The sequence below is a fragment of the Peribacillus sp. NPDC055009 genome (assembly GCF_053608705.1).
In genome coordinates this window covers 57,672-115,342 of sequence record NZ_JBSGVZ010000015.1, presented here as the reverse complement: position 1 = coordinate 115,342, position 57,671 = coordinate 57,672, and the positions used below count along the sequence as shown (strand labels likewise).

Sequence of the window (57,671 nt, the reverse complement as noted above, 5' to 3'; positions counted from 1 at the left end):
AAATGGGAGTCAATGCACAAATTGATGTCACCCGTAAAGGTAAGAATGTAACATTCCATTTATCAGGTGATAAAATTGCCTTATTGATTGGAAAAAGGGGTCAAACACTAAATTCACTTCAGTATTTAGCACAGCTGGTAGCAAATCGATATTCGAAGCAGTTTTTGAATATTACTGTAGATGCAGAAGATTATCGAAATCGCCGCAATGACACCTTAATCCAATTGGCCGAAAGAATGGCAAATAAAGCCTTGAAAACAGGTAAAGCTGTTTCACTTGAGCCGATGCCATCCTATGAACGAAAGGTCATCCATAATGCTCTCCTGGATTATCCAAAAATAAAAACGACTTCGAGTGGGACGGAACCATATCGCCACTTAGTCATTACTCCACTTAAATGAACCTTCTGCTTTTAAGCAGGGGTTCTTTTTTTTAGGCCTGCTATCAATGTGTGTCGAATATTTTTTTACAAAGTATCAATTCAACAATAAGTGACATATTTCTTTATATATTCTTGATCCGTAAAGGGATGCGGACGATATTTGTTATTCACATGTGGATAAGTTAAAATGAATGTTACAGAATATGGATTAATGGCATGTGGATAACTCTCGAGAGGAAGGAGTATCTACTTTTTTTCATCTATATACTATGGTATTGTAGTAATTTAGGGATTCGACGATTTTGTTATCAGAATAAAAAATAGAAACATCAATATATAAGAGGTGAAAGCATGGAATTCGATACAATCACCGCTATCTCTACTCCCTTAGGGGAAGGGGCAATCGCCATCGTTAGGATCAGCGGTGATGAGGCCATAGAAATAGCCGACAGGATCTTTAAAGGGCCAGGTGGAAAAGGATTGCTTGATGTGAAATCACACACGATTCATTATGGCCACCTTATCCAGCCTAAAACAGGTGAAATCATAGAGGAAGTCATGGTTTCGGTCATGATGGGTCCAAAGACATTTACAAGGGAAGATGTAGTTGAAATAAATTGTCACGGTGGAATCGTTTCGGTCAATCGGGTATTGCAGCTCATTCTCTCACAAGGTGCTCGTTTAGCGGAACCTGGTGAATTCACGAAACGGGCTTTTTTGAATGGCAGGATCGATCTTTCGCAAGCTGAGGCCGTTATGGATTTAATCCGCGCTAAAACGGATAAAGCGATGAATGTTGCATTAGGTCAAATGGAAGGCCGGCTTTCGAAATTAATCCAAAACCTGCGACAAGAAATTTTACAGACCCTCGCACAAGTCGAGGTTAATATAGATTATCCGGAATATGATGATGTCGAAGAAATGACGCATCGTTTATTTTTGGAAAAGGGCAGTTATGTGAAGAATGAAATAGAGAAGCTACTTCACACGGCCCAACAGGGCAAGATACTTAGGGATGGGCTTGCGACCGTTATCATAGGGCGCCCTAATGTCGGAAAATCTTCTTTGCTTAACAGCTTAGTTCATGAAAATAAAGCGATTGTCACTGATATTCCAGGTACAACACGTGACGTAATTGAAGAGTATGTCAATGTTCGCGGTGTACCGCTTAAACTTGTCGATACAGCAGGAATTCGCGAAACGGAAGATATTGTTGAACGAATTGGAGTTGAACGGTCTCGTGCAGTATTAAAAGAGGCTGATTTAATATTGCTTGTATTGAACTATTCGGATGATTTCACTGCCGAAGATGAGAAACTGTTTCAAGCGGTTGAGGGTATGGATGTTATCGTTATCATCAATAAAACCGACCTTCCACAAAAAATCGATATGGCAAAGGTTAAGGAAAAGGCGGCATCCCATAAAGTTGTTTCCACCTCATTACTAGAGGATCGAGGAGTCGATGAATTGGAAGAAGCCATCGCTTCTTTATTTTTTGAAGGTTCTTTAGAAACGGGAGATCTGACGTATGTTTCCAATGCCAGGCATATAGCTTTGCTTGGACAGGCATTACAGTCTATTGAAGATGCAATCGATGCTATTGAAATGGGTACGCCGGTTGATTTGGTTCAAATCGATTTCACGAAAGCCTGGGAGCTACTTGGAGAAATCATTGGCGAAAGCGTTCAGGATAATTTGATCAACCAATTGTTCTCTCAATTTTGTTTAGGAAAATAAGCGTAAAAGGAGGAAAAGGATATGCAATACGAAGCAGGTAGCTATGATGTCATTGTTATTGGTGCCGGTCATGCTGGCAGTGAGGCAGGCCTTGCAGCTGCAAGAGTAGGAGCTAAAACGTTGATGATCACCATTAACTTGGATATGGTCGCCTTTATGCCATGCAATCCCTCCGTTGGCGGGCCGGCAAAAGGGATAGTCGTTAGGGAAATTGACGCTTTAGGCGGTGAAATGGGAAGAAATATCGACAAGACCCATATTCAAATGAGGATGCTCAATACGGCAAAAGGTCCGGCTGTTCGTGCGCTGCGGGCGCAGGCAGATAAATTTCTCTATCAACAAGAAATGAAAAAGACGATAGAAGACCAAGAAAATTTGACATTGATTCAAGGAATGGTAGAGGAATTAATTGTTGAAAACGACGTATGTACGGGTGTCATCACTAAAACAGGCGCGGTTTACCGTGCGAAAACAGTCGTAATCACGACGGGAACATATTTACGCGGTGAAATCATTTTAGGGGAATTGAAATATTCAAGCGGCCCAAATAATCAGCAGCCTTCCATCAGGCTTTCTGAGCATTTAGAGCAGTTAGGATTTGACTTGGTCCGTTTTAAAACAGGAACGCCGCCACGTGTGAATAGCTCTTCCATAGATTACAGCAAAACGGAAATTCAGCCTGGCGATGAAGTGCCACGCGCATTTTCTTATGAAACGACAAAGTTCATAACGGATCAATTGCCATGCTGGTTAACGTACACGAATGAGGGGACACATCAGCTCATTGATGAAAATCTGCACCGTTCGCCAATGTATTCCGGAATGATAAAAGGAACCGGACCGCGTTATTGTCCATCGATAGAAGATAAAGTCGTTCGTTTTAATGATAAACCACGGCATCAGATCTTCCTGGAGCCTGAAGGCCGTAATACAAAGGAAGTTTATGTGCAAGGTTTATCCACCAGTCTGCCTGAAGATGTACAAGTGAAAATCCTGCAAACAATTCCAGGACTTGAAAAGGCGGAAATGATGCGTGCTGGATATGCAATTGAATATGATGCTATCGTTCCTACGCAGCTATGGCCCACACTTGAAACGAAGAAAATCAAAAATCTGTATACTGCTGGCCAAATTAACGGGACATCCGGCTACGAGGAAGCAGCAGGACAAGGGTTGATGGCCGGTATTAATGCAGGATTGAATGCAATGGGTAAAGAAGAACTGATTTTAAGCCGTTCGGATGCCTATATTGGTGTTCTCATTGATGATCTTGTGACGAAAGGTACGAATGAACCATACCGTTTGCTGACTTCACGTGCAGAATACCGTTTATTATTGCGCCATGATAATGCCGATTTACGCTTAACGGAAATTGGATTCAATATCGGGATGATCAAAGAAGAACGCTACAATCGTTTCCTTATGAAAAAAGAAGCGGTTGAAATGGAAAAGGAACGACTGAAAACAAACTTCATCAAACCGACCAAAGAGGTTCAAGAAGTCATTACTGCAAGCGGCGGCAGTGAGTTGAAGGATGGAATCCGTGCCTCCGATTTATTGAAACGGCCTGAAATGGATTATTCCCACATTCAGAAGTTGGCGCCAAGTGATGTCGAACTGAGCGATGAAGTGACGGAACAGGTCGAAATCCAGATCAAGTATGAAGGATATATCGAAAAATCCTTGCAGCAAGTCGATCGCCTGAAAAAAATGGAGAATAAAAAGATTCCAGAGAATATCGATTATGATGCAATTTCTGGTCTTGCAACGGAAGCACGTCAAAAATTAAAGCAGGTCCACCCGCTATCAGTAGCTCAGGCTTCAAGAATTTCAGGTGTGAATCCCGCTGATGTTTCCATTTTGCTTGTTTATTTGGAACAAGGTAAGATCGCCAGAGTATCTCAGTAATGGAAATACCCGAAAAGGATTGAAGCAGACATGAATATTGAACAGTTCCAACAAGCACTGCTGGAGAAAGGAATCGAGCTTTCTCCTCAACAGCTTGATCAGTTTGACACTTATTATCGATTATTGGTGGAATGGAACGAAAAGATGAACTTAACAGCCATCACTGATAAAGAAGAAGTTTATCTGAAGCATTTTTATGATTCAATCAGTGCAGCCTTCTATTTTGACTTTAATAAATCATATCGAATTTGCGATGTTGGGGCTGGAGCTGGATTTCCGAGTATTCCATTGAAGATTTGTTTCCCTGATATCCACGTCTCGATTGTGGATTCCTTGAATAAGCGAATTTCTTTTTTGAATCACCTTGCGGATTCCTTGCAATTAAAGGGAGTTTCCTTCTATCATGACCGGGCTGAAACCTTCGCCCAAAAACCGGAGCATCGCGAATCCTATGATATTGTCATGGCGAGGGCGGTAGCCAGGATGTCCGTTTTAAGTGAACTATGTTTGCCGCTTGTTAAACCGGATGGGACTTTCATTGCCATGAAAGCGGCTAGTGCACAAGATGAAATGGACACTGGGAAGAAGGCCATTTTTACGTTAGGCGGAGAAATCGAAGAAATTCATCCTTTCACATTGCCAGAGGAAAATAGTGAAAGAAACATCATTACTGTAAAAAAAGTGAAGAAGACTCCTAAAAAGTACCCGAGAAAACCAGGGACACCAAATAAACAGCCTATTGAATAATCCTTGAAAGAGGAGTATGTTTTCATAGTAAGCGCAGATGATTCAGATATATGGCTGGTACTTGCCCTTATTTTCTTTTACTATAAATGTATGAACTTATTATTTTCACTCAATACTGCATTTGCTAGCAAAAAGACATTTAGGTACATGTTAAAACGTGTGCCCTGTGCTGGCTGATTCAGGGAAATAGTCTAGGGCATGCCGGCCGATATTCATAATAACCGGCCTTCCATTCCTCATTATTGCCTTGATGGCGCCAGTCGACATGTTTTTTACAGTGAAGGGCCATATGTATAACCATGTCGGGAAATGTATGCAGGACTTGTCCTTTAAATAGAGAATATGTTATTTGGGAGTTTTAAAAGGTGGTGTAGGAAGATGAAGCATCCTTTTTCGCGGTTCTTTGGGTTTGGCGAAAAAGAAGAAGAGCAACTAGAGATGGAGACACCTAGCAATAATAATGAAGAGATAAGAAAAATTTCCATTTCTGATATTGTGCCTAATCGATTTCAACCAAGGACCGTTTTTAATGACGATAAAATTGCTGAATTGGCTCAAACGATTCATACTCATGGGATCATTCAACCAATTGTAGTAAGGGCTTATGGTCAGGGAAAATATGAAATCATTGCAGGTGAGCGACGTTTCCGGGCCATGCAAAAGCTTGGCTGGGAATTGGCACCTGCTATAATCAAGGATTTCACCGATACAGAAACGGCTTCCGTCGCGCTGATAGAAAACCTTCAGCGTGAAGAACTGACACCGATTGAAGAAGCTTTGGCTTACGGAAAACTATTGGAGCTGCATAGTTTAACCCAAGAAGCTCTGGCACAAAGACTGGGAATAGGTCAGTCTACCGTGGCGAATAAGCTTCGGCTGCTTAAGCTGCCACAGGAGGTTCAGGATGCACTTCTTCAAAAGCAAATTACGGAACGCCATGCCCGCTCGTTGATACCGTTAAAGAGTCCTGAAAAGCAGCTTAAACTGCTTGTGGAAATCATCGAAAAAGGGTTGAACGTCAAGCAGACCGAAGAGCAGGTCGTCAAGCTCCTGACGGGTACTGTGCAGAAGCCGAAACCTAAGCGAAAAGCGTTTAGTAAAGACATGAGGATTGCCGTGAATACCATACGCCAATCACTCAATATGGTTACAGACAATGGAATAAATTTGGATGCAGAGGAAGAAGAATTCGAGGAGTATTATCAGTTCACGATTAAAATACCCAAGAAAAAAACTTGATTCCCTATCCTTAGCCCGCTTGGTAGTCTTCGATTACCAAGCTTTTTTATTTCTCTCCAAAACTGGAATTTTCCTCCTTGAAAACATTCAACTTTCCCCGGATTTTTAATGCTTTTAAGTGTATTTGAAATTTTAAGAGGAATTTCAGAAAACGATTTCTTCCAGTAACATTCATGATAAAATAGAAAGAAATAAATGGATTTACGGTACAAATCAATAGATTTATATAGAGTGATGAAGATAGTTGAAAGCAGGTGAATTCGTGGGGAAGATTCTCGCCATTGCCAATCAAAAGGGCGGTGTTGGAAAAACGACAACTTCTGTCAGTCTAAGTGCTTGTCTTGCATATATAGGACAGAAAGTCTTAATGGTCGATATTGACCCGCAGGGAAATGCGACAAGCGGTGCAGGTATCGACAAGGCAGATGTGGAACAATGTATTTATGATGTATTGGTTGATGATGTCGAGGCCAGTACCGTTATCATGGAAACAAAGGTAGAAAACCTATATGCCATACCTGCGACAATTCAACTTGCAGGTGCAGAAATTGAACTGGTTCCAACCATCTCAAGGGAAGTCCGATTAAAAAGGGCATTAGAAGAGGTGCAAAGCCAATATGATTACATTGTGATTGACTGCCCTCCGTCATTGGGGTTGCTTACGCTTAATGCCTTAACGGCTGCTGATGCAGTTTTGATTCCGGTACAATGTGAATATTATGCATTGGAAGGTTTGAGTCAGCTGTTGAATACGGTCCGCCTCGTCCAAAAGCATTTGAACCATGATTTGAAAATCGAGGGTGTGCTTTTGACGATGTTGGATGCAAGAACAAATCTAGGTCTCCAGGTCATAGAAGAAGTAAAAAAATACTTTCAGGATAAAGTCTATCAAACCATCATTCCCCGCAATGTCCGTTTGAGTGAGGCACCGAGCCATGGAGAACCGATAATTATATATGATCCAAAGTCACGTGGGGCGGAGGTCTATCTAGAACTGGCAAAGGAAGTGGTATCAAATGGCTAAAGGACTTGGCAAAGGACTTAACGCACTTTTCAACAGTGGGGAGATCAGTAAAGATGAAATCGTGCGCGAAATCAAAGTAAGGGAATTAAGGCCAAATCCTTATCAGCCCCGAAAGAGCTTTCGGCTTGAAGCTATAGAGGAATTAAAGCAATCCATCATGGAACACGGGATATTACAGCCGATTATTGCCCGGGAAAGCATTAAGGGCTATGAAATCGTGGCTGGGGAAAGGCGTTACCGTGCTGCCAAGGAAGCAGGTTTAAAGACAGTTCCGGTCGTTGTGAGGAAATTGAGCGAACAGCAGATGATGGAACTGGCGATTTTGGAAAACCTGCAACGGGAGGATTTGAATCCGATCGAGGAAGCCGTCGCTTACCAAACACTTCTTGAAAAATTGGATTTTACCCAGGAGCAGTTGGCCAATCGGCTGGGTAAAAGCAGGCCCCATATAGCAAACCATGTTAGATTACTTTCTTTGCCTGAAGGGATTAGGAGATATATCTCCGATGGGGAAATTTCCATGGGTCATGGACGGGCATTGCTAGGTTTAAAGAAAAAAGAGTTGCTTAACCCGGTAGTGGATAAAATCCTCAAAGAAGGTATGAATGTCAGACAGCTAGAGCAATATATACATCAATTGAATGATACCGTTTCACGTGAAACCAAAACTAAGAAACAAGAGAAAAAAGATATATTCATAAAGCAACGGGAGACAAGTCTGCGTGAAAGACTAGGAACGAGCGTAACGATAAAACAAAGCAAGAAAAAAGGAAAAATAGAAATAGAATTCTTTTCAAAAGAAGATTTAGAGAGAATTTTGAACTTGATTGATCAAGAGAACCTTTCCTCTTAGTTTTCCTTTATGAAAAGATCGTGACGACTTATGCAGAAAATTAGGTGGATGAGATGGTATTATTAGGGGCCTTGGTGAATGGTGCCTGCATTTTAATCGGTTCGATTTTAGGAAGGTTTTTACAACATATACCTGAAAAGATAAAAGAAACGGTCATGAGCGGCATTGGTTTGGCTGTCATGGTCTTAGGTTTACAGATGGGATTTAAAAGCGATAATTTCCTTGTTGTCATTTTAAGTATTGTCGGAGGGGCTGTCCTTGGTGAATGGTTGAATCTTGAGGGTAGGCTTAATTCTTTAGGCAATTGGCTTGAACGCAGGATGAAAGCGAAGGAAGGAACTTCGATATCCCAGGGGTTTGTAACGGCTACACTCATATTTGGCATTGGGGCGATGGCCATTATTGGTGCCCTGGATAGCGGCATCCGGAATGATCATGATGTTTTGATAACAAAAGCGATCATCGATGGATTTACTGCATTGGTCCTCGCCAGCACGCTCGGCATAGGTGTACTTTTTTCAGCATTTCCGATCATTCTATATGAGGGGTTAATGGCGATTTTTTCAAGGCAGATCAATACGATGGTCCCAACTGCTTTAATGGATTCCTTCATATTGGAAATGACGGCAACTGGGGGAGTCATGATTTTGGCAATTGGTTTGAATATTATCGGTGTCACCAAAATAAGGGTGGCGAATCTGCTTCCAGGCATAATGATCACCGCTATTCTGGTTACTTTCATGTATTATGTATAAAAAAGAAGGAAGGGGGATGACCCCTTCCTTCTTTTTTATCATAAGCAAAAATCGGTCAAAGGGTTTTTTCTTGCTTGAATGACCATGTGAAAGGAGTGATGGTAGGTTTTATTGGATAATGATTTTGTGCTTCATGAATTCCCTCGGCAATGGTTTTGGCCATTTTTAGCACAAGATTAAGACGAGTGTTCTGCAAGACCATGAACTCCATGAATCCACTTACATTCACGATTCCTGTAATATGGGCATTTCCAACGGAAGGAAGATCTTTATTGACCCCAGCACCTGGCTTCACTGGTCCCTGGCCGATTTGAACTATGCCGACGCTTTTCATTTTCCCTAAGCAAGCATCGATTCCGACTATAAATGGATTGGTATGCATCTTTTTGATTTCATTTAATTTTTCCTGTAAATTCATCGCATGTATAGGGTCATCCAGAGTACCATAAACATGGAATGAAGAAGAGCTGTTTTCAGCTTTTTCACTAAGCAGAGTGCCGACAAGTGGTCCGAGTGAATCGCCTGTGGAACGGTCTGTGCCTATACAGACGATGACGATTGGTTGAAGCTTTCCGGTAGGTAGGAGGTTGATCAATTCCTGGGAAATTTGTTTGGATGCATCCGTATCTTCATGCAGGATGCGACTCAATCTATTTTTATTATTATTAAATAGACTAGAATTCAGATTCATCGGCTCAACTCCTTTACTTTATTTGGTATTACAGTATACGGATAAAAAGGGGAAAATATACGGTATTTAACATAATGGATGAGGGAATTTTTTGTAGAACATGCAAACAGGTGAAGGGGATATGAATCGACGTTCTTCCTCTACCAATTGCTTTCATTTATACTTTCTAGTAAATAATTACTTGAATATTTGGGAAAAAACTTCTAATTCTTTTACCTATATACCCATAATTTTTTTGTACAGAAACCATTATTTATTGATAAAATAGAGAAAATCTCTCTAATTCATGGTTATCTCCATGCATGAAGGGTAGAGGAATACGTCTATATGGGAAAAATCATATATAAGATATAATAGTTTTGCAGTTATTTGCATTAAGCAGGAGGAAAATATGGATCGCATTTATGATAGCGTTACAAAAGAGATATTGGATGAAAAGATATGGCTGCTGATGGGCGAGGGCATTATTAAAATCTTCCTTGTTCTGTTGTTATCGCGTATTATTATTACAATAGGAAAGACTATTCTGAATAAATTTTTCAAAGCTCGTTTAAGAAGTCCAATTCGGGTATCGGAGCGCAGGGAAGCGACACTCATTAAATTGCTGGAAAATATCATTACTTATGTCATCAATTTCATTGCCTTGTTGATGATTCTGGAGATTTTTGGACTTCATGTGATGCCGTTACTCGCTGGTGCTGGTGTTCTCGGTTTGGCCATTGGATTTGGCGCACAAAGTTTGGTCAAGGATATAATTACCGGGTTTTTCGTTATTTTTGAAGATCATTTCTCGGTTGGGGATTATATTAAAATCAATACTTTTGAAGGGGAAGTCATTGAAATCGGGCTTCGTACAACAAAAATCAAAAGCAGTGCAGGTGAATTGCACTTCATACCTAACGGCAGCATCATCCAGGTCACGAATTATTCGATTTTAAACAGTATGGCTGTTGTTGATGTGACCATACCTAATGATGGATCGGTTGAGCGTGCCGAGAAGGTGCTGATTGATCTTTTAAACAGTATGGAAGGCAGATACGAAGCCCTGGTCAAAGCACCAGAATTTTTGGGAATTGAAAAAATCAGTCCTGAAGAAATCGTCTTTCGGGTTAAAGCGGAAACGAAGCCGATGCATCACATCGAAATCAGCAGGATATTAAGAAATGAAATAAGTGCTGCGCTTGATTCAAGTGGGATTAAATCTACGTACAATGGCAGCGAGTCATAGGAGTTAGGGGGCTCATGGTTATGGAAGAAAAGGAATTTGCACTTAAGGATATTGTGGAAATGAAGAAACCACATCCGTGTGGAGTGAATAAGTGGAGAATTATACGGCTCGGTATGGATATCCGGATAAAATGTGAAGGGTGCGGTCATAGCGTGATGCTGCCCCGACGTGAATTCGCAAAGAAAATGAAAAAAGTTCTGCAAAAGCATGAGGAGTGATCATGCTTTTTTTTTGGGAGTGGAAGTAGTCCTGCGTTTCTCATGATTTACTTGTCTTTTTAGGAAGCGAAATCTATAATTGGGAAAGGTTTAGGTTATTGGATGGTCTTATAGAAGATCAGTTCTTTTCCCATATGTACGAATCATCTTGAAGGAGTGAAATATAAATGGCTTTAACAGCTGGTATAGTCGGTTTACCTAACGTAGGTAAATCCACTTTATTTAATGCAATTACTCAGGCAGGTGCGGAATCTGCCAACTATCCTTTCTGTACGATCGACCCTAATGTCGGGATCGTGGAAGTCCCAGATCACCGTCTGCAAAAATTGACTGAATTGGTTAAACCGAAAAAAACGGTTCCGACAGCATTTGAATTCACGGATATCGCCGGTATTGTAAAAGGAGCAAGTAAAGGAGAAGGATTGGGTAATAAATTCCTTTCCCATATCCGTCAAGTTGATGCCATTTGTCAAGTCGTCCGTTGTTTTGCAGACGATAACATTACCCATGTTTCCGGAAAAGTAAATCCAATCGATGATATTGAAGTCATCAACCTTGAATTGATCCTTGCCGATTTGGAATCTGTTGTCAAACGCATCGACCGTGTCGGAAAAATGGCCAAGCAAAAAGATAAAGCCGCTGTTGCAGAACATGAAATCCTTGTGGCTTTAAAAGAAGCACTGGAAGATGAAAAGCCTGCACGTTCCGTTGAGTTTACTGAAGAGCAGCAAAAAATCGTGAAGGGCATGCATTTACTTACGGCGAAGCCGACGCTTTACGTAGCGAACGTGAGCGAAGATGAAGTGGCGAATGCTGACGATAATGAATATGTACAGCAAGTTCGTGAATATGCTGCGAAGGAAAATGCCGAAGTAATCGTGATTTGTGCCAAAATCGAAGAAGAAATTGCAGAGCTTGAAGGTGAAGAAAAGGAAATGTTCCTATCTGAACTTGGCATCGAGGAGTCAGGTCTTGATCAGTTGATCCGTGCTTCTTATAATCTGCTTGGATTGGCAACATACTTTACAGCTGGTGTACAGGAAGTGCGTGCTTGGACATTCCGAAAAGGAATGAAGGCCCCTCAATGTGCAGGCGTCATTCACACGGACTTCGAACGTGGTTTCATTCGTGCCGAAACGGTTTCTTATACCGATTTACTTGAAGCGGGCAGTCATGGTGCTGCAAAAGAAGCGGGTAAAGTCCGTTTGGAAGGAAAAGAATACATCGTTAACGATGGCGATGTTATCCATTTCCGTTTTAACGTTTAAGATTCAAAGACCCTACCGTTCCATATGTAGGGTCTTTTTTTGCGATTTGAATCATCAGATTACAATTAATTGTAATAAGTCGAACCGTTCGTTGCAAAGCCTCTTTAACTATGCTATAATTTTATCTTGTGAGTAATTATAAATAATTGCTCCTTGCCCAATTGGGCCGCTTAGACCAAAAGGAGGTGACAGTGATGAGAAAATACGAAATTATGTATATCATCCGTCCAAACATTGAGGAAGAAGCTAAAAAAGCTTTAGTTGAACGTTTCAACACAATCCTTTCTGATAATGGTGCGGAAGTAGAAGCAAAAGAATGGGGTAAACGCCGTCTTGCATACGAAATCAATGATTTCCGTGATGGTTACTACATGCTTCTTAAAGTTAACGCTGAAAGTGCTGCGATTCAAGAATTCGATCGTCTTGCTAAAATCAGTGAAGACATTATTCGCCACATGGCTACTAGAGAAGAAGTTTAATTCAATATTTATATAAATTCTAATCTTGTTTCACATGAAACAAGCTTGAAACCTAGGGGTTGATTCTGATGATGAATCGCGTAGTTTTGGTAGGACGCTTAACTAAAGATCCTGAATTACGATATACACCTAATGGGGTTCCCGTAGCTACCTTTACTTTGGCTGTGAATCGTAGTTTTACGAATCAGCAGGGTGAACGTGAAGCGGATTTCATTAACTGTGTAGTTTGGCGTAAACCGGCAGAAAATGTAGCTAACTTCTTGAAAAAGGGCAGTTTAGCTGGCGTGGATGGACGTGTCCAAACACGTAATTATGAAGGACAAGACGGCAAACGCGTATATGTGACGGAGATTCTGGCTGAGAGCGTTCAATTCCTTGAACCACGAAGCAGTTCAGCGGGTGAAAGAAATGAAGGCGGTTCTTACGGTGGAAGTCAAAGAAGTTATGGTAATAACGGAAATGACAACAATTCGTATGGACAAAATCCTAATCAGAATCAACGGAGCAATAACAACTACACTCGTGTAGATGATGATCCATTTGCAAATGACGGTAAGACAATCGACATTTCAGATGACGATCTTCCGTTTTAAACAGCCGTTTAAAATGAAAATTCAAAAAAGCAGGGAGGGAAATATATTATGGCAATGGGTGGACGTAAAGGACGCGGTAAGCGTAAAAAGGTTTGTTATTTCACATCTAACGGAATCACTAAAATTGATTACAAAGATACAGATCTTCTTAAAAAATTCGTCTCAGAACGCGGTAAAATTTTACCACGTCGTGTAACTGGCACAAGCGCTAAATATCAACGTAAATTAACGATTGCTATTAAACGCTCACGTACTATGGCATTACTACCATACGTATCTGGTGAATAATAAATTGGCACATTGAGGAGTTATCCTTAATGTGCCTTTTTTATAAGTTATCGCTTATGCCTGAAAACTGCTGAATTGCGGTTTTTTTTATTTCAGAAGGAAGTTATCCGCGCGTTTTCCTCAGAAAAAATAATCATATCCTAAAAAAGAATGTGATGTTTGAAATATCCTGGCCGTAACGGATACAATATAAAGATGGAGATAAAGACATCAATAATAACAGGGGGTGAAATAAAGATGAATAGCGGGAGACGAATTGCCGAGGGCGGAGCACTTCTGGCACTATATTGCATTTTATTGTTCATCACCATTCAAATCCCACTATTGGGTATTTTCACTACTTTCTTTTTACCCATTCCATTCATACTGGTCACAATCAAACAAAAGTTATCGTGGAGCCTTGGTTACTTATTTGTAGCCTCACTATTGTCGATCCTCATCGGGACGATATTGTCTGTTCCGCTGACCTTGCTCATGGGGGCGACGGGAATTGCGATCGGCTATTTTTTGAAAAAGGACAAACCGATGGCACCTATGTTCATAAGCGCAGTCCTTGTCTTTCTGGGGGGCATTTTATTAATGTATGCAGCTTCAGTTTTGATTACGGATGTTAATTACATAGAAGAATCGATGAACATTCTTGAGGGGTCCATTGAAAATTCAATCGGCATCATGGATTCTTTTGGACAGGCACCGACGGAACAAGTCAAAAAGCGGATGTATGAATCAATCGATATGATGAACACCCTGATGCCAAGTTTATTCGTCTTGATGTCCGTCATCATGGTTTTATTGATTTTCCTTGCGGCGCACCCCATTGTGAAGAGATTCAGTGATAAGGCGTTAAAATGGCCACATTTTCGAGATCTGCGACTCCCGAAAAGCCTTTTATGGTATTATTTAATTACGATGCTTCTTGCTCTTTTTGTGAATACGGACAAGAACAGTTTTGTATATATGGCCATAACGAACCTATTTTTCATACTGCAGTTCTTCATATTATTACAAGGGTATTCCCTGATATTCTATATTGCTCATGTTAAGTCATGGGTTAAGGCCATACCTGTTTTAATCGTGGTTTTTTCTTTGCTTCTGCCGATTCCGATTATTACGACGGCCGTCCGGTTTTTAGGTATAATAGATTTAGGATTTCCATTTAGGGAGACAATCAAGAAAAAGGAATAGAAGACTTTTTTGTAAAACAGATGCTTTTAGGAGCTGAAACTATGCCATCTTATTTGAAAGAATACTCGATTAAGTCCCCATTGTATGGGGTGCTCGCCGCGGTCGTTTTACTTTTGGGCGTCCTGGCTTATTATAATTGGGTTATTGCACTTGTTGGATTATTGATTCTTGCTGGTTTATTTTATTTAACATTAAGAATGGTAGAAAAAAAGCAACGGAAGACAGAAGAGTATATAACGACTTTATCTTACCGTTTAAAGAAGGTAGGCGAAGAAGCGTTATTGGAAATGCCGATTGGGATCATGCTCTTTAATGAGGATTATTACATTGAATGGACCAATCCTTTCCTGGCTTCCTGTTTTAGTGAAGACTCCTTGGCAGGAAGATCGCTATACGATGTTGCGGACTCGATAGTACCGTTAATCAAGCAAGAGATCGAGACAGAGACACTTACGCTCCACGATCGGAAATTCAAGGTGGTCCATAAGCGTGATGAAAGGCTTCTTTACTTTTTTGATGTGACGGAGCAAGTGGAAATCGAGAAATTATATGAAGATGAGCGAACGGCAATTGCGATCATTCTTCTTGATAACTATGATGATTTGACCCAGGGTATGGATGATCAGCGTAAAAGCAGCATTAATAGCTTGGTTACCTCACTTCTTGATAAATGGGCAAGGGATAATGGCGTTTTCTTTAAACGGGTTTCCTCGGAACGATTCATCGCTGTCTTTAATGAGCATATCCTTCAGCAGCTTGAAAAGGGGAAATTCTCGATTTTGGATGAAATCAGGGAAACGACCGCCAAGCAAAATGTGCCATTGACCTTGAGCATCGGTGTCGGCTCGGCCGTGTCATCCTTGCCGGAACTAGGTACGCTTGCACAGTCCAGCTTGGATCTCGCTTTAGGACGTGGCGGTGACCAGGTAGCCATAAAGCAAGCGAATGGAAAAGTGAAATTCTATGGCGGCAAAACCAATCCGATGGAAAAACGCACGAGGGTCCGTGCCCGTGTTATTTCGCATGCATTGAAGGATATAGTACTTGATAGCGATAAAGTCATTGTCATGGGCCATAAAAACCCGGATATGGACGCAATCGGTTCAGCGATCGGCATCTTGAAGGTTGCCCAAATGAATGAACGTGATGGCTATATTGTCATCAACACCCAGCAGCTCGATAGCAGCGTCCTTCGTTTAATGGAAGAGATCAAAAATAAAGAAGAGTTGTATGCCCGGTTCATAACACCTGATGATGCATTTGAAATGATTACGGATGAGACGCTGCTGGTTGTGGTTGATACGCATAAACCTTCAATGGTAATTGAAGAGCGGCTATTGAATAGGATCGATAAGGTTGTGGTCATCGATCATCATCGCCGGGGTGAGGAGTTCATCAAGAACTCATTGCTCGTCTATATGGAGCCATATGCGTCTTCAACGGCAGAACTTGTGACCGAACTGCTTGAATATCAGCCGAAACGCTCAAAGATTGATATGCTGGAGTCGACGGCGCTTCTTGCGGGTATCATCGTCGATACGAAAAGCTTCACCTTGAGAACGGGTTCACGCACTTTCGATGCCGCCTCTTATCTAAGGGCGCATGGGGCTGATACGGTACTTGTCCAGAAATTCTTAAAAGAAGACGTGGACACTTATATCAAACGTTCGAAGCTCATTGAAGAAGTCATCTTTTATAAAAAGGGAATTGCCATTGCATCGGCAAAAACCGATCAGGTTCATAATCAGGTGCTCATCGCTCAGGCTGCGGATACCCTATTGACCATGGATGGCGTTGTCGCTTCCTTTGTAATGGCTAAGCGATCTGATGATACAGTTGGCATAAGTGCGCGCTCTCTCGGTGATATCAATGTACAGGTGATCATGGAAATGTTGAATGGAGGCGGACATCTAACAAATGCCGCCACCCAGCAGGTATGCTCCATTGATGAGGCCGAAAGTCGATTGAAAGCAGCTATTGATGAATATTTAGAAGGGGGACATAAAGAATGAAAGTGATATTTCTTAAAGACGTAAAAGGTAAAGGGAAAAAAGGGGAAGTTAAAAATGTTGCAGATGGTTATGCACATAATTTCCTGCTTAAACAAGGATTGGCGGTTGAAGCAAATAATTCAAATGTAAAAACTTTGGAAGCCCAGAAAAATAAAGAAGAATCACTTGCAGCAGAAGAGCTGCAGCAAGCTGAAGAATTGAAAGTGCAGCTGGAGAAGTTAACGGTTGAACTATCAGCCAAAGCCGGTGAGGGCGGGCGTTTATTCGGTTCAATCACGACTAAACAAATTGCCTCCGAGCTTCAGAAAAAACACGGTATCAAGATTGATAAACGTAAAATGGAGCTTGCTGATGGCATCCGTTCTTTAGGGCATACAAAGCTTCCAGTCAAGCTTCATCCTGAGGTCACTGCGACACTGACTGTGCATGTGAAAGAAATTAACTAATTTTAGCTGTTTCATATCTGTGAAAAATTGATAAAATAGAGATAGACGAAAAATGTGATTGGGCATGTTGTCCTTTCACTTTTTTCTTTTTTACTAGAAACATATAAAAGATATCCTCTTAGATTGGGAGGTTTTAAGATATGATAGAACAATTTCAGGATAGGATTCCACCTCAAAATATAGAAGCCGAACAGGCTGTACTGGGAGCCATTTTTCTAGAGCCCTCTTCATTGACCGTTACATCTGAAGTTTTGATTCCGGAAGACTTTTACAGAAGCTCTCATCAAAAGATTTTTAATGTGATGCTTAAATTGAATGACGAAGGAAAAGCTGTCGATTTGATTACGGTGACAGAGGAACTGGCTGCGACAAAAAACCTTGAAGAAGTTGGCGGTGTTTCTTATTTAAGTGAATTGGCCGGATCGGTGCCTACCGCCGCCAATATTGAATATTATGCCCGCATCGTCGAGGAGAAGTCATTGCTGCGTCGTTTGATCAGGACAGCGACCAACATCGCTCAGGAAGGCTACAGTCGCGAGGACGAGGTCGAGGAGCTGCTCGGGGAAGCAGAAAAAACGATCATGGAAGTGGCCCAGCGTAAAAATTCCGGGTCTTTTCAAAATATTAAAGATGTATTGGTTGCGACTTACGATAACATAGAAATTTTGACTACCCGTAAAGGGGATGTCACGGGAATACCGACAGGGTTTGCTGAACTGGATCGAATGACAGCAGGGTTCCAACGTAATGACCTCATTATAGTGGGTGCCCGTCCTTCGGTTGGTAAAACCGCTTTTGCATTGAATATCGCTCAAAACGTTGCGACCAAAACGGAGGAGAATGTAGCGATTTTCAGTCTTGAAATGGGTGCAGAGCAGCTCGTTATGCGTATGCTCTGTGCTGAAGGGAATATCAACGCTCAGAATTTACGGACAGGTTCCTTAACTGATGAGGATTGGCGTAAACTGACGATGGCGATGGGAAGCTTGTCGAATGCCGGCATTTATATCGATGATACGCCAGGTGTGAGGATTGGTGAAATCCGTTCAAAATGCCGTCGTTTGAAGCAGGAACATGGCCTTGGCATGATATTGATCGATTACCTGCAATTAATTCAAGGAGATGGTCGTTCAGGCGACAATCGTCAGCAAGAGGTATCCGAGATTTCACGTTCACTCAAAGCGCTCGCTCGTGAACTTAAAGTGCCCGTCATCGCCCTTTCCCAGTTATCACGGGGAGTGGAGCAGCGTCAGGATAAGCGCCCGATGATGTCTGATATCCGGGAATCCGGGAGTATCGAGCAAGATGCGGATATCGTCGCATTCTTATACCGTGATGATTATTATGATAAAGAATCCGAGAACAAAAATATCATTGAAATCATTATAGCGAAACAGCGTAATGGTCCAGTTGGCACGGTTTCGCTTGCATTCGTGAAAGAATATAATAAATTCGTTAACCTTGAACGCCGCTTCGATGATGATTCGATGTCTCCCGGCGCATAGAAAACTGCCTGCCATTATGCAATGGCGGGCTTTCTTTGTTTCGGGAAAAAGAAAGTGCGTTATGATAATAGAAAAAGAAATCAGAGGGTACAATAATGTTTGACAATCCAAAAAAACCGGAAAGAAATTTCTCATATTTACGAACAAAGAATTTTTTAAAAAGTGTATTGTTCGGATTTTGTATTGACTTCCAGTTTGGATTATTGATAAAATAGGTTTGTTTGATAAGAACCGGTTAATGATCGGTATTACGTGAACCTTTGGAGGTGCTTTATTCAGATGTCATCAGTTGTAGTAGTCGGTACACAATGGGGAGACGAAGGTAAAGGTAAAATAACAGATTTTCTATCCCAGAATGCGGAAGCCATCGCTCGTTATCAAGGTGGGAATAATGCAGGACATACAATAAAATTTAACGGCGTTACCTATAAACTGCATTTAATTCCGTCAGGGATTTTTTATAGTGATAAGATTTGTGTCATTGGAAATGGTATGGTGGTTGATCCAAAAGCTCTTGTAGAGGAGCTTGCTTATTTACATAGCCATGGGGTGAGTACGGATAATCTTCGTATTTCGAACCGTGCACATGTCATTCTTCCTTACCATATCAAATTGGATGAAGTCGAAGAAGACCGTAAAGGCGCCAACAAAATTGGAACGACTAAAAAGGGAATCGGCCCTGCATATATGGACAAAGCTGCTCGTAACGGAATCCGCATGGCAGACCTTTTGGACCGTGAAATTTTCGAGGGAAAATTGTCTCAAAATCTTGTCGAAAAAAACCGTATGTTTGAACGTTTCTATGAAACGGAAGGTTTCAAAATCGAAGATATCTTGGAAGAATACTATGAGTACGGACAACAAGTGCAGAAATATGTTTGTGATACATCCGTTGTATTGAATGACGCACTTGATGAAGGAAAACGGGTATTATTCGAAGGCGCACAAGGTGTTATGCTTGATATCGATCAAGGAACATACCCATTTGTCACTTCATCTAACCCGGTTGCAGGTGGAGTTACGATCGGTTCTGGTGTAGGTCCTACGAAAATCAACCATGTGGTTGGAGTATGTAAAGCATATACAAGCCGTGTGGGCGATGGTCCTTTCCCTACAGAATTACATGATGAAGTCGGCAACCAAATCCGGGAAATTGGCCGGGAATATGGTACAACTACAGGCAGACCACGCCGTGTAGGCTGGTTTGACGCTGTTGTCGTTCGCCATGCTCGCCGTGTCAGCGGGATTACCGATTTATCATTGAACTCTATTGACGTATTATCAGGTCTTGATACGGTCAAAATTTGTGTGGCTTATGACTACAAAGGCGAGATCATTCATGAGGTTCCAGCGACTTTGAAAGCGATTGGCGAATGTAAACCAGTCTATGAAGAGCTGCCAGGCTGGTCAGAAGACATCACAGGCTGCAAATCATTGGATGAGCTTCCAGAGAACGCTCGCCATTATGTAGAGCGCGTATCTCAATTGGTAGGCATTCCTTTGACCACTTTCTCTGTCGGTCCTGACCGCAACCAAACTAATGTCGTGAGAAGCCCTTGGCGTCTAGCGTAATTCATGAAAAAGGAGCTGGCTTTTTTTGCCGGCTCTTCTTTCGTTATTAAGATCAATGCATCATCTGTCACGTTCGGGAGGTCCAGGATACCGAATGAATGGATTAAACTGTAGGGAAAATGAAAAAAATAAGAAAAAAATAATTTTATTTCAAAAAACTATTGCCTAAACTATACTAACCATGATATTATCAAAAGCGTCGTCACAATAGAACAAGCCATTAACAAGCTGCAGATGTTAAGTTCACATCATGCAAAGAAACATTTCATTAGAACGAGCCATTAGCTCAGTTGGTAGAGCATCTGACTTTTAATCAGAGGGTCGAAGGTTCGAATCCTTCATGGCTCACCATTTTTTCCGGCCCATTGGTCAAGCGGTTAAGACACCGCCCTTTCACGGCGGTAACACGGGTTCGAATCCCGTATGGGTCACTTCTTTATATTAATGCTTTACTGGTCCCGTGGTGTAGCGGTTAACATGCCTGCCTGTCACGCAGGAGATCGCGGGTTCGATTCCCGTCGGGACCGCCATTTTATTTTTATACTAAAATAGAATATTTGGCTCAGTAGCTCAGTCGGTAGAGCAAAGGACTGAAAATCCTTGTGTCGGCGGTTCGATTCCGTCCTGAGCCATCCTTTAATAAACGCCTTTCCTTTAGGGCGTTTTTTTGTTTTGCATTCAGATGTATTTTGAATGAAATACTGTTAATGGATTGTTAACGTTTTGTAACATACCAATTTAGACCAATTCGTCATATAAACCGCTTTTAGCCTTGCTGGGCTTAGGTCCACTCCCTTTTCTGCAGTTTATTGAAACTTTCCCATTACCATATTTATTGGTACATGTTGTCACCATTTATACAGTTCTATTACATTATGAAGTCTGTTTCTTGTTTTTTTTCTTAATATGGTAGAGTTATGAGTGATAAAAAATCATTATAGCAATCAGTCATGAGCATGTTGATATTTAAAATGGACTAATAAAACTCGAAATAAATTTGATTAGTTTCTTAATTGGTGACTGAGCCGTTAAGGAGGACAATATATGTTTAGCTCAAAAGGTAAGGGGATCATCCTGTTGATGGTTTCCGTCATTTTAGTGCTTGCAGGAAATCGGGCAACTGCTGCTGGGCTACCGGAAACTGCAACCATACAGCATGTTTATCTTAACGATGAGTTCGTCGGAAGTGTCACGGATGAAACGGAGATCGAAAAGATCGTAGCCGATAAAGTAGAAGAAGCACAGGAAGACTATCCTGACTTTACATTCGATAAGGAGGCACAGCTGACTTTTGTACCTGAAGAGGTATTCGATGAAGAGGTAAAAGAGGATCAGGCTGTTAAGGGAATTCAAGATCAGTTGAATGTGAAGGCAGAGGCGTATGAAATCGACATAGATAATCAGGCGGTCGCTTATGTTGCGTCAAAGGAAGATGCCGAGGACGTTCTGGAGAAAATCACTTTATTATATGTAGATGAAGAGGAATACGCTGAATACGAATCAGGTAAAAAAGAAAGTGAAAAAGATTTGGATCCGTTAAAAGAGTCAGGAAGTAGAATTCTGGACATCGAATTTTCACTTCCAGTTACGTCTATAAAGACAATGGTATATCCAGACGAAATCAAGAGCGTCGATGAAACCCTCTCCATGATAGAAGAAGGAAAGGAAGAAACGACAATCTATGAGGCTAAGGAAGATGAAGATCTTGAAGCCATTGCCACTAGGCATGATATGGACCTGGATCAACTGCTGGAGCTGAATCCGGGACAGGATGAGAACAAAGATGTTAAAGAGGGCGAACGTCTCTATGTGACCCAGCGTACCCCCTATTTGAACGTAATGGTAGAAAGAGAAGTATTTAAGGAAGAGAGAATTCCTTTTCAAAAGAAAGTGAAGGAGGATGACGAACTCCTTAAGGGCGAGATCATTACTGAACAAATAGGGAATGAGGGAATTCTTGGGTTCACCTATAATGTATCTGAAACAAACGGAAAGAAAATCAGTGAAACGATCGTAAAAAAAGAAGTCACGGAAAAAGCCAAAACAGAAATCACCAGAAAAGGCACCAAGGTCATTCCTTCACAGGGAAGCGGTACATATTCATGGCCTGCAGATGGGGGCTATATTTCCAGTAAGCAGGGCCAGCGATGGGGGAAACTTCATAAAGGTATTGATATTGCCCGGCCAACCACCAGGACAATAACGGCAGCAGATCATGGGATAATCGAAACTGCAGGAAACTCCGGAGGATATGGAAATAAGATAACGATCAATCATAATAATGGATATAAGACAGTGTATGCCCATTTGGATTCAATAGATGTAAAAGCAGGACAAAAGATTGAAAAAGGCATGAAAATCGGCATGATGGGTTCAACAGGGCACTCGACTGGTGTCCACCTCCATTTTGAAATATATAAAAATGGGTCTCTCGTTAATCCGCTAAACTTTATAAGTCAGTAACCGGTGGAAGTCTTCGAAAAATATTCGAAGACTTCTTCTGCTTCATAAATAGATGAGAATAATAGGAAAAAGGTGATTTAATGCCTATAAAATGATAAAGTAGAATAGAGACAATTTGCTTTCATTTCCGGTGTTCAGCCCCTTTTATTGGGTATATATATGTAAGTTTGCTGAACTAGGTTGCGAAGATTGGTGCAAGCAGAAGGAAAAGTGAATAAGGTCCCGGATAAGGACACGGTTTTTAATAGATTCAGTTCAGTTATTAAAAAGGAGATAAGTACATGGATAAAAAGATTCTGGTAGTGGATGACGAAAAGCCAATTGCTGATATATTACAATTCAATCTAAAAAAAGAAGGCTATGAAGTTTTTTGTGCTTATGATGGCAATGAAGCCCTCAAAATGGTAGAAGAACGGCAACCTGATTTGATTTTACTTGATATCATGCTGCCGCAGCGCGATGGGATGGAAGTTTGCAGGGAAGTAAGGAAGAAGTATGAAACGCCGATCATCATGTTAACGGCAAAAGATTCAGAGATAGATAAGGTCTTAGGATTGGAGCTTGGTGCAGACGACTATGTGACAAAGCCATTTAGTACCCGGGAAATAATTGCCCGCGTTAAGGCGAACCTAAGACGTCAGCAAGCTGTTCCGGTTCCCGATCAAGAAAATGAACCGAAGGAAATTACGATAGGAACGCTCACAATCCATCCGGATGCCTATGTGGTTTCCAAACGGGGCGATACGATTGAATTGACGCATCGCGAATTTGAGTTGCTTCATTACTTAGCGAAGCACATCGGTCAGGTCATGACAAGGGAGCATTTATTGCAAACCGTGTGGGGCTATGATTATTTCGGGGATGTGAGGACGGTCGATGTAACGGTCAGACGTCTTCGTGAGAAGATTGAAGACAATCCAAGCCATCCTGGCTGGATTGTAACTAGAAGAGGGGTCGGTTATTACCTGCGTAACCCTGAACAGGAGTAGTTTCTATGAAAAAGGTTGGTTTTTTTCGCTCAATCCATTTTAAATTTGTTCTGATTTATGTTTTGCTCATTTTCGTAGCAATGCAAATAATCGGGGTATATTTTGTTGGGGAATTGGAAGAAAATCTTGTTGGGAACTTTACGAAATCGATAAAAGGCCACGTTAACCTGCTTACCTACAGCATTGGTGAAGAAATGGAAAAAGAGAGGGGAGAGGAAGATCCAACCCTCGAAGAAGCGATTGATACGATATTGAGAGACCGGGATAATTCATCGAATGATATTTCGGAAGTACGTGTCATCGACACCCGCAGCAGACGCGTGATCGGAACTTCAGCCCCAGGTAACCAGGATATTGTAGGGAAGAAGACAACAGAGGTCCTTATTAAGAATACGCTCATTTATGGAAAAGAAGATAATGATATATTCCGGGATAAGAAAACAGGCAGACGGCTCTGGGTCCTTTCGACACCCGTTGAAGCAAATGGGGAGGTCATTGGCGCCGTCTATGTAATAGCTGAGATGGAAAATGTCTTTGAGCAGATGGATGAAATCAATAGCATCTTCATGACGGGTACGGCCATCGCCTTAGTCATTACGGCCATCTTGGGGATCCTGCTCGCACGAACGATCACTAGGCCAATGTCTGATATGAGAAAACAGGCACTGGTGATGGCGAAAGGGAATTTCTCCAGAAAAGTCAGGGTATATGGCGATGATGAAATTGGCCAGCTTGCCGTCACTTTCAATAATTTGACCAAAAAGCTTCAAGAGTCGCAATCAAGTACAGAAGGAGAGCGGCGTAAGCTATCATCTGTACTTGCCAATATGACGGATGGCGTAATTTCAACGGACAGGCGCGGTCGGGTGAACTTGATTAATGAACCGGCGGCACAATTATTGAATGTCTCGCGTGAAACCGTCATGAATCAACCGATCATTGAGGTTTTGGGTCTTGAAGAAGAGTATAAATTTGAGGATTTACTGGAAGAGCGAGAGTCCGTAATACTTGATTACAGCAAAAAAAACCGGCCTTTCATTTTGAGGGGGAACTTTTCGGTCATTCAAAAGGAAACGGGATTCGTTAATGGTTTGATTACTGTTTTGCATGATATAACAGAGCAGGAAAAAATCGAGAGTGAACGCAGGGAATTTGTTGCCAATGTATCACATGAATTGCGAACTCCTCTAACGACGATGAGAAGTTACCTGGAGGCATTGGCTGAAGGTGCATGGAAGGACGAGGAGATCGCTCCATCCTTTTTAAGTGTTACCCAAAATGAAACGGAGCGGATGATCAGGCTTGTTAATGATCTGTTACAGCTTTCGAAAATGGACAGTAAAGATTACAGGCTTAAAACAGGCTGGGTGAATTTCAATAAATTCTATGACCACATCATCGATCGTTTTGAAATGACGAAAAATGATGACATCACGTTTAAGCGTGATTTGCCGAAGGAAGCTTATTTTGTGGATATTGATGAAGATAAAATTACCCAGGTTCTCTATAATGTAATCTCCAACTCATTAAAGTACTCACCTGAAGGGGGTCAAGTGACTTTCCGCGTCAGGGCATCTGATGGCTTTATCATTGTGAGCATTACAGATCAAGGAGTGGGTATCCCGAAAAACGTCATTGATAAAATTTTCGACCGCTTCTACCGTGTGGATAAAGCAAGGGCCCGTAACTTAGGCGGGACAGGGCTTGGTTTAGCGATTGCAAAAGAGATGGTCGTGGCGCATGGCGGGAAAATATGGGCGGAAAGTGTGGATGGAAAAGGAACTACCGTGTTCTTTACACTTCCTTACGAACAGGAAGAAGAGGATGATTGGTCATGAATTTTGAACGTGCAAAAAGTATCATACTGATTATTTTGGTTGGGACAAGCATTTTTTTGACATGGAGCATTTGGACTTACGAGCCTGAATATGATCCATTTGAACAATCGTCGGAATTTATAAAGATTAAAAGCGATGTCCAGATTGTCAGTGATGTCATTAAACCAGTCAGTATCCTTTTCCATGGTAATGGGCAGCATTTCCAGACTTCCAATCCGGCAGAAATGAATGAAATGGAAAAAGAATTTACGCAATGGCGTTTCAGAGGCTTAAAAGAGGTATCCGTAAACAGGCTGCAAAGGAAATTTGATGATTTTGTCCATGAAGATGGGTCGATTGAAATCGAATTTTCCGATGATATACCCATCGCTCTTTATAAAACGGTATTGAATATTACGGATAAGGAAGTGCCTGAATTTTCATTTGACCGAATCATCATTAAACAAAAGGATATCAGCGGAAATGAATCTGCCGTTTATTTTGTTTCCTACGATAAAGAGAAGATTTATCAAGGCATGGTGAACTCTAAAAAACTTAGGAATTTCATGGATTCATTTTATAGGGATTCCTACGATAAGCACCCTGAATACACGGCCGAAACGATAAACAGCAAAAGGACGCTGTTCGTCCCGGAAAATCCAGTGGAGATCAACAGACTTGAGTATTATATTGACTATTTGGATATTGGAAACTTGAAAAATGCATTATTTAATTATCCGAAGTTCGTACGCCAGGAATCCGTTTCGGTCGGTGAGGAATACACGGATGGAACAAGACTAATGACGGTCAATAAAGAGAATTACTTAATTTCTTATATCAATCCGGCACAAAAGAGCAAGTTTATCGGCAGTTCCAGTGACCTTCTGCAAAAAAGCATCGATTTCATCAATGATCATGCTGGTTGGGAAGATAACAATTACCGCTTTGCCTACATGTCTGAGATTGAACAACGAGTGGTATTCCGCTTGTTCGTGAATGGTTATCCAACCTTCAATGATTACGGAATGACTGAAATCGAGCAAATTTGGGGGAAAGAAGAAATTTATAGCTATGACCGCCCGTACTTTTCACTTGACTCAGTCCTCCCGTCAGAAGGAGCCGCAGTGACCTTAGCAAGCGGAAAAGAAGTATTGAAACAGCTGAAATCGAAAGATAATATCGATTTCAAAAGCGTGGAGGACATCTCGATTGGTTATAGATTGAATAAATCCCTCGATTCCAAACTTGTGACTCTAGTTACACTAGAACCCACTTGGTATTATCGTGTAGGCGATAAATGGTTTATTGTGCCTTTTGAAGAAGGAGGCGATCAAAGTGGATTGGAATAATACAAAGTCGATATTCATCATGGTTTTCTTCATTTTGAATATTTTTCTTCTTTATCAATTCCTGGAAAAGATTAATGACTCCCAATTAGAAAGCTTTACGGAGCCTCTTACGGATGAACTTTTGAAAGAAGATGAGATTTCAATAGAAACCCCACTTCCGAAACAAAAGTTGAAGGATCAATTCCTGATAGCCCAAAGCAAGACCTTCGAGAAGAAAGATATACAGCACCTAAAGAATCAAAAAGCAAAAATCATCGATGATAAGAACCTTGTGGGTACATTTAAGATACCGGTTGGCATGAAAGCGGAAATTAATGCTGCAGACGTGGATATATTCCTGAAGGAGTATATATTAAATGGAAGTGAGTATCATTTTTGGAGCTATGATGAAATCAGCCAGACCATAATCTGCTATCAGGTGGCAGATAAAAAGATGTTTTATAATAATAGTAAGGGGAAGGTCACTTTATATCTGAACAAGAAGGGTGAAATCGTCTCCTATGAACAGATGTATTTAGAGGGGATCGAAAAATTCAACAAACCTAAAGAATTGGTATCTGCTTTAACTGCTATTGGAGAATTGTATGATAATGGTGATATCGCCCCCAAAAGCAAAGTCACGAATGTAAAATTAGGTTTTTACAATTCGCTGCAGACGACATCTGTGTCACATTTACTTGTGCCAACATGGTGGGTGGTCATTGATGACGAAACGGATCTCTTCGTGAACGCTTTTGATGGAGAGGTCATTGAATTGAATACAGAAGAAAAAATACTGGAGTGAGTATAGATGACAATGCATTTTAGTGTTCTCGCAAGCGGGAGTACAGGAAATGCCTTTTTCGTGGAAACGGAGGATCAATCATTCCTTGTCGATGCCGGCTTAAGCGGTAAAGCCCTGGAAGCGTTGTTTCAGGATATAGGCCGTGATATGTCAAAGCTATCCGGTATCCTTGTTACCCATGAACACAGCGACCATATTAAAGGTCTTGGCGTGGTTGCCAGAAAACATAAACTCCCGATATATGCGAATGCAAAAACATGGAATGCCATGGATCGATCAATCGGTGAAATTGCAACCGAACAAAAATTCACATTTGAAATGGAACAGGTCAAAACATTCGGCAGCCTTGATATAGAATCTTTTGGCGTTTCACATGATGCGGCAGAGCCGATGTTTTACGTCTTTCATCATGAAGATAAAAAACTTGTGGTCATTACCGATACAGGGTACGTAAGTGATCGGATGAAAGGAATCATTTCTAATGCCGATGCATATGTATTTGAAAGTAACCATGATGTGTCCATGCTGAGGATGGGAAAATATCCATGGAGCATCAAGCGCCGAATTTTAAGTGATGTCGGACATGTTTGTAATGAAGACGCCGCCCTAGCCATGAGTGAAGTGGCTGGTGATAAGACCAAGCGGATTTACTTGGCCCACTTAAGCCTAGATAACAATATGAAGGATCTAGCAAGAATGTCGGTGGAACAAACGTTAAAGACAAAGGGGATCATTGTCGGGGAACAGTTTTCCTTATATGATACTGACCCGAAAAGACCAACGGAACTTGTTACATTATAAAATATAAGGAATGGATGAGGGATACCTTGTTCATTCCTTTTTATTTTTAATAATTTCGAATCGTAAGTTACGAATCGGATTAAAAGGGGTATCGTTTGGTTAGAACTGTATAGGTAAAAGGTGAATGGCTGTATATTACTCAATTTTAAGTTTCCCTTAAATAAAAGCATGCATTTTTTTAGAAAAATTTCGGTAATTGAGTATAATTGAGGGAGGATACCAAACAATAGAATTGCTATAATTCATTCCTAAAATGAGAGGATGGGGCGGTCTTGGGTTATTATGATCAGAATGATGAGAACCAAAATAAACGGAAAAAGAGCCATACGAGCTATTTTCTAGCAGGCTTGGGGGGCGCCATTATCGGGGCCTTACTTATTTTATTAGCCTTTCCGGGAAGTGGACTGTTAAATAACGATGATAACGAAATTACAACGGAAAAATCAACGGGAAGTGAGTCCACGGAGCAGGCTCAGCAAAACCTTACTGTTGATGTAACAAGTGCCGTCACCAATGCCGTTGATAAAGCCAGCGACGCAGTGGTCGGCATCACTAACATTCAGGAAACGAACTTCTGGGGTCAAGGGAACAACGCCGAGGACAGTTCGGCAGAAGCCGGCACAGGTTCGGGAGTCGTCTACAAAAAAGATGGCGGCAAGGCCTATATCGTCACGAATAATCACGTCATTGAAGGCGCTAATGAACTGGAAGTGACATTAAGTGATGGCACTAAATTGCCAGCTGAATTACAAGGCAGTGACCCATGGACAGATTTAGCCGTCATTGTCGTGAATGGTGATAAAATCAAAACCATTGCAGAATTCGGAAAATCCGGCAAATTGAAACCTGGTGAGCCCGTAATTGCCATTGGTAACCCATTAGGCCTTCAATTCTCTGGATCGATCACACAAGGGATCATCTCCGGTTTGGAGCGCACGATAGAGGTGGATATCAATGAGGACGGCCAAGTGGATTGGAATGCGGAGGTCATTCAGACTGATGCAGCGATTAATCCTGGTAACAGCGGGGGGGCACTCGTTAATATGTCAGGGCAGGTCATCGGAATAAATTCGATGAAGATTGCAGAAAATGCAGTGGAAGGAATCGGTCTTTCCATCCCAATCGATTCAGTTATCCCGATTATTAATGATATAGAGGAATTTGGTGAAGTGAAACGTGCTTTCTTGGGTGTGAACTTGGCATCTGTAGAAGAAATTTCCCAATACCATCAACAAAATACATTAAAGCTGCCAAGGAAAGTTACATTTGGCGTTGCGATAACAGGCGTTCAAAGCAACTCACCAGCATCCAAAGCAGGATTGAAGGAATTTGACGTCGTAGTTGGAATGGATAATGAAAAAATCCATGATGTCGTGGAATTAAGAAAATACCTTTACAATGAAAAACAAATCGGTGATAAAGTTAAAATCACTTATTACCGTGACGGAAAGAAAGAGACTACGGAAGTCACGCTTTCAAGCAGCGAAATTTAAAGCATAAAAGGACAGGGGGCAGAAAATGCCTGCTGTCCTTTCTATTTCCTTGCGCTTTTCTTATTTTTTGTTACGATTACCTGTGGATATATCCTGAAATTAAGAATCTCAAGTAACTTGTGGATAATTGGGAATGGAAGTACTGGGAATAATGAAGAGGAAAGGAGACATGAAAGATGAAATTATATTGCTGTCAGGAACACGTGGACATGGCGCTGGATGAAGTGGTATACGAATGTGAAACCTATCCTGTTTTAACGCTGGTTTCCGAAGAAAACCAGTTATCAACAACCTGTGAATATTGTCGAAACGTGGCAATATATCTAGTAGGGAACTAATATTCCCATACAAGATGTGGATAGATTTTGTGGATATGTGGATAACTTTTGTGGATAACATGTTTGTAACCTGTTCTTAACATTTTCCGAAGAATAAACTGGAGGGTTGAATTGTTTAAATCAAGCTTTTGGTTGTACGAATAATCTACCATAAATCCAAACTAAGTCCAGCCCAATTTCTTCAATATACATTAAAAAATAATGAAAGTTACCGTTGCCGCTTTCAGGGGCAGCGGTTTTTATTTTTTAAAAAATTGGAAAGGATATGCTTGTTTTGCTTATAGGTCACTGTAAGGTATGATAATAGGTAGGCAAATCCAACAATTGATAGTAAAAACATTAATGAAAGCTAGAGGATATATATGAAAATAACGATTATTACTGTTGGCAAGCTAAAGGAAAAATACTTAAAGCAAGGAATTGCTGAATATACAAAAAGGTTAAGCGCCTATGCTAATATAGAACTTGTCGAAGTACCGGATGAAAAAGCTCCGGAGAACCTGAGTGCAGCGGACATGGACATTGTAAAGCAAAAAGAGGGTGAACGAATCCTGGCGAAAGTCAGCCCGGACACCTACGTAATAACGCTTGAGATCAGTGGAAAACAGCTTACTTCAGAGCAGCTGGCCACTCATATGGATCAGCTTGCCACCTATGGAAAGAGCAAAATTGCTTTTATCATTGGCGGGTCGCTTGGGCTTGGCACCGAGGTGTTATCAAGAAGTGATTATGCCCTTTCCTTCTCGAAAATGACCTTTCCTCATCAATTAATGAAACTGGTTCTAGTGGAGCAGATATATCGGGCTTTTCGGATAAATAGAAATGAACCGTATCATAAATAAGAACTGATTCCGGGGGAATTCCCCGTAAGGTTAAAGAGTTAACATTTTAAATTTTAATGTAATGAAAAGAGGGTAACGAATGAATAAAGAGTCCATTTATGGTTTAACATTCGAACAATTGACAGCATGGCTTTTGGACCATGGCCATAAAAAATTCAGAGCTTCCCAAGTCTGGGAGTGGCTTTATAGAACACGTGTGACGAATTTCTCTGAGATGACAGATGTTAATAAAGACTGCATAAAATTACTTGAAGAGCATTTTGTCATCCAGACTTTGACTGAGCACGTTAAGCAAGAATCAGCAGATGGTACGATCAAGTTTCTGTTTAAATTACAGGATGGAAACCTTATCGAAACGGTTATGATGAGACATAAATACGGAATTTCAGTTTGTGTCACCACCCAAGTGGGCTGCAATATTGGCTGCAGTTTCTGTGCCAGTGGATTATTGGCTAAAAGCCGTGATTTATCCAGCGGGGAAATAGTGGAACAAATCATGAACGTTCAACTGCATCTGGATAAATTGGAACAAGGGGATGTTGTAAGCCATGTAGTTGTAATGGGTATTGGCGAACCGTTCGATAACTTTGAAAATATGATAGACTTTTTGAAGGTGCTCATGGACCATAAGGGTCTTGCCATCGCGGCTAGGCGCATTACTGTTTCGACGAGCGGTCTTGCCAATAAGATTTATGAATTCACCGATACCCAATTACAGGTGAATCTGGCCATCTCATTGCATGCGCCGAACAATGAACTCAGGACACGAATCATGAAAATAAATCGAGGTATTCCGATAGAAAAGTTGATGAAATCTCTTGATTATTATTTAGAGAAAACGAATAGGAGAATTACGATTGAATATATCCTATTGAAAGATGTCAATGACCACCAAGAAGAAGCCGAGCAACTCGCCAATCTACTTGAGGACAAAAAACATCGCCTCTATGTCAATCTGATCCCATATAATCCTGTAGATGAGCATAGTCAATACCAAAGAAGTGAAAAAGAGTCCGTTCTCTCGTTTTATGATACGCTGAAAAAGAGAGGCGTAAATTGTAAAATTCGCCAAGAACATGGAACGGATATTGATGCGGCTTGCGGTCAGCTTAGAAGCAAACAAATCAAGAAGGCTGAAGCTAAGTAAATCCATTAAGATAAAACAAAAAGAGGTCGCATATTTTGCGGCCTCTTTTGGCGTGATTTCATTATTTGGCTATTTCCTTTACCGAGGCGACTTCATACGTTGTAAGCTCGCTGCCTAGAATTGGAGATTCTTTTTTTGCATCACCGGAACCAGGTTCAGGCCGTTTATGTGCAGCTTTGAATGCATCGCTATTTCTCCAAGCAGTAAAGTTATCAAGGTTTTCCCAATACATATTAACGCTCAGTTCATCGTAATCCGACAAATTCTGCGTTAATAATACTTCAACTTTTACGAAGCCTTCCATAGTATCAAGTGGACCTGGTGCAGTAAATCCTGGGGCCATGACTGCGCCCATCCCTTTTTTGACTCTGATTCTATTCGTTACGATTATCATAAATCAGCTCTCCTCTTGGACTTCGGTTAGAATCTACACCCTATTTTCCGCAATTTCATACATATTTTAGCATATTGAAAGAAGCAGGGTCCATTTTGATTAACTCGGATCATGAGATCCTGATGACCCTTGTTTTAATGAAGACGGACGCTACATTATATTGAAATAAGGTAATTGGATTTGGATATTACAAGGTTTATCGATGCATATCGCGTATAATAGAACTCTGTATAAGGAAATTACGATTATGGAAACAATAAGGCAACATACTAAACAACAAAAGAGGCTGTTATATGAATGAATTGAGTTTTACTGATTATACATTAAGCGATGAAATTGTAAGGGCATTAGAAAGCTTGGGATATCAACATCCAACCGAGGTGCAGCGTGAAGTGATTCCAGTGGCGCTGAAAAGGCGTGATCTTGTCGTTAAATCACAAACGGGAAGCGGCAAGACCGCTTCATTCGGCATACCGATCTGCGAAATGGTCGATTGGGAGGAGAATAAGCCTCAGGCACTTATTTTAACACCGACACGTGAGCTTGCCGTGCAGGTTAAAGAGGATATCACGAATATTGGCAGATTTAAGAGGATAAAGGCTACTGCGGTTTATGGAAAACATCCATTCGCACTCCAAAAAGCGGAATTGAAACAAAAAAGCCATGTAGTCGTTGGAACCCCGGGACGTGTTCTGGATCATATCGAAAAAGGGACATTCGCCTTGGAACGCTTAACTCATTTAGTTATTGATGAAGCGGATGAAATGCTGAATATGGGCTTCATTGAACAAGTGGAAGCCATTATTAAAGAGCTTCCGAAAGATAGAGTAACCATGCTGTTCTCTGCTACGTTACCTGAGAGTATAAAAAAGCTATGCAAGCAATATATGAAAGATCCTTTGGATATTGAAATCAAAGCAAAGGGATTAACGACGGAGAAAATTGAACATGCTCTTATTGAAGTGAAGGAAGATGATAAGTTTTCCCTGCTTAGGGACGTCACCATCACGGAAAACCCCGATAGCTGCATCATTTTCTGCCGGACAAAAGACAGGGTGGACCAAGTATGTGAACAACTGCTGGAGCTGGAATATCCGTGTGATATGATTCACGGCGGCATGCTTCAGGAAGATCGCCTTGCAGTGATGAATGAATTCAGAAGAGGTGAATTCCGCTATTTGGTTGCGACAGATGTTGCTGCACGTGGAATTGACATCGACAATATAACCCATGTGATTAACTATGACCTGCCATTGGAAAAGGAAAGTTACGTACATCGGACTGGAAGAACGGGCCGTGCCGGCAAAAAAGGAAAGGCCATTACTTTTGTGACGCCGTACGAAGATAAATTCCTTGCTGAAATCCAAGGATATATCGGTTTTGAAATCCCTAAGATGGCTGTTCCTTCAAAAGAGGAAGTCTCCAATAAAAAAATGGAATTCGAAGCGAAATTGGAAGCTCGTCCAAAGATCAAAAAAGATAAAAGCGAACAATTGAATAAACAAATCATGAAGCTGTATTTTAATGGCGGCAAGAAAAAGAAACTCAGGGCTGTGGATTTTGTCGGAACCATCGCTAAGATTGATGGAGTGAATGCAGAGGACATCGGGATCATTACGATTCAGGACAATGTTTCTTATGTGGAAATATTGAATGAAAAGGGACCGCTTGTCTTGAAAGTGATGAAAAATACGAAAGTAAAAGGCAAACTTTTGAAGGTTTCAGAGGCCTTTAAGAACTAAAGGGTGTTGAATGTAAGAAGCGGGAAGACCAAAGTCGGTCTTCCCGCTTCTTTTTATTCAAAACTGGGGACAGGAAGAATTCGACCTATCTAAGACATAATTCGACCTACCCCGGGAAGAATTCGACCTACCTCCAGAATAATCCGACCCACGCCAAAATGATCCGTCCAGGAATAATAACCTTTGTTTAATGAGGTAGTTAAGATTCTTTTTCTGAATTCTGTTTATCCATCAAAACAGAGTGGTATATGAGGAAGGATAATGCAGTTATTATGAATCAATAAATACATACAACACGATTTAATCTGAATTCATAGACATGGAGGGATTGAGTGGGATGACGAAAGCAAATGAAAGCGGAAGAATCGATGAGCAAAGTAAGCAGCGGCAGTTGGATCAATATCGAGTGGACGATAATGGGGAAAAGATGACGACTAACCAAGGTTTGCGTGTTTCTGAGGATGAGCATTCTTTGAAAGCGGGAACCCGTGGTCCAACTTTGATGGAGGATTTTCATTTTCGTGAAAAAATGACTAATTTTGACCATGAGCGTATTCCTGAGCGGATTGTCCATGCGCGGGGATCTGGTGCACATGGATATTTCCAGGTATATGAACCGATGACCGAATATACAAAAGCCAAGTTTCTTCAAGACCCTTCAGTCAAGACACCAGTATTCGTTCGTTACTCCACTGTGGCAGGTTCCCGAGGTTCGGCAGACTCGGTCCGTGATGTAAGGGGATTCTCTACAAAGTTTTATACGGAGGAAGGAAACTATGATTTGGTCGGAAATAATATTCCGGTATTTTTTATCCAGGATGCCATTAAGTTCCCGGATTTAATTCATGCGGTTAAACCGGAGCCTCATAATGAAATACCTCAGGCCGCGTCTGCCCATGATACTTTTTGGGATTTCGTAGCCAACAATGAAGAAACGGCACATATGGTCATGTGGCATCTATCTGATAGGGCCATACCGAGAAGTTTCCGGATGATGGAAGGGTTTGGTGTCCACACATTCCGTTTTGTAAATGAGCAGGGCGTGGCCCATTTCGTAAAATTCCATTGGAAGCCTGTACTGGGAGTTAAATCCCTTGTCTGGGATGAGGCACAGAAAATTGCAGGGAAGAATCCTGATTTTCACCGCCAAGATTTGTGGGAAGCGATAGATACCGGAAATTATCCTGAATTTGAATTTGGCGTCCAAATGATTAAGGAAGAAGATGAATTCAAATTTGACTTTGATATCCTTGATCCTACTAAACTATGGCCGGAAGAACAAATCCCGGTTAAAATAATCGGAAAAATGGTTTTGAACCAAAATACGGATAACTTTTTTGCAGAGACGGAACAGATAGCTTTCCATCCGGGGCATGTTGTACCTGGTATTGACTTTTCAAATGATCCGCTGCTTCAGGGACGTTTATTCTCATACACCGATACCCAGCTATCCCGATTGGGAGGACCGAACTTCCATGAGCTTCCGATTAATAGGTCGGTTGCCCCCGTTCATAATAATCAGCGCGATGGCATGCACAGAATGTCAATAAATCCAGGGCCGGTCAGCTACCACAAAAATTCCCTTGCAGGCAACTCTCCTGAACCTGCTTCGGAAGAGGAAGGCGGCTATGCACATTACCAGGAAAAAGTCGATGGCAGAAAGGTCCGGCAGCGCAGTGAAAGCTTCAAGGATCATTACAGCCAGGCTAAACTATTTTGGAATAGCATGACGGAAGTGGAGAAGGAGCATATTATACAGGCTTTCCACTTTGAAGTGGGAAAAGTGAAAAATAAGGACGTTCAGCAGCAAATTGTCGAGATGTTCAGCAATGTAGATGTCGAACTGGCCAAAACGATCGCTATTGGAGTGGGCGTGAAGCCTCCATCCAACAAAAGTGAGGTCAAAATGGACTTGGCTTCTCCAGCTTTAAGCCAGGAGCAAATGAAAGTGAACACGGCCGCAACAAGAAAAGTGGCAATCCTGGCCGCAGATGGTTTCAACGGGCCGGAGGTTGATCAAGTCTTGGAATCATTTAAATCTGCAGGTATAACGGCTGAAATCATCAGCATTAATCGTGGATTGATTACAAGTTCTGAAGGACAGCAGGTCGAGGTGAATCAGACATTCCTGACAGCCGATTCGGTACTTTTCGATGCTGTATATGTGGCAGGAGGCCAGGAGAGTGTCGATGCCTTAAAGGCGTCCAAGGAACCCATTTACTTTGTTGATGAAGCCTACAATCATTTCAAAGCGATTGGAGCGGGAAAAGAAGGAGCCGAGATCTTATCGAAGGCAGGCATCGTTTCCAATGATCCAACCGGAGGCATTGTAGCTATTACGGATAAAAATAGTGGTTATGCCTTTATCGAGGCAATTGCCAAGCACCGTCACTGGACACGCGCTTAATATTGAATCAAAACCCCCAGACTTGGAGTCTGGGGGTTTTTCAATAAACAGGTATCATGCTACTTTGCCTTTTCTTCAAAAAGCGATGCAATGCCAACGATAACCTTAGTGGCCAGTATCATATTATCGACGGAAATAAATTCATATTTGCCATGAAAGTTCTCCCCGCCCGTAAAGATGTTGGGTGTTGGCAGTCCCATATAAGATAATTGAGAACCGTCCGTACCACCGCGTATTGGTGAGATTTTCGGTTTTATATCGAGTTTCTCCATTGCTTCATGGGCAATATCCACGATTTCCTTAACGGGCTCAATTTTTTCCTTCATGTTGAAGTATTGGTCGTGTAATTCAAGCTGGATCCGGTTTTGCCCATATTTTTCTTTTAAATCCTCGCTTACTTTTGTTATATATTCCTTGCGGTCATTAAATTTTTGGCGGTCGAAATCCCTGATGATGTAAGAAAGCTTGGTCTCTTCCACATCACCGTGAAATGAAAGCAGATGATAAAATCCTTCGTAACCCTCCGTATATTCCGGTGCTTCCGCCACTGGGAGCCTATTATGGAATTCCATTGCGATTTTGGCTGAATTGACCATTTTTCCTTTAGCCGTACCAGGGTGAATATTCGTCCCTTTGATCAGGATTTTGGCCGATGCTGCATTGAAGCTTTCATATTCAAGTTCTCCAAGTGGGCCGCCGTCCACGGTGTAGGCAAATTGGGCACCAAAAGCATCTACATCAAACTTATGGGGTCCCCTTCCGATTTCCTCATCGGGAGTAAAAGCAACACGGATTTTTCCATGCTTGATTTCCGGATGCTGAATCAAGTAATCCATGGCAGTCATGATTTCGGCAATTCCAGCCTTATTATCTGCTCCCAACAGGGTTGTCCCATCCGTCGTAATCAAGGTATGCCCTTTATAGTTCTTAAGCGAAGGAAAATCATCAGGTGAAAGAATGACATCCAATTTTTCATGTAAAGTAAGATCTTTGCCATCATAGTTGTCAACGATTTGCGGTTTTACATCTTTTCCAGTGAAATCCGTTGCTGTATCGACATGGGCCAAGAAACCGATTGTCGGGACATCCTTATTTGAATTGGCTGGCAAGGTTGCCATGACATAGCCGTTCCCATCAATTGTCACATCCTTCATCCCAATGGATTGAAGTTCCTTGACCAGTGCATTTGCCAAGGTCAGCTGTCCGGGTGTAGAAGGGCATGAGGGATTTTCCTCATTCGATTGGGTATCCACTTTCACATAAGAAGTGAATCTTTCAATGATTTCATTTTTCACTTTTCCTTCAACTCCTTTTTCCCTTATCTTACCATGATTGACCGTAATGGAAAAATTATCTTTTTCCAAATCTTCTTGGGTGGTGTAATCAGCAAAGAACAGCATATCTGCAAAAGACATGCCGTTCCTTGCTATCTCTTTTTAGAGTGGATTATTCAAGGCCCATACGGATACGCTTTTTCCATGAACGGGGAATGTCGCGAACCCATCTTCTTCAATGGTGATGTGGTCATCTCTATGATAGGTTAAATCACTCCAGATTTCACCAGCCCGATGTTCACCGACGAACATCCTTTTTTCACTGTTGTGATCTCCATTAGAGATAATGACCGCACACCCCGAGCCTTCTAGCTCTTCAACTCCGTGCCGGACCCAGCCTATCGTATTTGGATCATCAAAGTAATCGGTTTGTTCTCCGTAAGCTTTTTCATACCTAGCGAATAATAGGCGATCCAGGATATCCTTTTTCCCAGGCACCGGAGAAGGTCCGCCGATTCCATAATAGTCTCCGTAAAAGACACACGGATAACCGCAAAGTCTAAGCAAGGTAAGTGCATATGCCGATGGCTTGAACCAGTCCTTTACCCAAGACTCCAGTGATTCATGAGGCTGGGAGTCATGGTTATCGACAAAAGTGACAGCCTCTGCTGGATTGGTTTGGACGAGGGTATCATCAAAGATGGTTGAGAGGTCGAAGTCTGTTCCTGCGTTTGAGGCCTCATGAAATTTATAATGCAGGGAAACATCGAACAAGTTGAGGTCATGATTGGTTTGCTCTAAGTAAGTTTGACAGGCTTTAACGTCCGCCTTCCAAAATTCGCCGACCATGAAAAAATGTTCCTTTGTATAAGGAATGAGTTCTTGGAGAAATTCGTTGATGAATTCATAATCGATATGTTTAACGGCGTCCAAACGAAAACCATCACACTTTAACGTATCAACCATCCATTTTCCCCAGCTAATCATTTCCTTACGAACTTCCGGCAGGCTGTAATCGATGTTGGCAAACATTAAATAATCGTAGTTTCCGAATTCATCGATGACATGCTTATTCCAGTGCTTATTTTCGCCTGTGATGCGAAATACACCCATTTTGTCGTTTTCGGCATCATAGTCTGTACCATTGAAATGAGTATGGTTCCACTTAAAGTCAGAGTATTTATTTTTACGTCCCGGAAAATCGAATTTGGTCCAGCCTTCCATTTCGAATGGTTCTGAAATATCTTCCATACGGTTGTCTGGATTGACTTCAATCACCTCAAATTTTTCGGTTCCGTCAGCTCCTGCCTTATGGTTCATGACTAAATCGATATAAACGCAAAGTCCGTAGTTATGACAGGTGGCTATTGCTTGCAGCAATTCATCTTTGGTTCCGTATTTGGTACGAACGGTTCCTTTTTGGTCAAATTCCCCCAAATCATAACCGTCATATATTCCATATCCATTATCCCCAACGGATTGCCCTTTGGTGACTGGCGGAAGCCAAACGCAGTCAATTCCTATATCCTTCAACTTTGAGGCTGAATATTTCAATCTTTCCCAATGAGAACCATCTGCCTCAAGATGCCACTCAAAAAATTGCATCATCGTATGATTTCTTTTCATCCGTTCCCCCCCTGACACCGACCTGTTTTTAACAAAAGTGAAACTAATGCGATCGGATAAAGTAATAATGGAAATCTTTACCCACTAAAATCAAATGATAAACAAGTGAACAATCCTCAGGATAGAGGTTCATTTACCTCTCTATTTTACTATTTTATACCAAATAAGGGTATTTTATATTGATTAGTAGCTAAAAATAATTCAAATGTGGAGGAATAACCCGGAGAATGCCTATACGCCATTCAAAAAAGGTATCCCGAATTTTAGGGATACCTCAGTTTTTCGTAAGTCTATTATCCTTTTTTACCTCTTCGTTTAAAGAAGTGGGCGAAAGCCATTGCACCTAATAGTAAGATTAGAAGCACGGAAGATAGAATGATCGTATCTTTTGATGAGGCGCTGTTACCTGCCCCCTTTTGGGCCATGTTCCCGGTTAAACCAGGAGGTGCACCATTCCCGCCCCGGTCCATGTCCGGTGGCTGCATCGCAGCCCCATTCTCGCCGCCCATGTTTGGCGGTTGCTGGCCTGCATTTGCGTCATCGCCGATATTAGGAGCTCCGCCGCCCATACTGCTTTCTGTCTCGGCTTTCACGACCAGATCTCCTGAAAGCTGTGCCAATATTGATTCAGCACGTTTGACAGCGAAGTCAACCAGGGTTTCCTCGCCTGACGTTGCTTCTGTATACTCGTCCATTGTATAAAACTTGGTCGGGTCCTTTTTCACATATGATGTGATCAATTTAGTAATTTCAGTGGTCATTGCTGTCATATTTTCTTCAGAGAAAAAATCTGTGGCAATGTCATTTAGATAATCATAATATTTTTCACGGTACTTGTCGTTGGAAAGCAGGGCATTCAATAAAGGGCGTTCTTCAAGGGTTGTACCTGAAACAGGCTCGGTAATGCTGAAGTTGATATTACTTTCATTCATGAAATTTGAGCTCATATCCATCATTCCGCCACCGTTCATATTCGGTGCCCCTCCAAGGGATTCCTTGTCATCCTGCTTAGCGGCATCGGCGTTACCCTCAGCAGCCGTTCCATTTTTTTGGTCAGCGGTTTCTTGATCAGAGTCGCCCGCCAGTCGCCCGCCGCCTCCGGAATAACCGCCAAATGACATATTATAGTCCCAGGGCAATATCGAAAAGACCCCGTTCTCTTCATACAGGTAGTAATTGTGCTTTTTATCTCCTTGATAGTGATCGAGGTTGACAAGGGCAGTATTGGCTGCGAAATAGCGCAGCATCTCATCGACATCCAGGACTTCCTCCAGATTCCCGCCATTATTGATGGCATCGAGCATTTTGATCATGGAGGATTGGTCCGAATTATCGTTTGTTTTCAAGTTTAATCCTGTGTAGTCATCAATGTCTTCGCTGATCCACTTTAAATCGCTTCCCGTACCATCCGGATAATAGAGATCGCCTGTGCCATCAGTGAAGTTGGTATTTAGAAAGGTTTCTTCTATAGCTTCCACCCCTAGATAAAGGCCCCATTCCTTTCCGTTGATGGTCACGTACATATAGGAATGTCCTGGAGTCGCTATGTCCATCTTATCCATTAATTCATAGGAAAGGTATTCTCTCATATAGGTTGGATCACTGTAATTATTGTTTAGGGCCAACTTCTTCAGGCCGTGTAAATCTTGATCTTCCTGATAATAATCAAAGTCTATCTTCCAGCTGTAACGATCGGAATCTCCCATTTGAACAACGGAATTCAAGGAAAGGTTTCCCTTGGTGCGAAATCCCACGTTTTTAACCGTCTCCCCATCTATCGTTACATCGGCATTAACGATTTCCTTTTCAGTGGGGTTATCCAGGATGGAATCCAAATCCTCATCAGCCAATGTTATATCCACGGTTGTCACCTTACTTTGATCAAATACAGATTCTGTATAAGTATTTCCTTTAGTGGCTTTTTCAACTTGAAGATTGGGAAGGAAGAACATCACTGCTATAAAAATCATTATCAATAATCCAATGGTCGCTACAACATATCTTGTTTTTAACATGCCTTGGCTCCTTCCTCCTGTAGTCTTATATAGAGGGGTGGGCATGGATATTTATGTCCGCCATCTATCTTAAGCTGTGAAGTTGCCATCATAACTTAACATGATGGCAGAGTGAACGCTGTTCATGTCCTTGACTTGATTAATGAATTCGGCATTATTATCTTTTAATCGAATTTCATATGTCACTTCGAGGTTATTATCCGCCATGACGGATTTCGATTTGACGGAATGCTTTTTCACCTTGTTGGATATCATTTCTTCCAACGTTTTTTCAATTGAAGCATCTGAATATTTAACGATTAATAAAAATGGATTTTCAACAGTGATCCGATTGGCAAATATGAGCATGACGATACCTATTAAGATGGCACCGATAATAACCAGCGGAATTAGTCCTGCCCCGCATAAAATCCCGGAGGCCGCTGCCCAGAATAGGAAGACCAAATCCATGGGATCTTTGATAGGCGTTCTGAATCGTACGATTGAGAGTGCACCGACCATACCAAGGGAGATAACGATATTCGTTGAGATGCCCATGATGATCAAAGCCGTGGCCATTGTCATGATGATGAGGGATATATTGAAATTGTGTGAGTACATCACACCTGAAAAGGTCTTCTTATAAATGACGTAAATGAACAACCCGATGGCAAATGCCAACAGTAATCCAATTAGGGAGTCAATGATTGAAAAGCTCTCGGTCTTGTCCAAAAAGCTTGATTTGAAAATATCATTAAAGGTGGTGCTAGTTGTCGTCGTATCCATTTACTATTCCTCCAAATATTATGTTTGCTCAATCAGCCGTATCTTCTGCTTAGTTGGTATTTTGAAAAAGCCGTTTTTCTAGTATCGATGATGGATAACAATTGTTTGATGATATCCGGAAGAAATTCGTCAAACTTTATTTCCAGGATGACACAATTCGGGTCTAAAGCATCAACCACGATTAATTCGGGATTCAGGAAGTCCGTATCCCGATAGCTCGTTTTCACATTACTGTCAAAGGTGACCCGCACATTTCCGTACTCATAGATGAATACCTCCCTTTCATAGTCAACGACGGTTGTCGGCTTGATTTGGAAAAGGGTCATTTGAACGTATAAGTCCCTGAGTATATCCCTTGAATCTTCGGACATCCAATCTATATCCCCAGAACGGATCCGTTCGTATTCCTCGGCAGAAAGCCTGCACTTCTGTTTATAGGTAAGGTTATTCCGCTTACTCTTTTTTTCTAGATTGATGAAATCGGTATTGTGATCATAAAGTCTAGCCCTGAACTTATCCCTGTGATAGAATCCTTCTGTTTTTTGCCGCAGGATTTTATTGTCAAAGTTATCGAAATAGACACTTCGAATTAAATATTTCCCATCCAGCCCATGCGGATCAAGCCTCATGAAGTTTTGCAGATTTTTTCTTAATAAATGACAATCCGCCTTGGTGATTGCATGTTTGAGCTCCCGCCTTCCCTTTAAACCATTCATTGTTGTTCCTCCCTTTCCTTGATTTTTGACTGCATTCAGCTTATAAACAGAATCTTAATAAAACCTTAACAACATTTTTATATTCAATAGATTAATAGAGAATAGGCCCCAGTTTTAACCTTTTCTTAATTTTATTGGAATTTACTAGAAGAAAAATGAGTGAATTTACTCATTGAGAATAATTATCATTATCATTAGAATAAGGTCCATGATAATGATAATTATTCTCAATTAATTCAATACATGGAGGTTCACTATGGTAACGAATATGCTTACAAAAAATGATCAACTACTGGAACAACAAAATACAAGGGAATCAAATGCCCGATCTTACCCTAGAAGATTACCCATGGCGATCGATCAAGCGGAGGGAATTTACCTAACGGACATGGATGGAAAACGATATATTGATTTTCTTGCCGGGGCTGGAACATTAGCGCTCGGACACAATCATCCGGCTGTGCTTGAAGCAATGGAAAAAGTTCTTAAGGATAAGCGTCCTTTACATACATTGGACTTTACGACGCCGATCAAAGAGCAGTTCGTCGATGAAATTTTTGAATGCCTGCCTGAGGAATTCAGGAAAAATGCAAAAATTCAATTCTGTGGTCCTACTGGCGGAGATGCCATTGAGGCAGCACTTAAACTGGTTAAAACAGCGACAGGCAATAGAAGCATATTATCCTTCCAAGGAGCTTACCACGGGGCAACGCATGCAACGATGTCAATCAGCGGCAATACAAAGCCAAAGGAAAAAATACAAGGGTTGATGCCGGATGTACAATTCCTGCCATATCCCTATCAATATCGCTGTCCCTTTGGAATAGGCGGAGAAGAAAGCCATAAAATCAGCAGCCAGTATATCGAAAATCTATTGAACGATCCCGAATCAGGATTATTGGCGCCTGCCGGAATGATTTTGGAGGCAGTACAAGGCGAGGGAGGTTCCATTCCAGCTCCAATTCCATGGCTTAAGGAAATCAGGAGAATAACGAAAGAGAAGGGCATTCCGCTAATCATCGACGAAGTTCAATCAGGTATCGGCCGTACAGGGAAAATGTTTGCGTTTGAACATGCAGGTATCGTTCCGGATGTTCTTGTACTATCCAAAGCAATAGGCGGAAGTCTTCCATTATCGGTGGTTATTTATAACAAAGAGCTGGATTTATGGTCTCCAGGTGCCCATATCGGTACATTCCGCGGAAATCAAATGGCGATGGCAGCGGGAACAGCAACTTTAAAATACATGAAAGAGACGAATCTTGTGGAGCATGCCGCTAAAATGGGAGAAATCTTAAAGGATATTCTTAAAGATTTGCAAAAAGATATTCCGCAGATCGGGGATGTCAGGGGCCGGGGATTAATGATCGGTGTGGAAATGATCAATCATGAAGAACCGCAAAATGCGAATGGGAGCCATCCTGCTGATTCGCAACTTGCCAGTGCCATTCAACAGGAATGTTTTCAAAGAGGGTTGATTCTCGAAGTTGGCGGCAGACATGGAAGTGTAGTGAGGTTCTTGCCTCCATTGATCGTTACGGAATCCCAGCTTCGCGAGGCCACTGCAATTTTTGAACAAGCTGTTCGTGCAGCTGTTGCAAGAGGGTGAATGATCAATGATCGAAATGATAAATAAAACGGATTTTGCCTATTCTCGATTTTTCCTGAATAACGAAGAAGGCTTCAATAACTACAGCCAGTCATTAAACATCATTGAAAAAAAGCTGACCAGCTTTTTAAACGGGAATAATTCACCATACTCTGGGAAAAAACCCTATGAAATCGAAGCAAGATTAAACGAGCTGACACTCGCTTCTCCAAAAGGGAAGACACTTGAAGCGGTAGCGGATGAGCTGGAAGAGTTTGTTATTAATGACAGCATCAATGTACATAGTCCTGCTTGTATCGGACATTTGCATTGCCCGACATTAATACCTGCGGTGGCTGCCGAAATGATTATCGGTACGTTGAATCAATCCATGGATTCATGGGACCAAAGCTCGGCGGCAACCTTCGTTGAAGAGCGTTTAATAGATTGGCTTTGCAGTCAGGTAGGGTTGCCGGAACAAGCGGATGGGATTTTCACAAGCGGTGGAACCCAATCTAATTATATGGGCCTGCTATTGGCTAGGGACGCTTATTGTAAGAAATTCTGGGGTGTTGACGTTCAACAGCATGGCTTGCCGGTCGAGGCGAAAAAATTGCGGATCTTATGCTCCGAGGCTGCCCACTTTACGGTTCGTAAATCAGCGGCACAGCTGGGGCTTGGTGAACAGGCCGTAATCACGATTAAAACGGATTCAAATCACCGTCTGTCCGTAGCTGAATTAAATCAACAGCTGCTGCATTTAGAGGAACAGGGTTTACTGCCATTTGCCATCGTTGCAACTTGTGGAACAACGGATTTTGGTTCAATCGATCCGTTACACGAATTGTCCGAAGCTGCAAGGAAGAGTGGGATATGGCTGCATGTCGATGCCGCATATGGAGGCGCGATGATTTTAAGTAAGGATTACAAAGAGTTAATCAGCGGAATTGAACGGGCGGACTCGATTACGGTCGATTTTCACAAATTATTCTATCAACCCATCAGTTGCGGTGCTTTTCTTGTCTCTGACAGCAACTCATTTCAATATATCCAGCATCACGCCGATTACTTGAATCCACAGGAAGATGAAGCGGAGGGCATGGTTCACTTAGTCAATAAATCGGTTCAAACGACGAGAAGGTTCGACGCACTGAAACTCTGGATGTCATTGAAGGTCGTTGGACTGGATGCCTTTGCCGAAATGATCGACTATACTTGTCACCTTGCACGTGAAGTGGCTGTGAAGATCGATAAAGAGGAAGGGTTCACAGTATTGAATAAAGAACCTGAATTGAATGCGGTTGTATTCCGTTATAATCCCGAAGGAGAAAGTGAACAGTTAGTAAATCTATTAAATAAACAGATTCAGCAAGAATTACTGAAAAGCGGACGTGCATTTTTAGCAAAAACACGTTTTGAAGGCCAGGTATATTTAAAAATGACACTATTGAATCCAATGACGAGGCTTGAACACATAGAGGAAATTTTAGACGAAATTCGAGTATTAGGTGAAATGTTCAAGATGATGGAGGAATGAATATGAATGGTAAGCAAATAGCTGAAAGGGCGACGATGCAAAGCTTTCTGAATTGTTATTTCCGGGAAACCGGAAATTGCAGTTTAGAAGAAACGAAAAACTGGCCGAATTTGGAGGGATCCATTTCGGATTCATTAATGGTCAGTAAGCTCATATCCCAAGATATTGAATTGCTTGTTCCGCTTAAATATTGGTCGGAAACGGGGCGTCATATTTTTAACTTCCCGATTTACTATCAAATGGCATCCAAACAAGTGCATGAATTAGATTACGTGACAATGGTCTCGATTGTTTCTAAAGAATTATTGAATGAGCAGGGCCGGACGGATAGTGAAGATGAATTGATGCTGCGCGTAATCCTAAGCAGCCAAAATATTCAACGGTATGTTGAAGCCAGGACGGAAGACGTTGATGCACTTCAAAGTCCTGAATTCACCTACATCGAAGCAGAGCAGTCTCTATTATTCGGGCACCTGTTCCACCCGACACCGAAAAGCAAGCAGGGAATTTCAGAAAAAGATGAATGGATCTATTCACCAGAATTAAAAGGGGAGTTTCAGCTGCACTACTTCCTGGCAGAACCCTCAATTGTCATCCAGGATTCCAGTGAAGTCACATCGGCAAGTGAGATCATTAAACAGGAATTAGCCGGTGACCTAGAGATTTCCAGTGAATTCCGAAGAACTTATTGCCAAAAGGAAAGCCAATATATCATCATCCCGGCACACCCGCTCCAGGCAAAAGTGCTTATCGAAAAAGAAGAGGTCAAGAGGCTACTCGAGCAAGGGACACTAGTTTATGCCGGACCGCTTGGAAAAAAATTCACGGCCACCTCTTCATTTAGAACGGTATATAGTCCGACATCGAAATATATGTACAAATTTTCCGTTCCGGTTAAAATCACGAATTCTTTACGTGCAAATCTGCAAAAAGAATTGGATCGTGGTGTCGAAATTGCAAAATTAATAGATTCTAAAGTGGGCGACGATCTAAAAGAACGGCACCCCTCCTTCCGTATCATCAAGGACCCTGCTTACCTAACGATCAAAACAACCGAGGAAGAATCAGGATTCGATGTTGATATTCGGGAAAACCCTTTTTATGAAAACGATAAACAAGCAATCCTGATTGCCGGCTTATGTCAGGATAATGCCTATGGTGCCCCATCAAGACTTGGAGCGATCATCCGCAAATTATCAGCTGATGAAAACCGCAGTACTGAAGAAGTGAGTAAGGATTGGTTCAAAACCTATCTGTCAACGACATTGAAACCGATGCTTTGGCTATTTGAAGAGTATGGAATTGTTTTGGAGGCCCATCAACAAAATTCCATCATTCAGCTTCAAGATGGGTATCCAGCCACTTTTTATTATCGTGATAATCAAGGGTATTACTACTGTGAGTCCAAAGTGGACAGGCTGCTGAAGATCTTGCCTGAACTAAGTGAAAAAAGCTTCACGATTTGTTCTGATGAAGTCGCTGAAGAAAGACTTCAATACTATTTCTTCTTTAATCACTTATTAGGCCTGATCAATAATTTTGGTACGGAAGGATTAGTATCAGAAAAAACACTGTTACAGCTCGTTCAGGAACAACTGGAAACATTCAGTACGGAAAGCGGAGATGAAGGTTTGAATCGAGTTGTTTCAAAATTGCTTCATGCCCGGGAATTATCTTGTAAGGCTAATTTACTGACACGTTTTCATGATATGGATGAGCTTGTCGGTTCACTTGAGACACAATCCGTTTATACGACGATTGATAATCCGTTCGCACAGGGGGTTATGGCCGTCCATGAAAAATAGTTATGAAGAAATGCTTAAGGACTGTAATCAGCAGCTTTCATTTGTCAAAGTTGAATTTGAGAGGGATTTGGATACATTGCATAAATGGATGCATGAAGATCATGTGATACCCTACTGGAATTTGAATTTCACAAAAGAAAAATTCGCTGTTCATTTAAAAAAGGCATTGGCTGATACACACCAAACACTCTATTTAGGCTGTCTGGACTCCATTCCCATGAGCTATTGGGAATCGTATTGGGTAAAAGGCGATATCATCGAAGATTATTATGAATCCGAAGAGGGAGATCAAGGCATTCATTTACTCATTGGTGATTCGGATTACCTTGGAAAAGGACTGGCTTTGCCGTTTTTACGTGCAATGGTGAAATTCCAACTACTGACTTCAACAACAAACAAAGTGATGGCAGAACCGGATATCAGGAATGCAAAGATGATTCATTTATTTGAAAAATGCGGGTTTACCCCAATTAAAGAAATTAAGCTCCCAGATAAAACGGCATTGCTAATGTCATGTACACGGGAGAATTTCGAGAGGAAGTGGAACTATGGAAAAGCAACAATCTATCTATGACCTGGTAGGGATAGGGATAGGTCCCTTTAATCTTGGACTTGCGGCCCTTTTGGAGAAAACCCCGGAGTTGAATGCCGTCTTTTTTGAGAAAAAGCGGGAATTTAATTGGCATGAAGGGATGCTGTTGGAGGGGACAACTCTGCAGGTACCGTTCTTTGCCGATCTGGTTAGCATGGCAGATGTGACAAGTCCATATAGTTACCTGAATTATTTACAGCAGCATGATCGGCTTTATCATTTCTACTTCCTTGAAAAATTCTTGATTCCACGAAAAGAATATAACGATTATTGCCGCTGGGCTGCCCATCAACTTGATAGCTGCCGTTTTGGAAAAGCGGTGGAGGCGGTTGAATATATAGGGGATCAAGATGAACCCTGCTATCAAATCAGTGTAAGGGATGCACAATCACAAAAGATCGAAGTCTATTATAGCCGTCATGTAGTCATGGGAATTGGCAGCGCCCCGACTGTTCCATCGGCTTTTCATCCATATATGGGAGAGAGCATCCTGCATTCGGCCGATTATTTACGGAATAAAGAAAATATCTTAAAGAAAAAATCCGTAACGGTTGTCGGATCTGGACAAAGTGCAGCCGAGGTCTTTCTGGATCTGCTTAATGAGCAGGAGGAAAATGGCTACCAGCTAAACTGGTATACAAGATCCAAGGGATTTTTCCCTATGGAATATTCAAAACTCGGATTGGAATATTTCACGCCGGATTACCTTGATTTCTTTTATCGGCTGCCTCAGGAAAAAAAGGATGAAATCCTTCCGAAACAGGATTTATTGTATAAAGGCATCAGCGCCACTACAATCGCAGCAATTTTTGACAAGATGTATGAAAAATCGATTGGAAATGCGGAACTGTCCATTGAACTTCGGGCAATGACCGAAGTTGCAGCGGTTACCCCTGCTGAAAATGGCTGGGAATTGAAATGCCGACAGTGGGTAGAAGATAGCGAATTTGATGTGGATACAGAGGCGATCGTTTTTGGGACGGGCTATAAATCAACCCTTCCGGCATTCCTTGAAACCATGGAGGACCATTTAGTCCGCGATGACTTGGGTCGACTTGCAATAACGAAAGACTATCGGGTAGGAATGGCCATCTCTACACCGAATCATCTTTTTATTCAAAATGGCGAGATACATACACATGGTGTGGGTGCACCGGATTTAGGCTTAGGAGCATTCCGAAATTCTATTATCATCAATCAATTGGCAGGTAAAGAAGTTTATCCATCCGAGCCAAAGGGTGCATTTCAGTCATTCCGTGTAAAAACACCCGTCATGGCTTACTAAGAGAAGGGAAGGGAGAATTTATATGCAGTTCATAAATGAAGTGGAACAGGCAGTTTCAGAAAAAAATTGGTCGATAGTAAACCAAAACCTGCTGGCCAAGATGATTTCTGAGTATATGTATGAAGATATGATCCATCCAGCTGTCCTGAACGAAAATACAGCAGGAAACTTATATGAGTTAAAGATAAATAAGGGGAAATCTTATCGGTTTTTGGCGAGGCCCCGTCTTTTTGACAGCTACGAAGTACAGGCTGAGTCGATCCAGGTATGTGAAACGGAAGGCTTTACACAGGCCAAGGATGCCATTCAATTCATTTTGGACATCCAGCCGTTAATTGGGATGACTGCAGAAACAACAGGACATTTAATCAAAGAATTCCATCATACGCTGCTTGCGGATCTCCAACTGCTTTCCAAACCTGAACAGGATGCGGATGATTTAGTCGAACTGGATTATGTATTACTTGAAGGAGAAATGAGCGGTCACCCTTGGATTGCTTATAACAAGGGAAGAATCGGTTTCGGTTATGATGATTATTTGCAGTTCGCTCCAGAAAACCAGAAGGAAGTTCAGTTATCTTGGATTGCCGTCCATAAAACGAGGGGTGAATTCAATTCAGTCGAAACGTTATCTTATAAGCAATTGATGGAGAATGAACTGGATGGGGAAACCCAAAAATCATTTGCAAAGATATTGACGGAAAAAGGGCTGAACGCAGAAAACTATTACTACCTCCCTGTTCATGAATGGCAGTGGAAGAATGTAATCATCCAAAACTTTACCGATGACCTGGCTAAAGGGCTGATCGTAGCTTTGGGAAATGGTCCCGATAAGTATTTGCCGCAACAATCCATCCGGACATTTGTTAATGTATCGAACAAGGATAAAAACCATGTCAAGCTGCCAATGAGCATTTTAAATACGCTAGTCTACCGTGGATTGCCAGCTGAACGCACAGTCATTGCCCCAAAAATCACAGCGTATATAAAGAACATTTATGAAAATGACTCATTCTTGAAAGAACAATGCAAAGTAGTGCTTCCTGGTGAAGTGGCCAGTTTAAATGTTGATCACCCGTATTATTCCAAGCTAGAGAATGTACCGTATCAATATTTAGAGATGCTTGGGGGGATTTGGAGAGAAAGTATTTACAGTTATATGGAGGAAGGCGAAAAGCCCATTACGCTTGCATCCCTTTTACATGTGGACAGCAAAGGTAAACCATATGTGGAAAGCCTTATTGAAAAATCGGGATTGACTGCAGAAGCCTGGACAGCTCAATTATTCGACGTCATCCTATCACCATTACTACATTTTATCTATCAATATGGATTGGTCTTCTCACCGCATGGTCAAAATACCATATTAGTTTTGAAGGATTACAAGCCTCACCGTTTGGCCATCAAGGATTTTGTAGATGATGTAAACGTCAGTGATCAGCCGCTTCCTGAATTAAGCAGCCTTCCTGATGATTTAAGGAAAGTACTAAGAAGTGAGACTCCCGAGGGGCTTGTTCAATTCATTTTCACGGGACTATTCATCTGTCATTTCCGATACTTGTCAACACTTCTGATGAAGAGGTCCCTTTTGGATGAGAATGCTTTCTGGGAAGGCGTCGCCCTAACAATCCTGACACATCAGAAAAAATTCCCTATGTTACAGGATCGTTTCGATACATTCAATTTCTTTGCGCCAAAATTAACAAAACTCTGCCTGAATAGAAATCGGATGCTTCAATATGGGTATAGCGATGGTGAAGACCGTCCACATGCATCTGAGTTTGGGCATGTGAATAATGCCCTTTATGAAAAGTTACCTGCAAAAACGCTATAAAGTTAAACTGGCTCAGACTTTTGAGCCAGTTTTCTTATAGGGTTTATCAATTTGACCGTTGATTTCCGCTCAAGGCACTCGCTTTCCGCGGGCGGTCAGGGAGCCTCCTCGGCTTGCGCCTCCTAGACATGCTTTTCCCGCAGGAGTCTCGTACCTTCCGCTCCAATCAACTTAGCTTTAACGGTTAGGTAGAACTGTTGTCTTCGATTTTGGGTCAAATTCCCAAAAAAATATCTTTGGAAGAGGGCTTGCCGTGCATTTAAATTGGTGATAAGCTATGTGTAAACGGTTACACAAAATTATTGAGGGTGATATATTGGCAACTATTCGGGATGTGGCAAAGGAAGCTGGGGTTTCTGTGGCAACGGTTTCCAGAGTTATGAATGGCAGTGGTTATGCACATGAGGACACAAAAAAGGTAGTCATGGCAGCTGTTGAGAAATTAAATTATAAACCGAATGAAGTGGCAAGATCCCTCTACAAACGTAAATCCAAATTGGTTGGTTTGATTTTGCCGGACATTACGAATCCTTTCTTCCCAGAAATGGCTAGAGGTGTGGAGGATTATCTTCAGCAATTTGGTTATCGGTTAATTTTTGGAAATAGTGATGAAAAGAGAGATAAAGAAATAGAATATATCGACACATTCCTGCAAAATAATGTAGTGGGCATGATTGCTTCAACTAGTGAAGAAGCCAATGAAAATTTCGATAATCTGGATATTCCAGTTGTCCTTCTCGACCGTACAGCAGAGAAATTACCAGCTGTTTATTCTGATCAAAAGACAGGCGGTAAGCTGGCAGCACGCGTATTGCTGGATAGAGGCAGTACGAATATCGTCCTCATTAGGGGGCCAGTCGAAATAAAGCCTGTTTATGAACGGTACATGGCAGCATACGAAGAATTGAAACAAGCAAAAGTTAACGTGCAAGTCATGGATTCATCCCTAACTCTTCAAGGCGGCCAAACTTGCGTGAAGCAGCTGTTCGAGCAATATCCGGAAACGGATGGAATCATAGCTTGTAATGATATTGTTGCAGCCGCCGCACTTCAAGAGATTTTAAAACGGGGAATACGGATACCGGAAGACATACAATTGATCGGCTATGATGATATCGCCTTCACAGCGTTATTGCACCCGCCGTTATCTACAATTAGGCAGCCAGCCTATGAGATGGGGGCACAAGCCGCGGAAATGCTAATTAAAAGGATCAATCAAGAAAAATTGGAAGTAACACATGAAAAGCTCCCTGTTTCTTTTGTGGAGAGACAAACAACGAGAAGGAAGGCGGAGAAGACATGATTAGAATTGCTGTAGTGGGAAGTTCCTCAATGGACTTAGTTGTGACATCAGCCAAGCGGCCAATGGCTGGTGAAACGGTTTTAGGGGAGTCATTTATCACGGTTCCTGGAGGAAAGGGAGCCAACCAGGCTGTTGCAGCGGCACGTCTTGGTGCAGAAGTGTCGATGGTTGGATGTGTAGGAGATGATGTGTATGGAGAGATCATCTTAGATAACCTGAAAAAAAATCATGTAAACACGAAGTATGTGGAACCGGTTACAGGTTCCGCTTCAGGGACAGCACACATTACCCTTTCGGAAGGTGATAACAGCATTATTGTCGTAAAGGGTGCGAATGATTTCATTACTCCTGAATATGTACAAAAGGCGAAAAAGGTAATAGAGGAATCGGATATCGTGTTGGTTCAGCAGGAAATACCTGAGGAAACGGTGGAATATCTGGCTGAGTTGTGCAGCACGCTTCAAAAGAGATTACTTTTGAACCCAGCTCCCGCCCGCAAGCTAAGTGAGGCTGTCATTCAACAGGCATCATTCCTTACTCCAAATGAACATGAATTCGAAATACTATTCAATGGGAGAGATAGAACAGAAGTCTTGACTGAGCATCCCAATAAATTATTCATTACCGAAGGAAAAAATGGCGTCCGTTATTTTGACGGACATGAAGAAAAGGTTGTTCCAAGCTTTGAAGTGGAAGCGGTGGATACGACAGGCGCAGGGGATACATTCAATGCTGCCTTTGCCGTGGCTGTTGCAGAAGGAAAAAGTTTTGACGAATGTTTGGTATTCGCGAACCGGGCAGCATCCATTTCCGTGACGAAGTTAGGAGCCCAAGGCGGCATGCCGCAAAGGATAGAGGTCGAGAGGGGCTTTGAAGCATGAAACGTCAAGGAATCATCAATAGTTCAATAGCCAAGGTCCTGGTTGACCTTGGTCATACCGATTATATTGTCGTAGGTGATGCCGGGCTGCCGGTGCCACCTGGAGTTTGTAAGATAGACTTAGCATTGACACCTGGAACACCATCATTTCAAGATGTCGTCCGGGCAATTCACGAAGATATGGTTGTTGAAAAAGTTATCGCTGCCACAGAAGTGAAGGTTAAAAACCCGGAACAGCATCAATATATGGAGCAGCAATTCGGAGCAGCGATTGAATATGTTTCCCATGAGGATTTTAAAAGGCTGACAAGCAACGCAAAAGCAATAATCCGGACCGGGGAGACGACGCCATATTCAAATTGCATATTGCAGTCTGGAGTATTCTTTTAAAGAAATGAGATGATGAGCATGCAAATCGAAATGCACAATATTTATAAAGCATTTGGTCAAAACAAGGTATTGGAAGGTGTTCATTTTTCTTTAGAGGCTGGGGAAGTACATGCGCTAATGGGAGAAAATGGTGCGGGGAAATCAACCTTGATGAACATTTTGACCGGGCTGCATAAACAAGATCAAGGAACGATCAAGATTAACGGTAAAGAAACCTCATTCAAGGATTCAAAGGAAGCGGAAGAGGCGGGAATGGCCTTTATCCGTCAGGAATTGAATATTTGGCCAGAAATGACCGTGCTGGAGAATCTATTTATCGGCAGGGAAATGGTGAATGCCTTCGGTGTACTGAAGACGAAACAAATGAAAGCGCGTGCAAACGAGATTTTTAAAACACTTAATATTTCCCTTCCTTTTGATAAGGAAGCCGGATTTTGTTCTGTCGGGGAACAGCAAATGATTGAAATTGCCAAGGCGCTCATGACGGATGCCGAAGTCATCATCATGGACGAGCCCACAGCAGCTTTAACTGATAGGGAAATAGAGAAGCTCTTTGAAGTGATGAAGGGTCTTACCAAAAAGGGTGTATCGCTTGTTTATATTTCTCATCGGATGGAAGAAATATTCGCCATTTGTGACAGGATCACCGTAATGCGTGACGGAAAAACCGTCGATACGAAAAGAATTTCAGATACAAATTTCGATGAAGTCGTTCAAAAAATGGTAGGGCGGGAGCTGGAGGATCGTTTTCCTCATCGTGAAGCGAACCTTGGCGACATAGTCCTTGATGTAAAAGGTTTAACTAAAAAGGGGCTTTTTGAAGATATCCATTTCGCGGTTCGCCAAGGTGAGATTGTCGGTGTCGCCGGATTGATGGGAGCAGGAAGAACAGAAATAATGCGTGCCCTTTTTGGTGTCGACCAAATAGACAGGGGTGAAATCGCCATTGAAGGCAAGAAGGTTTCCATACGAAAACCAACGGATGCAGTTCGACACGGCCTGGCTTTCATTACGGAAAATCGTAAAGAAGAGGGATTGATCCTGGACTTTTCCGTAAGGGAAAATATCGGCTTGCCGAATCTCAAAAGTTTTGCTCCTAACGGAATCGTAAAAACGGAAGATGAGATGAACTTTGCCGAAATGATGATTAAGCGGCTTCATGTAAAGACATCTTCTGCTGAAACGGTAATCGGCAATCTATCCGGAGGAAATCAACAGAAGGTGGTAATAGCCAAATGGATCGGGACTTCCCCTAAAGTTTTAATTATGGATGAACCGACCAGAGGCATAGATGTTGGCGCAAAACGTGAAATTTACGAGTTGATGAATGAATTGACGGAGCGAGGCATCGCCATCATCATGGTTTCGTCAGAGCTTCCGGAAGTCATTGGAATGAGTGATAGAATCCTTGTCGTTCACGAAGGTGAGATTGCTGGGGAATTGTTAAAGCAGGAAGCGACGCAAGAAAAAATTATGGCATTGGCGACAGGAGGGAACTAGGATGAAACTTGAGGCTACAGGGAAAAGCGGGATTTGGCAGAAATTCGGTCCTTTACTCGCCCTGGTACTTTTATTTATCGTAATAACCGTTTTAAATCCATCATTCATGGAACCGAATAATATATTGAATTTATTGCGTCAAACCTCCATCAATGCACTTATTGCATTTGGAATGACCTTTATCATATTGACAGGTGGCATCGACTTGTCCGTCGGTTCCATTTTAGCTCTATCCAGCGCACTTATGGCTGGTATGATGGTCTCGGGATTAGATCCGATTTTAGCAATATTAGTAGGCATTCTACTAGGTGCAATAATGGGTGTAATCAATGGGATACTCGTTTCAAAGGGAAAAATGGCACCATTCATCGTGACACTGGCCACCATGACGATTTTCCGGGGATTAACGCTTGTGTATACGGATGGAAAGCCGATTACCGGAATTGGCGATTCCGTTATGTTCCAGATGCTTGGGAGAGGTTACTTCCTTGGAGTGCCAGTACCGGCCGTTGTGATGGTCATCGCTTTCTTAATCCTGTGGTTCCTGCTTCATAAAACATCCTTTGGCCGTAAAACTTATGCCATTGGAGGAAATGAAAGGGCTTCCCGTATTTCGGGGATTAAAGTTGACCGAGTCAAGGTGGCCATCTATGGTCTGGCCGGTACGATGGCGGCCATTGCCGGTGCCATTTTGACATCCCGTCTGAATTCGGCACAGCCGACGGCAGGCCAATCCTATGAAATGGATGCCATCGCAGCCGTGGTGCTGGGCGGAACGAGCCTTTCAGGCGGTAAAGGTCGGTTGTTCGGAACGCTGGTCGGTGTCCTGATCATCGGTACCTTGAATAACGGCATGAATTTACTTGGTGTATCCTCTTTTTACCAGCAAGTGGTGAAAGGTGCAGTTATATTAATCGCGGTCTTACTTGACCGTAAAAAATCATAAGAAGAGGTGTAATCAATGAAAAAATTAGTATCGATCATCATGGTTCTTTCTTTAATGGTCTTGGCTGCCTGTTCAATGGATTCTGGTCTAACAGATGATAAAAAGGAAAAGAAAGACTCCATGAAAGACGTGAAAGTCGGAGTCAGCATCTCTACTTTAAACAATCCATTCTTCGTTTCCTTAAAAGATGGTATTGAAAAAGAAGCAAAAGAAAAAGGCATGAAAGTCACAGTTGTTGACGCCCAAGATGATACGGCAAAACAAATCAGCGGAATTGAAGATCTAATCCTTCAAAAGGTTGATGTCCTTCTTGTGAATCCTACTGACTCTGCGGCAATATCTTCAGCCGTTCAATCAGCTAATGAAGCGGGCATTCCCGTTATCACGATTGACCGCTCTTCAGACGAAGGGGATATTGAAACGTTCATCGCTTCCGACAATGTGGCTGGCGGGGAAATGGCTGCAGAATATCTAGTTAAGGAACTTGGCGAAAAAGCGAAAGTAGTGGAACTTGAAGGGGTATCCGGTGCATCTGCAACTCGTGAACGCGGGAAAGGTTTCCACAATATTGCGGACAAGCAGTTAGATGTCCAGACAAGCCAAACGGCGGAATTCGACCGGACAAAAGGGCTTAACGTCATGGAAAATATCCTGCAAGGCAATAAAGACATCCAAGCGGTATTCGCCCATAATGATGAAATGGCACTAGGAGCCATTGAAGCAATCAAGGCAGCTGGAAAAGACATCATCGTGGTTGGTTTTGACGGAAATGATGATGCATTGAAAGCAGTTGAAAACGGTGAACTAAAAGCTACAATCGCCCAACAACCGGCACTTATCGGTGAAGAAGCGGTTAATGCGGCTGAAAAAATCTTAAAAGGCGACAAAGTGGATGACACAATATCCGTTCCATTGAAAT

The 57,671-nt window shown here is 41.8% G+C and carries 50 protein-coding genes and 4 tRNA genes (2 of these 54 cut by a window edge); 47 read left to right on the top strand and 7 right to left on the bottom strand.

Features of this window, described 5'->3' with window-relative positions:
• The 8 genes from jag to ACWF5P_RS20055 form a co-directional block, all read left to right on the top strand.
• Window positions 1-401: the 3' portion of an RNA-binding cell elongation regulator Jag/EloR gene (jag, locus tag ACWF5P_RS20090; RefSeq protein ID WP_101223980.1), read on the top strand. It extends 220 nt beyond the left edge of the window; the window shows 401 of its 621 coding nt (coding positions 221-621); the start codon falls outside the window, past its left edge; it ends in the stop codon at window positions 399-401.
• A 332-nt stretch (window positions 402-733) separates the two neighbouring features.
• Window positions 734-2,119, top strand: coding sequence for a tRNA uridine-5-carboxymethylaminomethyl(34) synthesis GTPase MnmE (gene mnmE / locus ACWF5P_RS20085; RefSeq protein ID WP_101223979.1), 1,386 nt, complete (start codon window positions 734-736; stop codon window positions 2,117-2,119).
• Window positions 2,120-2,140: 21 nt separating this feature from the next.
• Window positions 2,141-4,027, top strand: a complete 1,887-nt coding sequence (gene mnmG, locus ACWF5P_RS20080) for a tRNA uridine-5-carboxymethylaminomethyl(34) synthesis enzyme MnmG (protein ID WP_101223978.1) — start codon at window positions 2,141-2,143, stop codon at window positions 4,025-4,027.
• A 30-nt stretch (window positions 4,028-4,057) separates the two neighbouring features.
• Window positions 4,058-4,774: a 16S rRNA (guanine(527)-N(7))-methyltransferase RsmG gene (rsmG, locus tag ACWF5P_RS20075; protein WP_101223977.1), complete on the top strand. Its 717-nt coding sequence runs from the start codon at window positions 4,058-4,060 to the stop codon at window positions 4,772-4,774.
• 378 nt (window positions 4,775-5,152) lie between these two features.
• On the top strand, window positions 5,153-6,013 hold the full coding sequence (gene noc / locus ACWF5P_RS20070; protein WP_101223976.1) for a nucleoid occlusion protein: 861 nt from the start codon (window positions 5,153-5,155) through the stop codon (window positions 6,011-6,013).
• A 262-nt stretch (window positions 6,014-6,275) separates the two neighbouring features.
• The gene (locus tag ACWF5P_RS20065; RefSeq protein WP_034316249.1) at window positions 6,276-7,037 is read left to right on the top strand and encodes a ParA family protein; all 762 of its coding nucleotides are present in this window, start codon (window positions 6,276-6,278) and stop codon (window positions 7,035-7,037) included.
• Window positions 7,030-7,890, top strand: a complete 861-nt coding sequence (locus tag ACWF5P_RS20060; RefSeq protein WP_434168230.1) for a ParB/RepB/Spo0J family partition protein — start codon at window positions 7,030-7,032, stop codon at window positions 7,888-7,890. The genes ACWF5P_RS20065 and ACWF5P_RS20060 overlap by 8 nt, the downstream gene beginning before the upstream one ends.
• 53 nt (window positions 7,891-7,943) lie before the next feature.
• Window positions 7,944-8,645 (top strand): DUF554 domain-containing protein, encoded by a 702-nt coding sequence (locus ACWF5P_RS20055; protein WP_427573207.1) that lies wholly within the window; start codon window positions 7,944-7,946, stop codon window positions 8,643-8,645.
• 55 nt (window positions 8,646-8,700) lie between these two features.
• Here the strand turns inward: ACWF5P_RS20055 and yyaC are convergent, their stop codons facing one another.
• Window positions 8,701-9,336, bottom strand: coding sequence for a spore protease YyaC (gene yyaC, locus ACWF5P_RS20050; protein ID WP_101223973.1), 636 nt, complete (start codon window positions 9,334-9,336; stop codon window positions 8,701-8,703).
• A 391-nt stretch (window positions 9,337-9,727) separates the two neighbouring features.
• Between yyaC and ACWF5P_RS20045 the strand changes: the two genes are divergently transcribed.
• The 25 genes from ACWF5P_RS20045 to rlmN all read left to right on the top strand — a co-directional run bounded on the left by ACWF5P_RS20045 (window position 9,728) and on the right by rlmN (window position 32,153).
• Entirely contained in the window at window positions 9,728-10,564 is an 837-nt protein-coding gene (locus ACWF5P_RS20045; RefSeq protein ID WP_101223972.1) for a mechanosensitive ion channel family protein, read from the top strand.
• 20 nt (window positions 10,565-10,584) lie between these two features.
• The gene (locus tag ACWF5P_RS20040; RefSeq protein ID WP_034316158.1) at window positions 10,585-10,782 is read left to right on the top strand and encodes a DUF951 domain-containing protein; all 198 of its coding nucleotides are present in this window, start codon (window positions 10,585-10,587) and stop codon (window positions 10,780-10,782) included.
• Between the two features lie 167 nt (window positions 10,783-10,949).
• Window positions 10,950-12,050, top strand: coding sequence for a redox-regulated ATPase YchF (ychF, locus tag ACWF5P_RS20035; protein WP_034316156.1), 1,101 nt, complete (start codon window positions 10,950-10,952; stop codon window positions 12,048-12,050).
• A 194-nt stretch (window positions 12,051-12,244) separates the two neighbouring features.
• Window positions 12,245-12,529: a 30S ribosomal protein S6 gene (gene rpsF / locus ACWF5P_RS20030; protein ID WP_034316153.1), complete on the top strand. Its 285-nt coding sequence runs from the start codon at window positions 12,245-12,247 to the stop codon at window positions 12,527-12,529.
• 68 nt (window positions 12,530-12,597) lie between these two features.
• Entirely contained in the window at window positions 12,598-13,122 is a 525-nt protein-coding gene (gene ssb / locus ACWF5P_RS20025) for a single-stranded DNA-binding protein (RefSeq protein WP_434168229.1), read from the top strand.
• 48 nt (window positions 13,123-13,170) lie between these two features.
• Window positions 13,171-13,410, top strand: a complete 240-nt coding sequence (gene rpsR, locus ACWF5P_RS20020; protein WP_053348323.1) for a 30S ribosomal protein S18 — start codon at window positions 13,171-13,173, stop codon at window positions 13,408-13,410.
• A 237-nt stretch (window positions 13,411-13,647) separates the two neighbouring features.
• Entirely contained in the window at window positions 13,648-14,595 is a 948-nt protein-coding gene (locus ACWF5P_RS20015; RefSeq protein WP_434168228.1) for a YybS family protein, read from the top strand.
• A gap of 41 nt (window positions 14,596-14,636) precedes the next feature.
• Window positions 14,637-16,607, top strand: coding sequence for a DHH family phosphoesterase (locus ACWF5P_RS20010; protein WP_452445204.1), 1,971 nt, complete (start codon window positions 14,637-14,639; stop codon window positions 16,605-16,607).
• A complete protein-coding gene (rplI, locus tag ACWF5P_RS20005; protein ID WP_101223970.1) occupies window positions 16,604-17,053 on the top strand; it encodes a 50S ribosomal protein L9 in 450 nt (149 codons plus the stop codon). The genes ACWF5P_RS20010 and rplI overlap by 4 nt, the downstream gene beginning before the upstream one ends.
• A 140-nt stretch (window positions 17,054-17,193) precedes the next feature.
• Window positions 17,194-18,558, top strand: coding sequence for a replicative DNA helicase (gene dnaB, locus ACWF5P_RS20000; protein WP_034316139.1), 1,365 nt, complete (start codon window positions 17,194-17,196; stop codon window positions 18,556-18,558).
• A 279-nt stretch (window positions 18,559-18,837) separates the two neighbouring features.
• The gene (locus ACWF5P_RS19995) at window positions 18,838-20,130 is read left to right on the top strand and encodes an adenylosuccinate synthase (RefSeq protein WP_452445203.1); all 1,293 of its coding nucleotides are present in this window, start codon (window positions 18,838-18,840) and stop codon (window positions 20,128-20,130) included.
• Between the two features lie 275 nt (window positions 20,131-20,405).
• A tRNA-Lys gene (locus ACWF5P_RS19990) sits at window positions 20,406-20,481 on the top strand.
• An 8-nt stretch (window positions 20,482-20,489) separates the two neighbouring features.
• A tRNA-Glu gene (locus tag ACWF5P_RS19985) sits at window positions 20,490-20,561 on the top strand.
• A 23-nt stretch (window positions 20,562-20,584) separates the two neighbouring features.
• Window positions 20,585-20,660 (top strand) — tRNA-Asp (locus ACWF5P_RS19980).
• 29 nt (window positions 20,661-20,689) lie between these two features.
• A tRNA-Phe gene (locus tag ACWF5P_RS19975) sits at window positions 20,690-20,762 on the top strand.
• Between the two features lie 412 nt (window positions 20,763-21,174).
• The gene (locus ACWF5P_RS19970; RefSeq protein WP_434168227.1) at window positions 21,175-22,593 is read left to right on the top strand and encodes a peptidoglycan DD-metalloendopeptidase family protein; all 1,419 of its coding nucleotides are present in this window, start codon (window positions 21,175-21,177) and stop codon (window positions 22,591-22,593) included.
• Window positions 22,594-22,874: 281 nt separating this feature from the next.
• The gene (gene yycF / locus ACWF5P_RS19965) at window positions 22,875-23,582 is read left to right on the top strand and encodes a response regulator YycF (protein WP_034316131.1); all 708 of its coding nucleotides are present in this window, start codon (window positions 22,875-22,877) and stop codon (window positions 23,580-23,582) included.
• A gap of 5 nt (window positions 23,583-23,587) precedes the next feature.
• Window positions 23,588-25,420, top strand: a complete 1,833-nt coding sequence (gene walK, locus ACWF5P_RS19960; RefSeq protein WP_434168226.1) for a cell wall metabolism sensor histidine kinase WalK — start codon at window positions 23,588-23,590, stop codon at window positions 25,418-25,420.
• Window positions 25,417-26,748 (top strand): YycH family regulatory protein, encoded by a 1,332-nt coding sequence (locus tag ACWF5P_RS19955; protein ID WP_377394638.1) that lies wholly within the window; start codon window positions 25,417-25,419, stop codon window positions 26,746-26,748. The genes walK and ACWF5P_RS19955 overlap by 4 nt, the downstream gene beginning before the upstream one ends.
• Window positions 26,735-27,532 carry a two-component system regulatory protein YycI gene (locus ACWF5P_RS19950; protein WP_101223965.1) on the top strand — a complete coding sequence of 266 codons (798 nt, stop codon included), beginning with the start codon at window positions 26,735-26,737 and terminating at the stop codon, window positions 27,530-27,532. The genes ACWF5P_RS19955 and ACWF5P_RS19950 overlap by 14 nt, the downstream gene beginning before the upstream one ends.
• Before the next feature lie 6 nt (window positions 27,533-27,538).
• Complete coding sequence (locus ACWF5P_RS19945) at window positions 27,539-28,333, top strand: MBL fold metallo-hydrolase (protein ID WP_076368488.1); 795 nt, start codon at window positions 27,539-27,541, stop codon at window positions 28,331-28,333.
• 272 nt (window positions 28,334-28,605) lie between these two features.
• A complete protein-coding gene (locus ACWF5P_RS19940; RefSeq protein ID WP_434168225.1) occupies window positions 28,606-29,826 on the top strand; it encodes a trypsin-like peptidase domain-containing protein in 1,221 nt (406 codons plus the stop codon).
• A 176-nt stretch (window positions 29,827-30,002) separates the two neighbouring features.
• Entirely contained in the window at window positions 30,003-30,164 is a 162-nt protein-coding gene (locus ACWF5P_RS19935) for a CxxH/CxxC protein (RefSeq protein ID WP_101223962.1), read from the top strand.
• Window positions 30,165-30,526: 362 nt separating this feature from the next.
• The gene (gene rlmH, locus ACWF5P_RS19930; RefSeq protein ID WP_101223961.1) at window positions 30,527-31,006 is read left to right on the top strand and encodes a 23S rRNA (pseudouridine(1915)-N(3))-methyltransferase RlmH; all 480 of its coding nucleotides are present in this window, start codon (window positions 30,527-30,529) and stop codon (window positions 31,004-31,006) included.
• A gap of 79 nt (window positions 31,007-31,085) precedes the next feature.
• The gene (rlmN, locus tag ACWF5P_RS19925; protein ID WP_101223960.1) at window positions 31,086-32,153 is read left to right on the top strand and encodes a 23S rRNA (adenine(2503)-C(2))-methyltransferase RlmN; all 1,068 of its coding nucleotides are present in this window, start codon (window positions 31,086-31,088) and stop codon (window positions 32,151-32,153) included.
• A gap of 61 nt (window positions 32,154-32,214) precedes the next feature.
• On the opposite strand, the gene ACWF5P_RS19920 is transcribed toward rlmN, so the two are convergent.
• A complete protein-coding gene (locus ACWF5P_RS19920; RefSeq protein ID WP_230176032.1) occupies window positions 32,215-32,547 on the bottom strand; it encodes a heme oxygenase in 333 nt (110 codons plus the stop codon).
• Between the two features lie 293 nt (window positions 32,548-32,840).
• On the opposite strand from ACWF5P_RS19920, the gene ACWF5P_RS19915 reads away from it, so the two are divergent.
• Window positions 32,841-34,289 carry a DEAD/DEAH box helicase gene (locus tag ACWF5P_RS19915; RefSeq protein ID WP_452445202.1) on the top strand — a complete coding sequence of 483 codons (1,449 nt, stop codon included), beginning with the start codon at window positions 32,841-32,843 and terminating at the stop codon, window positions 34,287-34,289.
• A 337-nt stretch (window positions 34,290-34,626) separates the two neighbouring features.
• Entirely contained in the window at window positions 34,627-36,696 is a 2,070-nt protein-coding gene (locus ACWF5P_RS19910) for a catalase (protein WP_452445201.1), read from the top strand.
• Window positions 36,697-36,755: 59 nt separating this feature from the next.
• Here the strand turns inward: ACWF5P_RS19910 and pepT are convergent, their stop codons facing one another.
• The 5 genes from pepT to ACWF5P_RS19885 form a co-directional block, all read right to left on the bottom strand.
• Window positions 36,756-37,991, bottom strand: a complete 1,236-nt coding sequence (pepT, locus tag ACWF5P_RS19905; protein ID WP_434169747.1) for a peptidase T — start codon at window positions 37,989-37,991, stop codon at window positions 36,756-36,758.
• 141 nt (window positions 37,992-38,132) lie between these two features.
• Complete coding sequence (locus ACWF5P_RS19900; protein ID WP_101223956.1) at window positions 38,133-39,596, bottom strand: alpha-amylase; 1,464 nt, start codon at window positions 39,594-39,596, stop codon at window positions 38,133-38,135.
• A gap of 293 nt (window positions 39,597-39,889) precedes the next feature.
• Window positions 39,890-41,611 carry a CotH kinase family protein gene (locus tag ACWF5P_RS19895; RefSeq protein WP_434168222.1) on the bottom strand — a complete coding sequence of 574 codons (1,722 nt, stop codon included), beginning with the start codon at window positions 41,609-41,611 and terminating at the stop codon, window positions 39,890-39,892.
• A 69-nt stretch (window positions 41,612-41,680) separates the two neighbouring features.
• Window positions 41,681-42,376, bottom strand: a complete 696-nt coding sequence (locus ACWF5P_RS19890; RefSeq protein WP_133350739.1) for a DUF4956 domain-containing protein — start codon at window positions 42,374-42,376, stop codon at window positions 41,681-41,683.
• Between the two features lie 32 nt (window positions 42,377-42,408).
• Window positions 42,409-43,092, bottom strand: coding sequence for a polyphosphate polymerase domain-containing protein (locus tag ACWF5P_RS19885; protein WP_434168221.1), 684 nt, complete (start codon window positions 43,090-43,092; stop codon window positions 42,409-42,411).
• Window positions 43,093-43,348: 256 nt separating this feature from the next.
• On the opposite strand from ACWF5P_RS19885, the gene ACWF5P_RS19880 reads away from it, so the two are divergent.
• The 12 genes from ACWF5P_RS19880 to rbsB all read left to right on the top strand — a co-directional run.
• A complete protein-coding gene (locus tag ACWF5P_RS19880; protein WP_101223952.1) occupies window positions 43,349-44,701 on the top strand; it encodes an aspartate aminotransferase family protein in 1,353 nt (450 codons plus the stop codon).
• 7 nt (window positions 44,702-44,708) lie between these two features.
• Window positions 44,709-46,217, top strand: coding sequence for a pyridoxal-dependent decarboxylase (locus ACWF5P_RS19875; protein ID WP_434168220.1), 1,509 nt, complete (start codon window positions 44,709-44,711; stop codon window positions 46,215-46,217).
• Between the two features lie 2 nt (window positions 46,218-46,219).
• Entirely contained in the window at window positions 46,220-48,022 is a 1,803-nt protein-coding gene (locus ACWF5P_RS19870; protein WP_434168219.1) for an IucA/IucC family protein, read from the top strand.
• Window positions 48,012-48,596, top strand: a complete 585-nt coding sequence (locus ACWF5P_RS19865; RefSeq protein ID WP_434168218.1) for a GNAT family N-acetyltransferase — start codon at window positions 48,012-48,014, stop codon at window positions 48,594-48,596. The genes ACWF5P_RS19870 and ACWF5P_RS19865 overlap by 11 nt, the downstream gene beginning before the upstream one ends.
• Entirely contained in the window at window positions 48,571-49,899 is a 1,329-nt protein-coding gene (locus tag ACWF5P_RS19860) for a lysine N(6)-hydroxylase/L-ornithine N(5)-oxygenase family protein (protein ID WP_260358840.1), read from the top strand. The genes ACWF5P_RS19865 and ACWF5P_RS19860 overlap by 26 nt, the downstream gene beginning before the upstream one ends.
• Before the next feature lie 22 nt (window positions 49,900-49,921).
• Window positions 49,922-51,733 (top strand): IucA/IucC family protein, encoded by a 1,812-nt coding sequence (locus ACWF5P_RS19855; protein ID WP_452445200.1) that lies wholly within the window; start codon window positions 49,922-49,924, stop codon window positions 51,731-51,733.
• A 316-nt stretch (window positions 51,734-52,049) separates the two neighbouring features.
• Window positions 52,050-53,036 carry a LacI family DNA-binding transcriptional regulator gene (locus ACWF5P_RS19850; protein ID WP_202190609.1) on the top strand — a complete coding sequence of 329 codons (987 nt, stop codon included), beginning with the start codon at window positions 52,050-52,052 and terminating at the stop codon, window positions 53,034-53,036.
• Window positions 53,033-53,917 (top strand): ribokinase, encoded by an 885-nt coding sequence (gene rbsK / locus ACWF5P_RS19845; RefSeq protein ID WP_101223947.1) that lies wholly within the window; start codon window positions 53,033-53,035, stop codon window positions 53,915-53,917. Before ACWF5P_RS19850 ends, rbsK begins: the two co-directional genes overlap by 4 nt.
• Complete coding sequence (rbsD, locus tag ACWF5P_RS19840) at window positions 53,914-54,306, top strand: D-ribose pyranase (RefSeq protein WP_063234273.1); 393 nt, start codon at window positions 53,914-53,916, stop codon at window positions 54,304-54,306. Before rbsK ends, rbsD begins: the two co-directional genes overlap by 4 nt.
• Window positions 54,307-54,324: 18 nt before the next feature.
• Complete coding sequence (locus tag ACWF5P_RS19835; RefSeq protein ID WP_434168217.1) at window positions 54,325-55,806, top strand: ATP-binding cassette domain-containing protein; 1,482 nt, start codon at window positions 54,325-54,327, stop codon at window positions 55,804-55,806.
• A 1-nt stretch (window position 55,807) separates the two neighbouring features.
• Window positions 55,808-56,752, top strand: a complete 945-nt coding sequence (locus tag ACWF5P_RS19830) for an ABC transporter permease (protein WP_101223945.1) — start codon at window positions 55,808-55,810, stop codon at window positions 56,750-56,752.
• A gap of 15 nt (window positions 56,753-56,767) precedes the next feature.
• Window positions 56,768-57,671: the 5' portion of a ribose ABC transporter substrate-binding protein RbsB gene (gene rbsB / locus ACWF5P_RS19825; protein ID WP_230176045.1), read on the top strand. It continues 17 nt past the right edge of the window; the window shows 904 of its 921 coding nt (coding positions 1-904); it begins with the start codon at window positions 56,768-56,770; its stop codon lies beyond the right edge, outside the window.

Excerpts from the sequence above, each read along its gene's own strand:
- mnmE (WP_101223979.1), top strand. The coding sequence starts at position 734 with ATGGAATTCGATACAATCACCGCTATCTCTACTCCCTTAGGGGAAGGG.
- mnmG (WP_101223978.1), top strand. The coding sequence starts at position 2,141 with ATGCAATACGAAGCAGGTAGCTATGATGTCATTGTTATTGGTGCCGGT.
- rsmG (WP_101223977.1), top strand. The coding sequence starts at position 4,058 with ATGAATATTGAACAGTTCCAACAAGCACTGCTGGAGAAAGGAATCGAG.
- noc (WP_101223976.1), top strand. The coding sequence starts at position 5,153 with ATGAAGCATCCTTTTTCGCGGTTCTTTGGGTTTGGCGAAAAAGAAGAA.
- ACWF5P_RS20060 (WP_434168230.1), top strand. The coding sequence starts at position 7,030 with ATGGCTAAAGGACTTGGCAAAGGACTTAACGCACTTTTCAACAGTGGG.
- ACWF5P_RS20055 (WP_427573207.1), top strand. The coding sequence starts at position 7,944 with ATGGTATTATTAGGGGCCTTGGTGAATGGTGCCTGCATTTTAATCGGT.
- yyaC (WP_101223973.1), bottom strand. The coding sequence starts at position 9,336 with ATGAATCTGAATTCTAGTCTATTTAATAATAATAAAAATAGATTGAGT.
- ACWF5P_RS20045 (WP_101223972.1), top strand. The coding sequence starts at position 9,728 with ATGGATCGCATTTATGATAGCGTTACAAAAGAGATATTGGATGAAAAG.
- ACWF5P_RS20040 (WP_034316158.1), top strand. The coding sequence starts at position 10,585 with ATGGAAGAAAAGGAATTTGCACTTAAGGATATTGTGGAAATGAAGAAA.
- ychF (WP_034316156.1), top strand. The coding sequence starts at position 10,950 with ATGGCTTTAACAGCTGGTATAGTCGGTTTACCTAACGTAGGTAAATCC.
- rpsF (WP_034316153.1), top strand. The coding sequence starts at position 12,245 with ATGAGAAAATACGAAATTATGTATATCATCCGTCCAAACATTGAGGAA.
- ssb (WP_434168229.1), top strand. The coding sequence starts at position 12,598 with ATGATGAATCGCGTAGTTTTGGTAGGACGCTTAACTAAAGATCCTGAA.
- rpsR (WP_053348323.1), top strand. The coding sequence starts at position 13,171 with ATGGCAATGGGTGGACGTAAAGGACGCGGTAAGCGTAAAAAGGTTTGT.
- ACWF5P_RS20015 (WP_434168228.1), top strand. The coding sequence starts at position 13,648 with ATGAATAGCGGGAGACGAATTGCCGAGGGCGGAGCACTTCTGGCACTA.
- ACWF5P_RS20010 (WP_452445204.1), top strand. The coding sequence starts at position 14,637 with ATGCCATCTTATTTGAAAGAATACTCGATTAAGTCCCCATTGTATGGG.
- rplI (WP_101223970.1), top strand. The coding sequence starts at position 16,604 with ATGAAAGTGATATTTCTTAAAGACGTAAAAGGTAAAGGGAAAAAAGGG.
- dnaB (WP_034316139.1), top strand. The coding sequence starts at position 17,194 with ATGATAGAACAATTTCAGGATAGGATTCCACCTCAAAATATAGAAGCC.
- ACWF5P_RS19995 (WP_452445203.1), top strand. The coding sequence starts at position 18,838 with ATGTCATCAGTTGTAGTAGTCGGTACACAATGGGGAGACGAAGGTAAA.
- ACWF5P_RS19970 (WP_434168227.1), top strand. The coding sequence starts at position 21,175 with ATGTTTAGCTCAAAAGGTAAGGGGATCATCCTGTTGATGGTTTCCGTC.
- yycF (WP_034316131.1), top strand. The coding sequence starts at position 22,875 with ATGGATAAAAAGATTCTGGTAGTGGATGACGAAAAGCCAATTGCTGAT.
- walK (WP_434168226.1), top strand. The coding sequence starts at position 23,588 with ATGAAAAAGGTTGGTTTTTTTCGCTCAATCCATTTTAAATTTGTTCTG.
- ACWF5P_RS19955 (WP_377394638.1), top strand. The coding sequence starts at position 25,417 with ATGAATTTTGAACGTGCAAAAAGTATCATACTGATTATTTTGGTTGGG.
- ACWF5P_RS19945 (WP_076368488.1), top strand. The coding sequence starts at position 27,539 with ATGACAATGCATTTTAGTGTTCTCGCAAGCGGGAGTACAGGAAATGCC.
- ACWF5P_RS19935 (WP_101223962.1), top strand. The coding sequence starts at position 30,003 with ATGAAATTATATTGCTGTCAGGAACACGTGGACATGGCGCTGGATGAA.
- rlmH (WP_101223961.1), top strand. The coding sequence starts at position 30,527 with ATGAAAATAACGATTATTACTGTTGGCAAGCTAAAGGAAAAATACTTA.
- rlmN (WP_101223960.1), top strand. The coding sequence starts at position 31,086 with ATGAATAAAGAGTCCATTTATGGTTTAACATTCGAACAATTGACAGCA.
- ACWF5P_RS19920 (WP_230176032.1), bottom strand. The coding sequence starts at position 32,547 with ATGATAATCGTAACGAATAGAATCAGAGTCAAAAAAGGGATGGGCGCA.
- ACWF5P_RS19915 (WP_452445202.1), top strand. The coding sequence starts at position 32,841 with ATGAATGAATTGAGTTTTACTGATTATACATTAAGCGATGAAATTGTA.
- ACWF5P_RS19910 (WP_452445201.1), top strand. The coding sequence starts at position 34,627 with ATGACGAAAGCAAATGAAAGCGGAAGAATCGATGAGCAAAGTAAGCAG.
- ACWF5P_RS19900 (WP_101223956.1), bottom strand. The coding sequence starts at position 39,596 with ATGAAAAGAAATCATACGATGATGCAATTTTTTGAGTGGCATCTTGAG.
- ACWF5P_RS19895 (WP_434168222.1), bottom strand. The coding sequence starts at position 41,611 with ATGTTAAAAACAAGATATGTTGTAGCGACCATTGGATTATTGATAATG.
- ACWF5P_RS19890 (WP_133350739.1), bottom strand. The coding sequence starts at position 42,376 with ATGGATACGACGACAACTAGCACCACCTTTAATGATATTTTCAAATCA.
- ACWF5P_RS19885 (WP_434168221.1), bottom strand. The coding sequence starts at position 43,092 with ATGAATGGTTTAAAGGGAAGGCGGGAGCTCAAACATGCAATCACCAAG.
- ACWF5P_RS19880 (WP_101223952.1), top strand. The coding sequence starts at position 43,349 with ATGGTAACGAATATGCTTACAAAAAATGATCAACTACTGGAACAACAA.
- ACWF5P_RS19875 (WP_434168220.1), top strand. The coding sequence starts at position 44,709 with ATGATCGAAATGATAAATAAAACGGATTTTGCCTATTCTCGATTTTTC.
- ACWF5P_RS19870 (WP_434168219.1), top strand. The coding sequence starts at position 46,220 with ATGAATGGTAAGCAAATAGCTGAAAGGGCGACGATGCAAAGCTTTCTG.
- ACWF5P_RS19865 (WP_434168218.1), top strand. The coding sequence starts at position 48,012 with ATGAAAAATAGTTATGAAGAAATGCTTAAGGACTGTAATCAGCAGCTT.
- ACWF5P_RS19860 (WP_260358840.1), top strand. The coding sequence starts at position 48,571 with ATGGAAAAGCAACAATCTATCTATGACCTGGTAGGGATAGGGATAGGT.
- ACWF5P_RS19855 (WP_452445200.1), top strand. The coding sequence starts at position 49,922 with ATGCAGTTCATAAATGAAGTGGAACAGGCAGTTTCAGAAAAAAATTGG.
- rbsK (WP_101223947.1), top strand. The coding sequence starts at position 53,033 with ATGATTAGAATTGCTGTAGTGGGAAGTTCCTCAATGGACTTAGTTGTG.
- rbsD (WP_063234273.1), top strand. The coding sequence starts at position 53,914 with ATGAAACGTCAAGGAATCATCAATAGTTCAATAGCCAAGGTCCTGGTT.
- ACWF5P_RS19835 (WP_434168217.1), top strand. The coding sequence starts at position 54,325 with ATGCAAATCGAAATGCACAATATTTATAAAGCATTTGGTCAAAACAAG.
- ACWF5P_RS19830 (WP_101223945.1), top strand. The coding sequence starts at position 55,808 with ATGAAACTTGAGGCTACAGGGAAAAGCGGGATTTGGCAGAAATTCGGT.